At 66.3% G+C, this 54,948-nt stretch carries 58 protein-coding genes (1 of these 58 only partly in view); 36 read left to right on the top strand and 22 right to left on the bottom strand.

Features of this window, described 5'->3' with window-relative positions:
- A protein-coding gene (locus tag KK488_RS03120; RefSeq protein WP_214621682.1) for a 2-hydroxyacid dehydrogenase crosses the window boundary here: on the bottom strand, positions 1-894 show its 5' portion. The gene continues 105 nt to the left of window position 1, outside the view; only the first 894 of its 999 coding nucleotides appear in the window; the start codon lies at positions 892-894; its stop codon lies beyond the left edge, outside the window.
- 133 nt (positions 895-1,027) lie between these two features.
- Between KK488_RS03120 and KK488_RS03115 the strand changes: the two genes are divergently transcribed.
- From KK488_RS03115 to KK488_RS03090, 6 genes are all read left to right on the top strand, one after another.
- Positions 1,028-1,498, top strand: coding sequence for an SH3 domain-containing protein (locus KK488_RS03115; RefSeq protein WP_214621934.1), 471 nt, complete (start codon positions 1,028-1,030; stop codon positions 1,496-1,498).
- A 126-nt stretch (positions 1,499-1,624) separates the two neighbouring features.
- On the top strand, positions 1,625-2,452 hold the full coding sequence (locus tag KK488_RS03110) for a helix-turn-helix domain-containing protein (protein WP_214621681.1): 828 nt from the start codon (positions 1,625-1,627) through the stop codon (positions 2,450-2,452).
- 229 nt (positions 2,453-2,681) lie between these two features.
- Entirely contained in the window at positions 2,682-3,074 is a 393-nt protein-coding gene (locus KK488_RS03105; protein WP_214621680.1) for a DUF6152 family protein, read from the top strand.
- A 28-nt stretch (positions 3,075-3,102) separates the two neighbouring features.
- On the top strand, positions 3,103-3,858 hold the full coding sequence (locus tag KK488_RS03100) for a hypothetical protein (RefSeq protein WP_214621679.1): 756 nt from the start codon (positions 3,103-3,105) through the stop codon (positions 3,856-3,858).
- Positions 3,859-4,193: 335 nt separating this feature from the next.
- A complete protein-coding gene (locus KK488_RS03095) occupies positions 4,194-5,462 on the top strand; it encodes an alginate export family protein (RefSeq protein ID WP_214621678.1) in 1,269 nt (422 codons plus the stop codon).
- Between the two features lie 27 nt (positions 5,463-5,489).
- Positions 5,490-5,675, top strand: coding sequence for a hypothetical protein (locus KK488_RS03090; protein WP_214621677.1), 186 nt, complete (start codon positions 5,490-5,492; stop codon positions 5,673-5,675).
- A gap of 196 nt (positions 5,676-5,871) precedes the next feature.
- Here KK488_RS03090 and KK488_RS03085 read toward each other — a convergent pair whose 3' ends face one another.
- The 4 genes from KK488_RS03085 to KK488_RS03070 all read right to left on the bottom strand — a co-directional run bounded on the left by KK488_RS03085 (position 5,872) and on the right by KK488_RS03070 (position 9,677).
- Complete coding sequence (locus KK488_RS03085; protein WP_250890033.1) at positions 5,872-6,075, bottom strand: DUF2093 domain-containing protein; 204 nt, start codon at positions 6,073-6,075, stop codon at positions 5,872-5,874.
- A 2-nt stretch (positions 6,076-6,077) separates the two neighbouring features.
- Complete coding sequence (locus KK488_RS03080; RefSeq protein ID WP_214621676.1) at positions 6,078-7,481, bottom strand: NAD(P)H-dependent flavin oxidoreductase; 1,404 nt, start codon at positions 7,479-7,481, stop codon at positions 6,078-6,080.
- Between the two features lie 94 nt (positions 7,482-7,575).
- Positions 7,576-8,757, bottom strand: coding sequence for a glycosyltransferase family 4 protein (locus tag KK488_RS03075; protein WP_214621675.1), 1,182 nt, complete (start codon positions 8,755-8,757; stop codon positions 7,576-7,578).
- Positions 8,754-9,677, bottom strand: coding sequence for an alpha/beta fold hydrolase (locus tag KK488_RS03070; protein WP_214621674.1), 924 nt, complete (start codon positions 9,675-9,677; stop codon positions 8,754-8,756). Before KK488_RS03070 ends, KK488_RS03075 begins: the two co-directional genes overlap by 4 nt.
- A gap of 37 nt (positions 9,678-9,714) precedes the next feature.
- On the opposite strand from KK488_RS03070, the gene KK488_RS03065 reads away from it, so the two are divergent.
- Positions 9,715-11,121: a protein adenylyltransferase SelO family protein gene (locus KK488_RS03065; protein WP_214621673.1), complete on the top strand. Its 1,407-nt coding sequence runs from the start codon at positions 9,715-9,717 to the stop codon at positions 11,119-11,121.
- Positions 11,122-11,346: 225 nt separating this feature from the next.
- Positions 11,347-12,777: a succinylglutamate-semialdehyde dehydrogenase gene (locus KK488_RS03060; protein WP_214621672.1), complete on the top strand. Its 1,431-nt coding sequence runs from the start codon at positions 11,347-11,349 to the stop codon at positions 12,775-12,777.
- A 162-nt stretch (positions 12,778-12,939) separates the two neighbouring features.
- Here the strand turns inward: KK488_RS03060 and KK488_RS03055 are convergent, their stop codons facing one another.
- Complete coding sequence (locus KK488_RS03055) at positions 12,940-13,389, bottom strand: VOC family protein (protein ID WP_214621671.1); 450 nt, start codon at positions 13,387-13,389, stop codon at positions 12,940-12,942.
- Positions 13,390-13,514: 125 nt separating this feature from the next.
- On the opposite strand from KK488_RS03055, the gene cobA reads away from it, so the two are divergent.
- The 6 genes from cobA to KK488_RS03025 all read left to right on the top strand — a co-directional run bounded on the left by cobA (position 13,515) and on the right by KK488_RS03025 (position 19,466).
- On the top strand, positions 13,515-14,303 hold the full coding sequence (gene cobA / locus KK488_RS03050; RefSeq protein WP_214621670.1) for a uroporphyrinogen-III C-methyltransferase: 789 nt from the start codon (positions 13,515-13,517) through the stop codon (positions 14,301-14,303).
- On the top strand, positions 14,304-14,600 hold the full coding sequence (locus KK488_RS03045) for a DUF2849 domain-containing protein (protein WP_214621669.1): 297 nt from the start codon (positions 14,304-14,306) through the stop codon (positions 14,598-14,600). It begins immediately after the preceding gene.
- Between the two features lies 1 nt (position 14,601).
- Complete coding sequence (locus tag KK488_RS03040) at positions 14,602-16,233, top strand: nitrite/sulfite reductase (RefSeq protein ID WP_214621668.1); 1,632 nt, start codon at positions 14,602-14,604, stop codon at positions 16,231-16,233.
- Positions 16,226-16,654: a DUF934 domain-containing protein gene (locus KK488_RS03035; RefSeq protein WP_214621667.1), complete on the top strand. Its 429-nt coding sequence runs from the start codon at positions 16,226-16,228 to the stop codon at positions 16,652-16,654. Before KK488_RS03040 ends, KK488_RS03035 begins: the two co-directional genes overlap by 8 nt.
- Entirely contained in the window at positions 16,647-17,426 is a 780-nt protein-coding gene (locus KK488_RS03030) for a phosphoadenylyl-sulfate reductase (protein ID WP_214621666.1), read from the top strand. Before KK488_RS03035 ends, KK488_RS03030 begins: the two co-directional genes overlap by 8 nt.
- A 222-nt stretch (positions 17,427-17,648) precedes the next feature.
- The gene (locus KK488_RS03025; RefSeq protein ID WP_214621665.1) at positions 17,649-19,466 is read left to right on the top strand and encodes a DUF885 domain-containing protein; all 1,818 of its coding nucleotides are present in this window, start codon (positions 17,649-17,651) and stop codon (positions 19,464-19,466) included.
- A gap of 127 nt (positions 19,467-19,593) precedes the next feature.
- Here KK488_RS03025 and KK488_RS03020 read toward each other — a convergent pair whose 3' ends face one another.
- The gene (locus tag KK488_RS03020; RefSeq protein ID WP_214621664.1) at positions 19,594-21,087 is read right to left on the bottom strand and encodes a replicative DNA helicase; all 1,494 of its coding nucleotides are present in this window, start codon (positions 21,085-21,087) and stop codon (positions 19,594-19,596) included.
- Positions 21,088-21,386: 299 nt separating this feature from the next.
- Between KK488_RS03020 and KK488_RS03015 the strand changes: the two genes are divergently transcribed.
- From KK488_RS03015 to KK488_RS02990, 6 genes are all read left to right on the top strand, one after another.
- Complete coding sequence (locus tag KK488_RS03015; RefSeq protein WP_214621663.1) at positions 21,387-21,869, top strand: UPF0262 family protein; 483 nt, start codon at positions 21,387-21,389, stop codon at positions 21,867-21,869.
- Positions 21,866-22,588 (top strand): GH25 family lysozyme, encoded by a 723-nt coding sequence (locus KK488_RS03010; RefSeq protein ID WP_349356839.1) that lies wholly within the window; start codon positions 21,866-21,868, stop codon positions 22,586-22,588. The genes KK488_RS03015 and KK488_RS03010 overlap by 4 nt, the downstream gene beginning before the upstream one ends.
- On the top strand, positions 22,585-23,034 hold the full coding sequence (locus tag KK488_RS03005; protein ID WP_214621662.1) for a cytidine deaminase: 450 nt from the start codon (positions 22,585-22,587) through the stop codon (positions 23,032-23,034). Before KK488_RS03010 ends, KK488_RS03005 begins: the two co-directional genes overlap by 4 nt.
- Entirely contained in the window at positions 23,035-23,616 is a 582-nt protein-coding gene (locus KK488_RS03000) for a P-loop NTPase family protein (RefSeq protein WP_214621661.1), read from the top strand.
- Positions 23,617-23,618: 2 nt separating this feature from the next.
- Entirely contained in the window at positions 23,619-24,173 is a 555-nt protein-coding gene (gene dcd, locus KK488_RS02995) for a dCTP deaminase (RefSeq protein ID WP_214621660.1), read from the top strand.
- A 425-nt stretch (positions 24,174-24,598) separates the two neighbouring features.
- Positions 24,599-25,378: a metallophosphoesterase family protein gene (locus KK488_RS02990; RefSeq protein WP_214621659.1), complete on the top strand. Its 780-nt coding sequence runs from the start codon at positions 24,599-24,601 to the stop codon at positions 25,376-25,378.
- Positions 25,379-25,519: 141 nt separating this feature from the next.
- On the opposite strand, the gene ctrA is transcribed toward KK488_RS02990, so the two are convergent.
- Together ctrA and KK488_RS02980 are read right to left on the bottom strand one after the other, a co-directional pair.
- A complete protein-coding gene (ctrA, locus tag KK488_RS02985) occupies positions 25,520-26,233 on the bottom strand; it encodes a response regulator transcription factor CtrA (RefSeq protein WP_214621931.1) in 714 nt (237 codons plus the stop codon).
- 203 nt (positions 26,234-26,436) lie between these two features.
- Positions 26,437-27,444, bottom strand: a complete 1,008-nt coding sequence (locus KK488_RS02980) for an acyltransferase family protein (RefSeq protein WP_214621658.1) — start codon at positions 27,442-27,444, stop codon at positions 26,437-26,439.
- Between the two features lie 23 nt (positions 27,445-27,467).
- Here KK488_RS02980 and KK488_RS02975 point away from each other — a divergent pair, with 23 nt between their 5' ends.
- Together KK488_RS02975 and arfB are read left to right on the top strand one after the other, a co-directional pair.
- The gene (locus KK488_RS02975) at positions 27,468-28,220 is read left to right on the top strand and encodes an RluA family pseudouridine synthase (protein WP_214621657.1); all 753 of its coding nucleotides are present in this window, start codon (positions 27,468-27,470) and stop codon (positions 28,218-28,220) included.
- Between the two features lie 12 nt (positions 28,221-28,232).
- Positions 28,233-28,658, top strand: coding sequence for an alternative ribosome rescue aminoacyl-tRNA hydrolase ArfB (arfB, locus tag KK488_RS02970; RefSeq protein WP_214621656.1), 426 nt, complete (start codon positions 28,233-28,235; stop codon positions 28,656-28,658).
- 9 nt (positions 28,659-28,667) lie between these two features.
- Here the strand turns inward: arfB and KK488_RS02965 are convergent, their stop codons facing one another.
- A complete protein-coding gene (locus tag KK488_RS02965) occupies positions 28,668-29,534 on the bottom strand; it encodes a hypothetical protein (protein WP_214621655.1) in 867 nt (288 codons plus the stop codon).
- 77 nt (positions 29,535-29,611) lie between these two features.
- Between KK488_RS02965 and KK488_RS02960 the strand changes: the two genes are divergently transcribed.
- Both KK488_RS02960 and KK488_RS21245 read left to right on the top strand, forming a co-directional pair.
- Complete coding sequence (locus tag KK488_RS02960; protein ID WP_214621930.1) at positions 29,612-30,121, top strand: GAF domain-containing protein; 510 nt, start codon at positions 29,612-29,614, stop codon at positions 30,119-30,121.
- Between the two features lie 159 nt (positions 30,122-30,280).
- Positions 30,281-31,378 carry an RcnB family protein gene (locus KK488_RS21245; RefSeq protein ID WP_250890032.1) on the top strand — a complete coding sequence of 366 codons (1,098 nt, stop codon included), beginning with the start codon at positions 30,281-30,283 and terminating at the stop codon, positions 31,376-31,378.
- Between the two features lie 225 nt (positions 31,379-31,603).
- On the opposite strand, the gene KK488_RS02950 is transcribed toward KK488_RS21245, so the two are convergent.
- Complete coding sequence (locus tag KK488_RS02950; RefSeq protein WP_214621654.1) at positions 31,604-32,416, bottom strand: arginyltransferase; 813 nt, start codon at positions 32,414-32,416, stop codon at positions 31,604-31,606.
- Positions 32,417-32,610: 194 nt separating this feature from the next.
- On the opposite strand from KK488_RS02950, the gene KK488_RS02945 reads away from it, so the two are divergent.
- Together KK488_RS02945 and KK488_RS02940 are read left to right on the top strand one after the other, a co-directional pair.
- Complete coding sequence (locus tag KK488_RS02945; protein ID WP_250890031.1) at positions 32,611-33,900, top strand: aconitase X; 1,290 nt, start codon at positions 32,611-32,613, stop codon at positions 33,898-33,900.
- A complete protein-coding gene (locus tag KK488_RS02940) occupies positions 33,897-34,337 on the top strand; it encodes an aconitase X swivel domain-containing protein (protein WP_214621653.1) in 441 nt (146 codons plus the stop codon). The genes KK488_RS02945 and KK488_RS02940 overlap by 4 nt, the downstream gene beginning before the upstream one ends.
- 87 nt (positions 34,338-34,424) lie before the next feature.
- On the opposite strand, the gene KK488_RS02935 is transcribed toward KK488_RS02940, so the two are convergent.
- The 5 genes from KK488_RS02935 to KK488_RS02915 all read right to left on the bottom strand — a co-directional run bounded on the left by KK488_RS02935 (position 34,425) and on the right by KK488_RS02915 (position 38,480).
- Positions 34,425-35,045, bottom strand: a complete 621-nt coding sequence (locus KK488_RS02935) for a molybdenum ABC transporter ATP-binding protein (RefSeq protein WP_214621652.1) — start codon at positions 35,043-35,045, stop codon at positions 34,425-34,427.
- Positions 35,035-35,730: a molybdate ABC transporter permease subunit gene (gene modB, locus KK488_RS02930; RefSeq protein WP_214621651.1), complete on the bottom strand. Its 696-nt coding sequence runs from the start codon at positions 35,728-35,730 to the stop codon at positions 35,035-35,037. The genes KK488_RS02935 and modB overlap by 11 nt, the downstream gene beginning before the upstream one ends.
- A gap of 138 nt (positions 35,731-35,868) precedes the next feature.
- Complete coding sequence (modA, locus tag KK488_RS02925; protein WP_214621650.1) at positions 35,869-36,639, bottom strand: molybdate ABC transporter substrate-binding protein; 771 nt, start codon at positions 36,637-36,639, stop codon at positions 35,869-35,871.
- 136 nt (positions 36,640-36,775) lie between these two features.
- Positions 36,776-37,156, bottom strand: a complete 381-nt coding sequence (locus KK488_RS02920; protein WP_214621649.1) for a winged helix-turn-helix domain-containing protein — start codon at positions 37,154-37,156, stop codon at positions 36,776-36,778.
- A gap of 64 nt (positions 37,157-37,220) precedes the next feature.
- Complete coding sequence (locus KK488_RS02915; protein ID WP_214621648.1) at positions 37,221-38,480, bottom strand: threonine ammonia-lyase; 1,260 nt, start codon at positions 38,478-38,480, stop codon at positions 37,221-37,223.
- Positions 38,481-38,536: 56 nt separating this feature from the next.
- Here KK488_RS02915 and KK488_RS02910 point away from each other — a divergent pair, with 56 nt between their 5' ends.
- From KK488_RS02910 to KK488_RS02880, 7 genes are all read left to right on the top strand, one after another.
- Entirely contained in the window at positions 38,537-39,406 is an 870-nt protein-coding gene (locus tag KK488_RS02910; RefSeq protein WP_214621647.1) for an NAD(P)-dependent oxidoreductase, read from the top strand.
- On the top strand, positions 39,406-41,043 hold the full coding sequence (locus KK488_RS02905) for an amidohydrolase (RefSeq protein ID WP_214621928.1): 1,638 nt from the start codon (positions 39,406-39,408) through the stop codon (positions 41,041-41,043). Before KK488_RS02910 ends, KK488_RS02905 begins: the two co-directional genes overlap by 1 nt.
- A 9-nt stretch (positions 41,044-41,052) precedes the next feature.
- Positions 41,053-41,859 (top strand): class I mannose-6-phosphate isomerase, encoded by an 807-nt coding sequence (locus KK488_RS02900; protein ID WP_214621646.1) that lies wholly within the window; start codon positions 41,053-41,055, stop codon positions 41,857-41,859.
- 106 nt (positions 41,860-41,965) lie between these two features.
- Positions 41,966-42,343 (top strand): hypothetical protein, encoded by a 378-nt coding sequence (locus KK488_RS02895; RefSeq protein ID WP_214621645.1) that lies wholly within the window; start codon positions 41,966-41,968, stop codon positions 42,341-42,343.
- 149 nt (positions 42,344-42,492) lie between these two features.
- Entirely contained in the window at positions 42,493-43,338 is an 846-nt protein-coding gene (locus tag KK488_RS02890) for a beta-etherase (protein WP_214621644.1), read from the top strand.
- 152 nt (positions 43,339-43,490) lie between these two features.
- Positions 43,491-44,108 carry a TetR/AcrR family transcriptional regulator gene (locus tag KK488_RS02885; RefSeq protein ID WP_214621643.1) on the top strand — a complete coding sequence of 206 codons (618 nt, stop codon included), beginning with the start codon at positions 43,491-43,493 and terminating at the stop codon, positions 44,106-44,108.
- A 19-nt stretch (positions 44,109-44,127) separates the two neighbouring features.
- Complete coding sequence (locus KK488_RS02880) at positions 44,128-45,435, top strand: nucleotide disphospho-sugar-binding domain-containing protein (protein ID WP_214621642.1); 1,308 nt, start codon at positions 44,128-44,130, stop codon at positions 45,433-45,435.
- A 210-nt stretch (positions 45,436-45,645) separates the two neighbouring features.
- Here the strand turns inward: KK488_RS02880 and KK488_RS02875 are convergent, their stop codons facing one another.
- From KK488_RS02875 to KK488_RS02865, 3 genes are all read right to left on the bottom strand, one after another.
- A complete protein-coding gene (locus KK488_RS02875) occupies positions 45,646-46,215 on the bottom strand; it encodes a flavin reductase family protein (protein ID WP_214621641.1) in 570 nt (189 codons plus the stop codon).
- A gap of 187 nt (positions 46,216-46,402) precedes the next feature.
- Positions 46,403-47,194: a 3-hydroxybutyrate dehydrogenase gene (locus tag KK488_RS02870; RefSeq protein ID WP_214621640.1), complete on the bottom strand. Its 792-nt coding sequence runs from the start codon at positions 47,192-47,194 to the stop codon at positions 46,403-46,405.
- Entirely contained in the window at positions 47,191-48,372 is a 1,182-nt protein-coding gene (locus tag KK488_RS02865) for a patatin-like phospholipase family protein (RefSeq protein ID WP_432653834.1), read from the bottom strand. Before KK488_RS02865 ends, KK488_RS02870 begins: the two co-directional genes overlap by 4 nt.
- Positions 48,373-48,534: 162 nt before the next feature.
- Between KK488_RS02865 and ypfJ the strand changes: the two genes are divergently transcribed.
- Positions 48,535-49,422, top strand: a complete 888-nt coding sequence (gene ypfJ / locus KK488_RS02860; protein ID WP_214621639.1) for a KPN_02809 family neutral zinc metallopeptidase — start codon at positions 48,535-48,537, stop codon at positions 49,420-49,422.
- Positions 49,423-50,048: 626 nt separating this feature from the next.
- On the opposite strand, the gene KK488_RS02855 is transcribed toward ypfJ, so the two are convergent.
- The 3 genes from KK488_RS02855 to KK488_RS21240 all read right to left on the bottom strand — a co-directional run bounded on the left by KK488_RS02855 (position 50,049) and on the right by KK488_RS21240 (position 52,269).
- Positions 50,049-50,441: a PilZ domain-containing protein gene (locus tag KK488_RS02855; RefSeq protein ID WP_214621638.1), complete on the bottom strand. Its 393-nt coding sequence runs from the start codon at positions 50,439-50,441 to the stop codon at positions 50,049-50,051.
- A gap of 79 nt (positions 50,442-50,520) precedes the next feature.
- Positions 50,521-50,988 (bottom strand): RNA polymerase-binding protein DksA, encoded by a 468-nt coding sequence (dksA, locus tag KK488_RS02850; RefSeq protein WP_214621637.1) that lies wholly within the window; start codon positions 50,986-50,988, stop codon positions 50,521-50,523.
- A gap of 276 nt (positions 50,989-51,264) precedes the next feature.
- Entirely contained in the window at positions 51,265-52,269 is a 1,005-nt protein-coding gene (locus KK488_RS21240; protein ID WP_250890030.1) for a hypothetical protein, read from the bottom strand.
- A gap of 231 nt (positions 52,270-52,500) precedes the next feature.
- Here KK488_RS21240 and serS point away from each other — a divergent pair, with 231 nt between their 5' ends.
- A complete protein-coding gene (gene serS / locus KK488_RS02840) occupies positions 52,501-53,781 on the top strand; it encodes a serine--tRNA ligase (protein WP_214621635.1) in 1,281 nt (426 codons plus the stop codon).
- 144 nt (positions 53,782-53,925) lie between these two features.
- Complete coding sequence (surE, locus tag KK488_RS02835; RefSeq protein WP_214621634.1) at positions 53,926-54,687, top strand: 5'/3'-nucleotidase SurE; 762 nt, start codon at positions 53,926-53,928, stop codon at positions 54,685-54,687.
- Positions 54,688-54,948: the final 261 nt, after the last annotated feature.

Raw genomic sequence — 54,948 nt, 5'->3', positions numbered from 1 at the left:
CGCCGACCCCATGTGCGGCGTCATCACGACGTTGGGCAAGGCGAGAAGCCGCGGATCGATCCGCGGCTCATATTGCCAGACGTCGAGTCCGGCGCCGGCGAGCTTCCCCGTCTCCAGCGCCTCGACCAGTGCTTCCTCGTCGACGATGCCGCCGCGCGAAGCATTGATCAGATAGACATGGGGGCGCAGCAGGCCGATGCGGCGGCGGTCTATCAGATTCTCGCTGTCGGCATTGCGCGGCGTGTGGATCGTCAGGATGTCGATCTTCGCCAGCATCTCGTCGAGGTCGGCGTGCCAGGTCGCGGCGAGTTGCGCCTCCAGCACTTCGGGCAGGCGGTGGCGGTTGTGATAGTGGATGGAAAGTCCGAAGGCTCGGGCGCGGCGGGCGACGGCCTGGCCGATCCGCCCCATGCCGATGATGCCGAGCGCCTTGCCACCGATGCGATGGCCGAGCATGTTGCTCGGACTCCAGCCGGCCCAATGGCCCGAGCGGACCAGCTTCTCGCCCTCGGCGAGGCGCCGGGGCACCGAGACGATCAGCGCCATGGTCATGTCGGCCGTGTCTTCGGTCAGCACCCCGGGCGTGTTGGTGACGATGATGTCCTTCGCCCGCGCCGCCTGGAGGGCGATATGGTTCACGCCCGCGCCATAATTGGCGATGAGTTGCAGCCTCTCCCCCGCCTCATCGATCAAGGTCGCGTCGATGTCATCGGTGACGGTGGGCACGAAGACGTCGCAATCGCGGATCGCCGTGCGCAATTCTTCGCGGGTCATCGGATGATCGTCGGCATTGAAGCTGGCGTCGAACAGCTCTGCCATGCGTGTTTCGACCGCCTGCGGAAGGCGCCGCGTGACGAGGACACGGGGGCGGGCTGGCCTGGGACGCCTTGGCATGGCCCGCGAATGCCCGGAGCGGCGCGTAAAGGTCAAGCGGCAATTGTTGTGGATAGCACGCGGCGCGCGGTTGAAGGCGCGGGGAGGGCGTGGCACAAGCGGCTGCGTGCAGATCAACGGGGTACGACACATGATGCAGCGCCTGGCGCTCCTGACAGCGGCGCTTCTGGTCGCGGGCGCGACGGCGAACAATGCGGGCGCGCAATCAGGGAAGACGGTGCCCTACTGGGCCTCACTCGCCAAGGGCGACGCCCGCATGCGGGTCGGCCCCAGCATGGATTACCCCGCGAGCTGGATCTACCAGCGGCGCGACCTGCCGGTTAAGGTCGTCGAGGTCTATTCCAACTGGCGCAAGGTCGAGGATCCGGACGGCACACAGGGCTGGATGCATGTGCGCCTGCTCAAGGACGAACCGACCGGCATCGTGAAGGGCGGCATCGCCGAAATGCGCGAGAGCCCTGCCCCGGACGCCCGGCTGCTCTTCCGCCTCGAGCCCGGGGTGGTCGGCCGGCTGGCGGGGTGCGCCAATGGCTGGTGCTCGCTCGATGTCGACGGCAAGCGCGGCTATGTCGCGGCCAAGTCGCTCTGGGGCGCGACCGACTAACGCAAGATTAGGGTCGAATCGACCGATCGCGGCTGTTTTCCGCGCTTTTGCTGCTTGCTCCCTGGGCCGGCAGATGCAAAGAGAGCAGTTCGCCTTGGTGGGTTCGGGGGGTGACGCGGTTTGCTATTGTCTCGCAGCTATGCGCCGTCCGAAGACCTCGCAGCTTATGTTCGCCGCCACTATGTCTTCGAAGCACAGCTGCCCCACGACTTCGTCCTGATCGACAAGCTGCTCTCCGAGACCGCGATCCTGCGCGTGCTCCTGCAGGGCGACTGGGCCGCTGAAATGCCGTCGGGCGAATGGTCCACGTTCGGCCCGATCCTGCTCATGGGACCAAACGGCATTCCGTGGCGCGTGCGGGTTCGTGGTCCGTTCGTGGTCGTGGGCCTGGCCTTCCGCCCGTGCGGCTGGGCCGGGCTGTTCGCCGAGCCGGCGCGCGCGATCGCCGACAATGCCGCGCCCATGCAGACATTCTGGGGTGAACTGGCCGAGCGCCTCTACCGGGAGGTCGCCGCCGCCAATGACGACGACCGCATCGTCAAGGTGATTGAGGAAATCCTGCGCGAGCGGCTCGACGTGATGCGAGGACCGCCGCCCTCCGTCGCCATGGCCCGGTTCGAGGACATCGCGCGCAACGACAGCACGATCCATGTGGCTGAGGCCGCCCGGCAGGTCGGCCTGTCCGTCCGCCAGTTCGAGCGGCATTGCTATGCGAGTTTCGGCCACAGCCCCAAGGTCGTCCTGCGCCGCAGCCGCTTCCTGGACATGGCGCAGGCGATGCGCGGCTTTTCCGAGCCGAGCGCGGAGCATCTCGCAGCCTTGCGCTATTTCGACCAGAGCCACCGCAATCGCGAGTTTCGCCACTTCTTCCAGCTGACCCCCGGTCAGTTCGAGAAGGCGACGACGCCGCTCTTTACCGCCGGCTTGAAGCTGCGCGCGGATGGGCTGGCCTGACGCGGGGGCTCTTCGTCCGATCCGCGCACTGATCGAGACATTCGATCGATCGGCGTAATTTCTTGCGAAGGTCACGAAGGTCACGGCGTTTTCAAAATAATCCGCGCGTCCCCGCTTTCGCCCCGTGCCACCGGGTGCGGCGCTTGACGGAGGGGGAGCCATTATGAGCATCGACTCTCCATGCCATGGCGCGCATGCTGTAGGACAGAGCGGCGAGGAGAGAGATGCCATGATCGGACGAACGGCCCTGGCCGTCTGCGCGATGACCCTGTTGTGCACGGGACCGGCGCGGGCACATCACAGCTTCGCAGCCTTCTTCGATCCTGACCGGCTCATCAGGATCAAGGGCACCGTCACCGATTTCCACTTCACCAATCCCCACGGCACGATCGGCCTCGACGTCCGGGGATCGGACGGCAAGGTGCAGAAGTGGCGCGCGGAGACCAACGCGCCGGTGGTGCTGATGCGGCGCGGCTGGACGCGGACCAGCGTCAAGCCGGGCGATGTCATCACCATCGAGGGCTGGAGCTCGCGCGACGGCAAGCCCTATCTGCGGCTGAAGCAGGCCTTCGATGCCAGCGGCAAGGCGATCGGCGCGCAGTTCGGCCAGACGGATAGCTGACAATGCCCGCCAGGAACCGGAGAGGCAGATGCGCGTGATACGGCGGACAATCCTGATTCTGGCGATGTGCGCCTCCCCTGCCCTCGCCGATCCGCCCGATCTCTCCGGCTTCTGGACGCTTGAGCCCGGCCCGCCCAAGGCCGGCGATCCCGCGATGATCGCCAAGCTGCCGCCCAATACGGTCGTGCTCGCCGACACCGGCATCACCGAGTTCCCCACCGGCGAGTATGGCGGCCTCAAGCCCAAGCCGGAGGCGCTGGCGAAGGCGAAGCAGTGGAAACCCCAGGACGAGATGACCCTGTCGCGCGTCTGCGCAGCGCCGTCGCTCATCTACGCCATCCAGGGGCCATTCCCGTTCGAGCTCTACCAGACCAAGGAACTGATCGTCTTCAAGTACGAGTATTTCGATCAGGTGCGCATCGTGTTCATGGACGGGCGCAAGCATCCGCCCGAGGATGCGCCGCACAGCAGGACCGGCCACTCGATCGGCCATTGGGAGGGCGACGAGCTGGTGATCGACACCACCCATTTCGAGCCGGCGACGATCACCAACAACGGCCTCGATCACGACGACAAGATCCATATGGTCGAGCGCTACAAGCTCACGCCGGACGGCAAGACGCTGATGGCGACGCAGTGGTTCGAGGACAAGGACGTGCTCGACAATAATGGCGCCCGCTTCATCCAGTGGAAGAAGAAACCCGGCGAATATGTCTTCCCCTATGACTGCGACCCGTCGCTGGCGACGCAATATCAGGAGACCAAGACGCTCGACGGCAAGTGAGAGAATCAGGCAGGCGTCGATCGACAATGGTGCAGTGCAAAAATTTCGCTTGCGCGGCGCTCCGATCGATGACAGCTTCCCCCTCGGCTCAAGCGACAGGCGCGTGGGCCGCATGATCGATCCTCCCCAACGACGGTGAGGACCGGTCCGGTTCCCCGAACGGGAGCCAACCTGGCAACGACGCCGCCCAGACGGGTCCGATGGACCTTCGTTTTGGCGGCTTTTTCTATGGCTTTTTCGGGCGAAACGGCGCGGGAGTGCGGTTTTCGCGGTGATGATCCGCGCCTCGCGCGGAGTCGTCGCCGCGCACGCCCGCCGAGCGAAGAGGGGTATGTATGCGGATCATTTCCATGGCGCTGGGTGCGTCGGTCATCGCGCTTGCCGCGCCGGCCATCGCCCAGGACATCCTATTCAAGCCGATCGTTGAGGCGCGGCTGCGCGTCGAGACGGTGGAGCAGGACGGCCCGGCGCCGATCAGCGAGGACAACGACGCCACCGCCACGACCATCCGCCTGCGCGCGGGCGGCGAGGTGTCGAGCGGGCCGTTCGCTCTGCTCGCCGAGAGCGAGGGCACGCTGGCGCTCGACGAGCATTACAACAGCGGCGTCAACGGCAAGACCAGCCTGCCGATCATCGCCGACCCCGAGACGGTCGAGCTCAACCGCCTCCAGATCCAGTACCGCACCAAGCCGCTGGTCGTGACGATCGGCCGGCAGCGCATCAACCTGGACGACCAGCGCTTCGTCGGTGCGGTCGGCTGGCGGCAGAACGAGCAGAGCTTCGACGCCGCCCGCATCGAATATATGGGCATCAGGAACCTGAAGATCGACTTCACTTATGCGATCGCCGCGCAGACGATCTGGGGCATTGACGGCGGCAGGTTCGGCGCGACCAACCGGCCGACCCGGATCGAGGGCAGCAATCTCTTCGCGACCGTCGCCTATGCGACCAAGGCCGGCACGCTGACCGGCTTCGCCTATCTGGTCGACGAGGACGAACCGGTGGTGGCCCTGCAGCGCAACTCTAGCCAGACATTCGGCCTGCGCTTCGCCGGTGCCCGGCCGTTCAGCAAGACAGTGAAGCTGAGCTATGCGGCAAGCTATGCGCGCCAGACCGACGCGACCGACAATCCGGTGCGCTACGCGGCCGACTATGCCGCCGCCGAGCTGGGGCTGGACGTCAGCAAGATCAGGCTGACCGCGGGTTACGAGCTGCTCGGATCGGACGCGGGCGCGACCGGCATCGCAGGCGGCTATGCCTTCCAGACGCCGTTCGCGACCCTGCACAAGTTCAACGGCTGGGCCGACAAGTTCCTGACCACGCCCGCGACCGGCCTCCAGGATTATTATGCCGGCATCACCTACACGCTGCCGAAGCTCGGCAAGACGGGACCGCTCGCCGCGAGCGTCGCGGTCCACCGCTATGACAGCGACCGTGACAAGATCCATTATGGCGACGAATATGATGCCCAGCTCTCACTCAAGCTCGACAAGCGCCTGACCGCGCTCGTCAAATATGCCGACTATCGGCGCAAGGGGATCGCCAGCTTCACGGGCGATGCCGACACCCGGAAGTTCTGGGCGCAGCTGGACTATGCGTTTTGAGCGAAACGCCGCGCCGGAATCGATCGAGTGGGTCGATCAATCCCGCGCAGCAATCTTCCGAAGGTCACGAAGGTCACGAAGGTCACGGTGGCGCCGAAATTATTTTTCTCCGAATTTGCCGAATTGCGGCGCCTGGAGGGATGCCTGATCGAGAAAAGTGATTTCACGGATGAGAAAGAGCTTGTCCGTCCTGGCATGGCGCGCGGGTTGTAGGACAGGCTTTTCGGGGAACGCGGATTGGCGAAAGACGCCCCCCTCCACCTTAAGCAATCCGTTCGCTTCGAGCGCAGGGTCGAGCTTGTCGAGACCCGTAGTCGAGAAGGATGGCGCTGCGGTGCCGTTCTCGACAGCCGTCTCGACTTCGCTCGACGGCCGCTCGAACCGAACGGAAGTTTTGATCAGGCCGTCGTCAGACCCCGGCCAGCGCCCTGGTCGCTTCGACCGCGCTGCGATAGGCCTCCTGCCGCGCCTCGCTCCAGTAAGCGAGTTCGCTGAGGGGGATCTCGACGCCGCTCACCGCGCAGATGACGAAGCGGCCGGGGCGGATGACCTGATAGTCAGCCGCCCGATAGCGCAGGATCGCGAGGCCGGGCATGTCGGGCGCGCGCATCATGCTCAATCTCCGGTCAGGATGCGGTCGACGAGCTGCTTCACGGTCGGCACGAAACCGTTCGAATAGAACGGATCCTGCTTGAACCGGTAGGCGGCATGACCGGCGAAGACGAGATTGCGGTCCATGTCGCCGGCATGCACGGCGTCCTGCAGCGTCTTCTGGATACAGAAGCTGCGCGGATCGGCGAGGCGGCCGGTCGAGAAATCGTCATGATCCTTCCACGACGAGAAGCCGCAATGGGAGAGGCAGCCCATGCAATCGGCCTGGTCCTTGCGGATGATCGCGCGATCCTCGTCGGTGACGAAGACCAGCGTATTGTCCGGCGTCTTGAGCGCGCTGGTATAGCCCTGCAGCACCCATTCGCGCGCGCGCAGCAGATCGTTGCGCGTCACCCAGAAGTTGCGGCCTTTGACGCCGACGTCGAGCTGGTGGGTATGGTCGCCCGCTTCCTCCATGGAGAAGGCGATCTGCCGCTCCGAGCGCGCCTCGAGATCGCGCAGGAAGGGGTTGCGGATCGCAGAGGAATAGAAGCCGGTCGGCGAGAAGCGGTGGAGCAGGATGTCGCCCTCGTCGAGCGTGGTGAGCTTCTCCTTCCACGCCTGCGGGATCGGGCTCTCCTGCGTCAGCAGCGGGCGCGTGCCGAACTGGAAGGCGATCGCGCCGAGCTCGGGATTGTCGATCCAGTGATCCCATTCGCGCAGATGCCAGACGCCGCCGGCCATCACGATGGGCACGTCGTCGCTGATGCCGCCCTCGCGCATCGTGTCGCGCAGCGCCTTGACGCGGGGATAGGGATCTTCCGGCTTGGCCGGATCCTCGGCATTCGACAGGCCGTTATGGCCGCCGGCCAGCCAGGGATCCTCATAGACCACGGCCGCCAGCCACTCCGCCGCCTTGTGATAGGCGCGCTTCCACAGCGCGCGGAAGGCGCGGCCGGAGCTGACGATAGGGAGATAGTTGACGTTGTGCTCGGCAGCGATCTCGCTCAGCTTGTAGGGCATGCCGGCGCCGCAAGTGACGCCCGCCACCATGCCCCTGGTGCGCTCCAGCACGCCCTGCAGCACACGCTGCGCGCCGCCCATCTCCCAGAGCACATTGATGTTGATCGCGCCCTTGCCGCCGGCAATCTCGAAGGCCTTCTTGACCTGCTGCACGGCGCCCTCGATGGCGTAAGCAATCAGCTCTTCATGGCGCAGCGCACGGGTGCGGCCATGGTAGATCTGCGGAATGAGGTTGCCGTTCTCGTCATAGCTGTCGGCATTGACCGCGGAGACCGTGCCGATACCGCCGGCGGCGGCCCAGGCCCCTGAACTCATGTGATTCGAGACCGCAACGCCCTTGCCGCCTTCGATAATCGGCCACACCTCGCGACCGCCATAGACGATCGGCTTCAAGCCCTTGAACAATTGTCACTCCTCAGTCGCCCCTTCGCGCCGCCGTCCGGGTCGGCGCGAATTGCGCCCTTTAGCAGCATTTTGGCGGAACGGCGCGTAAAATCGGTCACCGGCCTTCTCCGGCGGAACTCTCCGCCGGTTCCACGCCGATCACGCTGGCATAGAGGCGCTCGTAGAGCGTGAACATCACGCTCTCGTCGAAGCATTGCAGCGCGCGCCGGCGATTTGCCTCGCCGATCCGCGCGCGCAGATCGGCATCGGCGGCCAGCTTCTCGAGCCCGGCGCGGAAATCGGACAGTGCATCGGCCTCGACCACGAACGGCCGGTTGCTCGCCGCGACCATCGCCGAGACGTCGCCGACATTGGTCGAGACGACCGGCAGCCCCGCCGCCATCGCCTCGACCAGCGAGATGGGGAATTGCTCGCTGTCCGACGACAAGGCGAAAATATCGAAAACGCCGACATAGTCCTGCGGGCGCGGGAGGAAGCCGGGCATGACGATGTCGGTCATGCCGAACGAGGCGGCCTCGGCCAGGATCGCCTCACGCTCCTCGCCATCGCCGACGATGACGAGGCGCAGGCGATCCTTGAGCGGGGCAACGGCGCGCACCAGCCGGCGGAGATTCTTGACCGGGCGCAGCCCCGCAAGCGTGCCCACGATCAGGCGCCCGTCCGGCTCCAGGCCGGGAATGGCGCTGGCCGGACGGCGGCCGGCATAGGCGGCGACGTCGATGCCGTTGGGAATCTGGTGGACCTTCTCCGGCCGCTGGCCCCACTCCTTCTGCGCGATATGCGCCAGCTCGTTGGACGGCACGACCAGCGCCCGGGCCCCGGCCAGGGCGATGCGGCGATAACGGTTGCGAACCGGGTCGCGCGCCACCGCTTCGTCCGCGTTGAAGCCGTCCTCGTGATGGACCAGCGGCGGCAGACCCTTGATCCGGCGGAACAGGCGATGGGCCATGACGCCGTCCATCGCACCCCAGTTGAAGCTCACCACCAGATCGTAGCGGCGCATGAGGCGCGCGAGGGCATGCAACTTGGCGAACGAGGGCGGACCGCCGAGGCGTGGACCGTCGAGGAACCGATAGGACACAGCGGGGTCGATGCCGGCCGCGGCGGCGGTCGCGGCCGGATCGCCGAGCAATATATCGTGGCTCAGGCGCTCGCCCCAATGGTTCATCAGGCGCACGACGCGCGCTTCCTTGCCGCCTTGCAGGAAGGTGCCGTGGAGCTGGAGGATACGAAGCGGGCCCTCCGCATCCTTCCGGCGCGAGCGCTTGGCGCTCATGGCCCGGGACCCGGCCCGGTCTCGATCCGACCAGGCTCGCTCAGCGCGGTCTCGCCTGGAACCGCCTCGATCCGGGCAAGCAGGCGATCGATCGCCGCCACCGAATCCGGCTCCTCCAGCGTGGGCGTATGCCCGACGCCGGGCACGGTGACGAGGTCGAGCTGCGGCAGGCTGGCTTCCATCGCCCGCGCCGTTTCGGGTGCGAGCAGATCGCTCAATTCGCCGCGCAGCAGGGTGAGCGGCAGGTCGCCGAACGCCTTGTAGGCCGGCCAGAGATCGACCCCGGCCGCGCCGCCCGGCACGCGAAACGGCTCGGCGATGCGCTGGTCGTAATCGAGCACGATGCGGCCCTGGCTGGTCAGCCGATAGAGCCGCTTGGCATAGCGCAGCCAGTCGGCGAGGCGATATTTGGGATAGATCATCCCCTGCAGCTCGGCCACGGCGCGCGCGGCATGGACCCAGGTCGGCTGCGCGCTGCCGGTGCCGACGAACTTCTGGATGCGCGCGAGGCCCTCGGGCGCCAGGTCCGGACCGATGTCGTTGAGCAGGGCGCCGGCGAGACAGCCGCGCCGTGTCGCCGCGATCAGCATCAGCATGATGCCGCCAAGCGAGGTGCCAAAGCCGATGATCTTCGGCACCGCCAGTTCCTCCAGCAGCGCGCCGATATCCTGCAGATAGACGAGCGGGACGTAGCTCATCGGATCCTTGGCATAGGCGCTCTCGCCCCTGCCGCGCAGCTCGACGCAGATGATCCGCCAGTCGCCGGCGAGCCGATCGGCCACCGCCTCGAAATCGCGCGCGTTGCGGGTCAGGCCGGGGAGGCAGAGGATCGGCGGGCGGTCATCGCGCCCGGGATAGTCCCGATAATGGAGGCGCAGACCATCCTGCGACCACCAATATTTGTCCTCATAGCCCGCCAAGCTTGATCCTTTCCCCGCCTGAAGCCCATATCAGGCCATGGACGACGCAATGCCAACAGATAATTACCACCCAGAACGCGCGATCGACGAAATCGTCGACTTCATCGCCGATCGGGTGAAGCCGGCGGACTTCCCGGCGCATATCCTGAGGTTCCGCAACGACCGCGCGGCGGCGAGCGTGGGGCTGGATGGATCCGACGATGCGGCATGGATCGCGCATTACGGACGGTTCGAGCCGCTGCCCGATGCCCAGCCGGAGCCGCTGGCGCTGCGCTATCACGGCCATCAGTTCCGCGTCTATAATCCGGACCTGGGAGACGGGCGCGGCTTTCTCTTCGCGCAGTTGCGCGAGAGCATGGACGCCGGCGGACGGCTGCTCGACCTCGGCACCAAGGGATCGGGCCTGACGCCGTGGAGCCGCACGGCCGACGGGCGCCTGACGCTCAAGGGCGGCGTGCGCGAGATCCTCGCGACGGAGATGCTGGAGGCGCTGGGCGTGACGACGTCGCGGACCTTCTCGCTGATCGAGACCGGCGAGCAGCTGGTGCGCGGCGACGAGCCCTCGCCGACGCGCTCGGCCGTGCTGGTGCGCCTGAGCCACGGCCACATCCGCATCGGCAGTTTCCAGCGGCTGGCGACGCTGGGCCTGGCCGACGAGACGCGGCGGCTGGTGGCCTATTCGCTCAAGCATCTGCTGGTGCTGGAGCCCGGCGACAATCCGGCGCTGACTCTGCTCGAGGCGGTGATGTCCCGTGCCGCCGATCTCGCCGCGAGCTACATGGTGGCGGGATTCGTGCACGGCGTGCTCAACAGCGACAATATCGCGATCACCGCGGAGAGCTTCGACTATGGGCCGTGGCGCTTCACGCCGCGATGGATGCCGGGCTTTACCGCCGCCTATTTCGACCAGAACGGCCTCTACGCCTTCGCGCGGCAAGCCGAGGCGATCCACTGGAACCTGGCGCAGCTGGCGCAGTCGCTGACGGACATGGCGGAAACCGAGGCGCTGATCGAGATATTGCGGCGTTATCCCGCGCTCTATGAGGAGCGGCTGATCGCGCGCTTTCTTTGGCGCATCGGCTTCACGGCGGACGATCCGGCGGCGGCGCGGGCGTTCGTGGTCGCGGCCGTGGAGGCGCTGATGGGGAGCGAGGTGCTGATCGACCGCTTCTTCTTCGACTGGCGGCGCGGGGATCATGATGCGGCCGACTATGAAGGCGCGGCCTGGGACAAGTCACGGGCTGCGCTTGACGGGCTGACCCTGCGGCCCGGCGCAACCGACCACGCCTATTGGCGCGGCGAGGCGCCCTGCTCGATGCATATCGACGAGGTGGAGGCGATCTGGGCGGCGATCGCCGAGCGGGACGACTGGACGCCGCTGGCGGAAAAGGTGGCGGCGGTGCGGGCGATGGGCGAGGCGCACGCGGGTTTTCCTCGCCCCTGAAAGGGGAGAGGATAGGGAAGCTTGCCGACGAAGGAGGCTAGCGGAGCTTGGAGAGGGGTATTGGCGTGACGTCACAGCCCCCTCTCCAACTGCGCCTAGGCGCTTCCAGCGCCAAGGCTTCGTATCCTCTCCCCCTTCCGGGGCGAGGAGAAGGTCGGCGTCACTTCACCGCATCCCACCGCACCGTAAATCCGCTATCAACCAATTGGCGCGCATAAACGGCTCATGTCCGACCCCATCCAATCCTTCGAGCCGGCGACGGGCGCGCTGCTCTGGGAAGCGCAGCCCAGCGATGTCGCGGCGCAGGTGGCGCTGGTCGAGCGCTGCCAGCCGGCCTGGGCGGCGATGCCCTCCTCCTACCGCATCGAGACGATCCGGCGTTTCGCGAACGGGGTACGCGCGGCAGAAGACTCCCTCGCCGAGCTGATCGCGCGCGAGACGGGGCGGCCGCTCTGGCATGCCCGCAGCGAGGTGATCGAGCTGGTCGAGCGGATCGACAGGGCGATCGGCGCCTTTTCCGAGCGCGCCGGCCAGCGCCGGCTGGAAGGCGCGCTCGGCGCCCGCATGGCGCTGCGTCACAAGCCGCACGGCGTCATGGCGGTGATCGGCCCGCACGTCATGCCCGTCCGCATTCCGGCCGACCATATCGTACCTGCCCTGCTCGCCGGGAACGGCGTGGTCTTCAAGCCTTCCGAAAAGGCGCCTGCGACCGGCGAGATGCTGGTGTCACTGATGCGCGAGGCGGGCATTCTCGACGATCTCGTCCAGTGCGTGATCGGCGGCGCGGACGCCGGCAAGGCGCTGGTCGCGGACGAGCGGGTGCGCGGCGTGCTGTTCACTGGCGCCACCCACACCGGCCTTGGCATCGCGCGCAGCAGCGCGGGAAAGCCGGGCAAGCTGCTGGCTCTGGAAATGGGCGGCAACAACCCGATCATCGCCTGGGACACGCCGGACATTGCCGGCGCGGCGGCGCTGATCGTGCAATCGGCCTTCAGCGCCAGCGGGCAGCATTGCCTCGCGGGACGGCGCCTGATCGTGCGCGATATGCTGCGCGATCCGCTGGTCGAGGAGGTCAAGGCGCTCGCCGATCGCCTGATCATCGACGCCCCCTTCGCCGATCCCACGCCCTTCATGGGGCCGGTGATCGACATGGAGACGGCCGACGGTCTCACCGAGAGCTTCCTCTATCTGATGAGCAATGGCGGCAGGCCGATCAAGCATATGCAGCGACCGATGGGCGACCTGCCCTTCGTGACGCCGGCGATCATCGACGTGACGGCGATGCGCGAGCGACCCGATGTCGAGCTGTTCGGCCCACTGCTGCAGGTCGTCAGCGTCGAGAGCTTCGAGGCGGCGATCGCCGAGGCCAACAACACGCGCTACGGCCTGTGCGCGACCTTGATCGGCGGCAGCCCGGAGCAATATGATCGCTTCTGGTCGAACAGCCAGGCCGGCATCGTCAACTGGAACCGCCCCTCCTTCACCGTCGCGCCCAATGCCCCGGTCGGCGGCATCGGCCTCTCCGGCAATCATCGCGCCAGCGGCCATTATGCGGCGGACTTCTGCGCCTATCCGGTGGTGTCGGCGGAGATGGACACGCCACGGGCGAACATCGGCATCGGGCTGAAGCAGATCGAGATCGTGGCGGATCGCTAGCTCCTTCTCCCGCAAGCGGGAGAAGGATACGGAGCCTTGACGCCGGAGGCGGCTAGGCGAAGTTGGATGAGGGTCTTTCTTTAAAACGCGAGGCCCACAAGACCCTCACCCTCCCATCGCTTCGCGATGGGCCCCGCCCTCTCCGGCTTGCGGGAGAGGGAATTATTGCCCCTCCCGATCCTTCTTCAGCCGCGCGCGCCTTTTCTCCTTCTCGACGAAATGCATCGCTTCCAGCTTGAGCCCGTCGGGATCGCGGAAGAAGACCGCGTAGTAGCCCTCGCCATAGCTCGGATAGGCTGCGGGCGGATCGACGATCTCGACATTCTGGGTCAGAAGATAGCGGTACAGCGCATCCACTTCCTCGCGGGCACCGAGCTCGAAGGCGTAATGATGATAGCCGATGCCGCCCTCATGATGCGGGTGCTTCATCCCTTCGGGATCGGCCTGGGTGATCCAGAACATGGTCTCCCAATTGTTCCAGCCGACCACCTCGCCGAACTCCCATTCGCGCTCGAAGCCCATGAAGCCGAGCAGATGGTCGTAGAAGCGCTTCGAGCGCGCGAGATCGCTGACGCGGATGGCAAGATGATCGATGCCGACGACGCGCACCATGACTGGCCTCCCTCCCTGATTTTTCCTATCATCCGGACAATCGCCGCCGCCACAAAAGTTTCCCTACGGCCAGCTAAAGCAAGCGTCGGTTGCGGCTTGACGACAGGATAAGCATCTAGCGCTCCATGGCGAACCCTGAGTCCTTCATGCCGGGAACGGTCTATCTTGTCGGTGCGGGTCCGGGTGATCCGGAGTTGCTGACCTTGCGCGCCGCGCGGCTGATCGGCGCGGCGCGGCTGATCGTGCATGACGGGCTGGTCGATCCGGCGATTCTCGCGCTGGCGCGCGATGATGCGGAACTGGTCTCGGTCGCCAAGCAGCGCTCGCGCCATTCGATGAGCCAGGACGCGATCAATAGCCTGCTGGTGAGCGAAGCGCTGTGCGGGCGCGACGTCGTGCGCCTCAAGGGCGGCGATCCCTTCATCTTCGGGCGCGGCGGCGAGGAAGTCGATGCCTGCCGCGAGGCCGGTGTCCCGGTGGAGGTGGTGCCCGGCATCAGCGCGGCGATCGGCGGCGGGGCGAGCGCGCGGCTCCCCCTCACCCATCGCGACCATGCCAGCATCGTCAGCTTCGTCGCGGGCCAGTGCAAGGGGCTTTCGGCGCAGAACTGGGCCGGGCTTGCCGGCGCCGGTCGCACATTGGTCATCTATATGGGCCTCGCCACGGCGCATGACATTGCCGAGAAGCTGATGCGCGACGGCCTGTCGCCGCAGACGCCGGTCGCGGTGATCGAGAATGCGACGCGCGCCGACCAGCGCGTGTTGCGCTCGCTGCTCGCCGATCTTGGCGATCTCGTGACGCGCCATGAGGTGAAAAGCCCCGGCCTCATCGTCGTCGGTGACGTCGTGCAGCATGCCGATGCACTCGACTGCCTGCCCCGACATCCTCTCGCAGCCATTGGAGCGCCCCAGTAAATGAATATCCTGACCGGCAATGATCTCGCGACGGGCGACGTCACCTGGTGGACCGGCGAGGGCTGGTCGATCCATGTGAACGACGCCGTCGACGTCGGCGACAAGGGCGAGGAAATTGCCCAGGCCGAACTCGCCGCGCGCCGCGTCAACGAGGCCTATGTGATCGAGGCCACAGCCGGCGCCGACGGCATCCGCCCGGCCCACATCAAGGACCGCATCCGCGCGCTCGGCCCGACCGTGCGCCTCGACCTGAGCTTGAAACCGGCCGACCCAAGCGCCGGCAACTGGGTGATCTGACATGTATCAGTACGACAAATATGATCAGGCCATGGTCGACGCCCGCGTCGCCGAGTTTCGCGACCAGACGCAGCGCCGCCTCGCCGGCCAGCTGACCGAGGCGCAGTTCCGCCCGCTGCGGCTGATGAACGGCCTCTACCTGCAGCTCCACGCTTACATGCTGCGCGTCGCGGTGCCCTATGGCACGCTCTCCTCGAAGCAGATGAAGATGCTCGCCCACATCGCGCGCAAATATGACCGCGACTATGGGCATTTCACGACGCGGCAAAACATCCAGTATAACTGGATCAAGCTCTCCGACGCGCCGGACATTCTCGCCGATCTCGCCAGGGTCGAGATGCATGCCATCCAGACCTCGGGCAATTGCATCCGCAACATCTCGTCCGACCAATATGCCGGCGTCGCTGCCGACGAGATCGCCGATCCGCGGCCGCTCGCCGAGCTGCTGCGGCAATGGTCGAGCTTCCACCCCGAGTTCACCTATCTGCCGCGCAAGTTCAAGATCGCGGTGATTTCGAGCAAGCAGGATCGCGCGGCGATGCGCCTGCACGACATCGGCATCGAGCTGGTCGAGAAGGACGGGGTCGTCGGTGCGAAGATATTCGTTGGCGGCGGCATGGGGCGCACCCCGATGATCGCGCCGGAAATCCGCGACTTCGTGCCGTTCAGCGAGGTCGTCTCCTATCTGGAGGCGTGCCTGCGCGTGTACAACCGCCACGGCCGGCGCGACAACAAGTACAAGGCGCGCATCAAGATCCTCGTCCACGAGATGGGCAAGGAGGAATATACCCGCCAGGTCGAGGAAGAGTTCGCGCACATGAAGACGCTCGGACTCGATCCGCCGGTGGCCGAGCTGGAGCGGATCGCCGCGCATTTCGCGCCGCCGCCCTACGAGATCGGGCTCTCCGACGAGATCGACCTGTCCGACCGTGACTTTGCCGTCTGGGTCGACAGCCAGGTCGCGCCGCACAAGCAGCCCGGCTATGCGATCGTCAACATCAGCCTGAAGCCGATCGGCGGCATTCCGGGTGATGCGAGTTCCGCGCAGATCGACCTGATCGCCGAGCTCGCCGCGCAATACAGCTTCGACGAGCTGCGCGTGACCCACGCGCAGAACATCGTGCTGGCGCATGTGAAGAAGGCCGATCTCTACGCGCTGTGGAAGGCGCTGGAGGCGGCCGATCTCGGCACCGCCAATCTCGACCTGATCAGCGACATCATCGCCTGCCCGGGCCTCGATTATTGCAGCCTCGCCAATGCCCGCTCGATCCCGGTGGCGCAGAAGATCGCGCAGCGGTTCAGCGACATCGGCCGGCAGAAGGAGCTGGGCGAATTGAAGCTCAAGATCAGCGGCTGCATCAACGCCTGCGGTCATCACCATGCCGGCAACATCGGCATCCTGGGTGTCGACCGGAAAGGCGTGGAGAATTACCAGCTGCTGCTCGGCGGATCGGGCGCGGAGGATGTCAGCCTCGGCCAGATCACCGGCCCCGGCTTCGATGAGAATGGCATCGTCGACGCGGTCGAGAAAGCCACGGAGGTCTATCTCGCCAACCGCACCGAGGGCGAGCGCTTCGTCGACACCTACCGCCGGATCGGCATGGCCCCGTTCAAGGAAGCTCTCTATGCTTGAGTTTTACACCCTGCGCGAAGGCGGCGAGGCGGCCGAGCTGCCCGCAGTGACGCTGGAGGCCTTTGCCGGCCAGAGCAATGCGACGGCGGTGCGCATCGAGCCGGGCGAGGATGCGCGCGCGCTGTTGCCCCATCTCGATCAGGTCGCTCTGGTCGAGGTCAATTTCCCGGTGTTCGGCGACGGGCGCGGCTATTCGGCGGCACGCATCCTGCGCGAGGCAGGCTATACGGGCGAGCTGCGTGCGGTCGGCGATGTGCTGGTCGACCAGATCAGCCACATGGTCCGCTGCGGCTTCGACAGCTTCGCGCCCGACAAGCCGCTCGATCCGGCGCTGATCGAGCAGGCCTTCACGATCTTCCCCAACCGTTATCAGAAGACGGTCGACCCCACCGTTCCGATCTGGGCGTTGCGGCATGGCTGAGGCCGCGCGCATCGTCGACCGGATCGATGCCCGGCCGCGCTGGACGCAGGCGGAGGCGGACGCGCTCAATGCGCGCTTCGCGGGCGTCGACGCCGGCACGATGCTCAAGACCCTGTTCGCGGAAGGGTCGCTCGGTCGCGTCGCCGTCGTCTCCTCCTTCGGGACGGAGAGCGCGGTGCTGCTGCATCTGGTCGCGGAGGCGGACAGGAATATCCCGGTCATCTTCGTCGACACGCTCAAGATGTTCCCCGAGACGCTCGACTATCGCGACACGCTGATCGGGCGGCTCGGCTTCACCGACAGCCAGGTGGTGACGCCGCTGCCGGACGTGATCGCCGCCAAGGACGAAAAGGGCCTGCGCTGGTCCTACGACCCCGACGGCTGCTGCGAGATCCGCAAGGTCGAGCCGCTGGCGCGCGCCAAGAACGGGCTCGACGCCTGGATCAGCGGGCGCAAGGCCTTCCAGTCGCAGACCCGCCAGAACCTGCCCCGCTTCGAGATCGAGGACGGGCGCCTCAAGATCAATCCGCTCGGCGACTGGGACAAGGCCGCGCTCGAAGCCTATTTCGACGCGCACGACCTGCCCCGCCATCCGCTGGAATCGCAGGGCTATCTCTCGATCGGGTGCGAGCCCTGCACGAGCAAGGTGATGCCCGGCGAAGATCCGCGCGCGGGCCGCTGGCGCGGCTGGGACAAGGTCGAGTGCGGCATCCACACCATCTCGACGCCGCTTGCCGATCCGGAAGACCCGGCCAACCTGCCGGTGTTCTGAGGACTCATTCCTCCCCAAGCTTGCTTGGGGAGGGGGACCGCGAAGCGGTGGAGGGGAAGTCGCGTAAGCGATCGGGGCCGCGCCATTTCCCCTCCACCAGCTGCGCTGGTCCCCCTCCCCATCTACGATGGGGAGGAACTTGTCCCCGCTCCGTCGTTCCCGCTGGACAGCGTCGCTCCATGCCCTAGGCTGGCGTTCCATCCCATCCGATGGAGTTTCCGCATGGATCGCCGCGATTTCCTGCTCAGCACGGCCGCCACGACGCTGGCCGCGCTCTCGACCCGTGTCCTCGCGCAAGGCGCCCCGGCCGGGGACACGACGCCCGCGCTCAACGCCGCCTTCGACCAGGTCTTCAACCTGCAGATCGACAGCTCGCCGGAATCCGCGACCGCGCTCGGCCTCGACAAGGGCCCGCGCGCGGCGATGAAGGCAAAGCTCGACGACAACAGCCTCGCCGCCGTTCAGGACAATCTGGCCCTCACCCGGAGATCGCTGGCCATTCTCGACGCTTTCAAGGACCAGCCGCTGACCGACAAGGACCAGCTCAACCTGGCCTGCATTCGCTATTCGCAAGAGCGCGACCTGATCGCACCGGAGAAATACGACCTCGCCTCAATCGCGCGGCCTTACCGCATCTTCCAGCAGGGCGGCGCCTATTTTGAACTGCCTGACTTCCTCAACAGTTCGCATCCGATCGCGACGAAGGAAGATTGTGACGCCTATCTGGCGCGGCTCGAGGCACTCGCCACCGTGCTCGACAATGACAGCGCCGTGCAGAAGGCCTATGCGGCGCGCGGCGTACTGGCGCCGGGCTGGTCGCTCGACCTGACGCTCGGCCAGATGCGCGCGCTGCGCGGGCAGCCGGCGGCCGGCTGCTCGATGACGACCTCGCTCGCCGAGCGCGCCGCCAAGGCCGGCATCGCCGGCGACTGGGCGGCGCAGGCGAGCAAGATCATCGCGGACAAGGTCTATCCCGCGCTCGACCGGCAGATCGCGCTGATCGAGCAACTCAAGCCGACCACGCTCGCGGGCGATGGCGTCTGGCGCCTGCCCAAGGGCGATGCGCTCTATGCCGATGCGCTGGCGCTCGGCACCACCACGACGATGACGCCGGAGGAAGTCCATCAGATGGGCCTCGATCAGGTTCGCGACATCAGCGCGCAGCTTGACGCCATCCTCAAGGCCAACGGGCTGACGCAAGGCTCGGTCGGCGCCCGGCTGACCGCGCTCAACAAACGGCCTGACCAGCTTTATCCGGACAGCGCGGAGGGGCGCGCGGCGCTGATCAAGAGCCTCAATGACGACTATCTCAGGGTCAAGGCGCTGCTGCCGCGCGCCTTCGCCAATCCGAGCAATGCGCCGCTGGAGATTCGCGCGGTCCCGGTCGAGATCCAGGATGGCGCCTCCAACGGCTATTATCGCCGCGCCGCGCTCGACGGTTCGCGCCCGGCCATCTATTTCATCAACCTCAAGGATGTCGGCGACTGGCCGAAATATGGCCTGCCCTCGCTGACCTATCACGAGGGCTCGCCGGGTCACCATCTGCAGATCTCGACGATGCAGGAGGCCGGCGCCCTGCCGATCCTGCGCCGAGTCGGCGGCTACAGCGCCTATAGCGAAGGCTGGGCGCTCTATGCCGAGCAGCTTGCGGACGAGCTGGGCGCCTATCGCACGCCGCTCGACCGGGCCGGCTATCTCCAGTCCTTCCTGTTCCGCGCAGCGCGGCTGGTGGTCGACACCGGCATCCACGCCAAGCGCTGGAGCCGCGAGCAGGCGACCCAATATATGGTCGACATCACCGGCTTCGCCCAGCCGCGCAGCCAGCGCGAGGTCGAGCGCTACTGCACCCAGCCGGGCCAGGCCTGCAGCTACAAGGTCGGCCACGCCGCCTGGACCCGGGCACGGGCGAAGGCGCAGGCGACGCTTGGGACGAAATTCGACCTGAAGGCCTTCCACGAGGTGCTGAAAGACGGCGCGATGCCGCTGACGATCCTGGAAGCGCGGATCGAGGCCCGGACGAAGGCGGCGATGAAGGGATGAGCTCGTCCCCCTCCCGCGCGCGGGAGGGGCTAGGGGTGGGCCGGCAACACCTCAAGATCCGTCCCACGCTGCTCCGTTGACTGCCCACCCCCCGACCCCTCCCGCAAGCGGGAGGGGGGAAGAAAGGTCAGTCGTCCCCGCCGCCAAATCGCCCGTCATCCGCCAGATCGGTGAAGCGCGTGATCCTGGCGTCGAAGAACAGCCGCACCTTGCCGGTGGCGCCGTGGCGCTGCTTGGCGACGATCAGCTCGGAGTGGCCCTTGATGCGGTCCATCTTCTCGGCCCACTGCGCATAGGCGGCCGGGTCCTGCTCGATGTTCGGCTCCTTGCTCATCTCGTAATAATCTTCGCGATAGAGGAACCAGACCATGTCGGCGTCCTGCTCGATCGAGCCGGATTCGCGCAGATCCGAGAGTTGTGGCCGCTTGTCCTCGCGGCTTTCGACCGCACGACTGAGCTGGGATAGCGCGATGACGGGCAGGCTCAACTCCTTGGCGAGCTGCTTGAGTCCGCGGCTGATCTCCGAAATCTCGTTGACGCGATTATCGCCGGTCTTGCCCGAGCCCTGGAGGAGCTGGAGATAATCGACCACGATCATGCCGATATTGTGCCGGCGCTTGAGCCGCCGCGCGCGGGTGCGCAGCGCGGCGATCGTCAGGCCGGCGGTGTCGTCGATGAACAGGGGCAGGTCCTGCAACTCGCGCGAGGCGCGGACCAGATTCTGGAAATCGGCATGGCTGATCTTGCCCATGCGCAGCGACTCGCCGCTGATGCCGCTATTCTCGGCAAGGATACGCGTGGCGAGCTGATCGGCCGACATTTCCAGGTTGAAGATGGCGACGGGCGCGCCGATCGACTTTTCAGGCGGAATGCCGTCGCCCAAGTCGCGCACCCAGCGGCGCGCGGCATTATAGGCGATGTTGGTGGCGAGCGAGCTCTTGCCCATGCCGGGACGGCCGGCGACGATGATGAGATCGGACGGATGGACGCCGCCGGTGCGGTTGTTGAGCCCGTCAAGGCCGGTGGTGATGCCGGAGACATGGCCGCCAGAGTTCAGCGCCTTCTCCGCCATCTCGACCGCGAGGCGCGTCGCCTGCGCGAAGGTCTTCATGCTGCCGGTGTCGCCACCCGCCTCGGCGACCGTGTACAGCGCCATTTCGGCAGCCTCGATCTGACCCTTCGGGTCGATCGACTCGGACGTGTCGAGCGCCTTGTCGACCAGCTCGCGGCCCACGCCGACCAGCTCGCGCAGCAAGGCGAGGTCGTAGATCTGCCGGGCGAAGTCGCGCGCGCCGATGACGGCCGCGCCGCTGCCGGTGAGCTGCGCGAGATAGCCGGGGCCGCCCAGCTCCTTGAGCGCCGGATCGGCATCCAGCAGCGGCTTCAGCGTCACCGGATTGGCGACCATGTTGCGATCGACCAGCTTCAGGATCTGCTCGTAGATGCGCCCGTGCAGCGGCTCGAAGAAATGCAGGGGCTTGAGGTCCATCTGCACATCCTCGACGATGCGATTGTCGACCATCAGCGCGCCGAGCAGCGCGGCTTCCGCCTCGACATTGCGCGGCAGGCGGGCTTCGGCGGCGGTGCCGGGCACCAGCGCGAGAGGAGTGGGATCGGCCATGGGGATAGGAGCATTGATCCTCCCGAGTCACGACTGCAAGCGACTTTCGTGCAACCGCTGCCGGATCGCCACAGATCGATGTGGAAGGCGTGTGGATAAGAGTGGGCATGAATTAAGCCCCTCCCCTTCAGGTTCAAACGAGGCACGTGACTCGTTTGAAGGGGTGGGGTGGGGCTCGCCACCTCGCAGATCGCTTCGCGACACCACCCCCGACCCCTCCCTTGAAAGGGAGGGGCTAACATGTGCTCAAGGCCTCCCCTTGCCCCTCCCCGCGCCCGGGCCTAGGGAAGCAGCGGACCATGGCCGACCCCCGCATCATCGACATCACACTGGATGAGAAGACCATCCTGTGGCGCAGCGCGGATGTCGCGCAGGAGCGGCGGATCGCGATTTTCGACCTGCTGGAGGAAAATCACTTCGCGCCGTTGCGGACCCATCCCGATGGCTATGCGGGACCATATAAGGTGTTCATGCGCGTCGCCGACGGGCGGCTGGTGATCGAGGTGCGGCGCACCGACGACAGCCCGCTGGAGGCCGTCATCCTCGGCCTCGCCAGCTTCCGCCGCCCGATCCGCGACTATTTCGCGATGTTCGAGAGCTATCAGCAAGCGATCCAGCAGGCGACGCCGCAGCAGATCGAGACGGTCGACATGGCGCGGCGCGCGATCCACAACGAAGCGGCGGAGTTGCTGCGCAATCGGCTCGAGGGCAAGATCGACGTCGACTTCGACACGGCGCGGCGGCTCTTCACATTGATCTGCGTGCTGCATATCCGGGGATGATGATGGCCAGCCGCGTCCACCCCACCCCCCGCCGCCGTGTCAAGCTGACGCCGTTGCGCATCCTCCTCGCCGTGCTGCTGGGCAGCGCGCTGATCCTGACCGTGCTGTTCCTGTTCGTGCGCGGCTGGACGCCCTCGCACAGCCGCTACCCGATGCAGGGCATCTCGCTCACCGCCGAGAGCGGCGAGGTGAACTGGCGGATGGCGCACGCGGCGGGCGCCGACTTCGCCTATCTGCTGGCGACCAGCGGCGCCGAGACGCGCGATCCCTCGTTCGACGACTATCTCGCCGGGGCGAAGGCGCAGGGCCTGCGTTATGGTCCGATCCATCGCTACAATCTCTGCCGCCTCGCCTCCGAGCAGGCGACACGCTTCATCGCCACTGTGCCGCGCGACCCGGCGATGCTGCCGCCGGTCGTCCAGCTCGATTTCTTCCCCAACTGCGCCAAGCGGCCCAGCCGCGACACGTTGCTGGCCGAGCTCAACACCTTCCTCAACCAGATCGAGACGCACAGCGCCAAACCGGCGCTGCTGCGCGTCAGCCATGATTTCGAGGCGGAATATGACGTGGCGAGCGGCATCAACCGCACGCTCTGGCTGGAAGGCGACTTCTTCCCGCCCGATTATGCGACGCGCCCCTGGGTGATGTGGACCGCCTCGACATGGAAGCGCGTCGAGGGCATTGATGGGCCGCTCGAGTGGGATGTGGTGCGGCCATGAACGATCTTTCGGAAGCGGAGGCGGAACTGGTCGCGGCGGCGCGCGGGGCGATGGCGCACGCCCATGCGCCCTACAGCCGGTTCGCGGTCGGCGCCGCGCTGCGCCTGATCGATGGGACGATCCTCACCGGCAGCAATTTCGAGAATGCGAGCTACGGCCTGTCGCTCTGCGCAGAGACAGTGGCGATCGCGGCGGCCAATGCGCAGGGGCGCCTGCGCGACATCGCGGCCATCGCCGTCACCGGCGGGCCGATGGACGGCGCGGGCACGGACGTCATCACGCCCTGCGGCCGCTGCCGGCAGATCATCAAGGAAGCCCAGGACATGGCGGGGCGCGCGCTCCCGATCCTGTGCGCGACGCCGGGCGGCGACGCGGTGAAGCGCTTCGATCTCGACGATCTTCTGCCCGAGGCATTCGGTCCGGCCAATCTCGGCATCAGCGCGTGAATGATGGTGGCCCGGCGGATCGCTGTCGTCGGCACGTCCGGCTCGGGCAAGACCACCCTCTCGCGCCGGATCGGTGCCGCGATCGGCCTGCCGGTCATCGAGCTGGACGCGATCAACTGGCAGGCGGGCTGGCACGATCTCAACCAAAACGAGCCGGAGGAATTCAAGCGGCGGGTCGCGGCGGCGACCGCCCCCGAAAGCTGGGTGAGCGACGGCAATTACGCTCTGGTCCGACCGCTGATCCTGGCGCGCGCGACGGAAGTCGTCTGGCTGGATTATGATCGACCGCTGGTGATGGCGCGCGTGATCCGGCGTTCGTTCAGCCGGGCGATCTGGAAGACCGAGCTGTGGCCCGGCACCGGCAATGTCGAGCAGTTTCGCAACTGGCTCTCGCCTGATCACCCGATCAGATGGGCCTGGTCGACTCATGCGCGACGGCGCACGCAATATGCCGAGATGGGGCAGGCGCTGGCGGCCGAGGTCACCGTCCACCACCTGCGCCATCCGCGCGATGCGGAGGCGCTGATCGCGACACTGCGCACGGAGGCTGGCCAGAGCGCCGCGGACCCATTAGCAGGCTGAGCATGGCCATACTCTCCGACAAATGGATTCGCGCAAAAACGCAGGAAATGGGCATGATCGAGCCCTTCGTCGAAAGCCAGCGGCGGGAGGGCTGCATCAGCTATGGCCTCTCCTCCTATGGCTATGACGCGCGGGTGGCGGACGAGTTCAAGATCTTCACCAATGTCGACAGCGCGGTCGTCGACCCCAAGGATTTCGCGGCCAACAGCTTCGTCGACCGCAAGACCGACGTGTGCATCATCCCGCCCAACAGCTTCGCGCTCGCCCGCACGGTCGAATATTTTCGCATCCCGCGCGACGTGCTGGTGATCTGCCTCGGCAAATCCACCTATGCCCGCTGCGGCATCATCGTGAACGTGACGCCGCTGGAGCCGGAATGGGAAGGCCATGTGACGCTGGAATTCTCCAACACCACGCCGCTGCCCGCCAAGATCTACGCCAATGAAGGCGCCTGCCAGTTCCTGTTCCTGGAAGGCAATGAGCCGTGCGAGACCAGCTATGCCGACCGGGCCGGCAAATATATGGGCCAGCGCGGCGTCACCCTGCCGAAGCTGTAGAGCACGAGCGCATGGACGGCGCAGCCCGGCCGTCTGCTTTCAGATGCCGGACGACATAGCTCGGATGGCGAAAGCGGGCGGATTCCAACCCTTAGCCCCTCTTCAGAGGAGGGGTTGGGGTGGTGTTTGACGTTGGGGTTATTCGCTTCGCAAGCGATGCTGCGCATCGCCACCACCCCCTACCCCTCCTCTGAAGAGGAGGGGCTAACGGTGACCGCAACGTCGTCGTGTCCCGGCGATCGCGCTTATCGATCGTGGGACCGATTTCACGGACTTTCATGCAGACCAGAGCTTCTCATCATCACCAATCAACACGGCAGCAGGGCTGCGCCCGCACGTTCATCGCAAACGCTTCAACGCTTTGTTCGCAGTTGCAACGATAAGGCTGGCTCTTATGCCCCGCCTCGTTTTATACTGATCTGCAAATGTTCCGCTTGTTCCGATCCAAGCCCGAACCCAACGTCCTGCTGGACGCGCCGAACATTGGCGAGGATCGCCGCGTCTATGCGATCGGCGACATTCACGGCCGGCTCGATCTGCTGACTCGTCTCGTCGACAAGATCGCCGACGACGATCTCGCGCGCGGCCCCGGCGGCACGACGGAGCTGGTGATGCTCGGCGATTTCGTCGACCGGGGCCCCGAGTCCGCGGGAGTGCTCGACTTCGTCATGCGGCTGCGCGACTGGTGGCCGGCGATCACCTGCCTGCAGGGCAATCATGAGGAAGTCTTCCTCATGGCGGCGCGGGGAGACGAGAGCGCGCTACGCTTCATGACCCGGATCGGCGGACGCGAGACGATGCTGAGCTATGGCGCGACCGAGGCGGATCTCGACGAGATGACGCTCGGCCAGTTGCGCGACTGGCTGATGTCCACCGTGCCCGAGGCGCACCTCACCTTCATCGAAGGCATGGCGGACCGGGTATTGATCGGCGACTATCTGTTCGTTCATGCCGGCATCCGCCCGCGCGTCCCGATGGATGAGCAGGAGGGGCGCGACCTGCGCTGGATCCGCGACGAGTTTCTAAGCTTCGAGTCTCCGCACCCACATTATGTGGTGCACGGCCATTCGATCACGGCGGGCGTGGAGCAGAAGGGCAACCGGATGGGCATCGACACGGGTGCTTATGCGACCGGTGTGCTGACCGCCGTGGGACTGCAAGGGACCGAGCAATGGTTCCTGAGCACATCCAACTACGAGGATTGAGCGGGCGGCGCCCGCCGCGCTCCTGACGCCGGACCAGGTGAGGCAGCGGCCGCGCCGGGACGGGTCGTCAGGGAACAGGAAGGCCGGCGAATTGCTCCGCCGGCCTCAAGTCGTCGATAATCGGTATTGCCGGGCGGGCGGTCAGGCGACCTGCACTTCGTCCAGACCCTCGATCGCATCTTCCGGATCGCGCAGCACATAGCCGCGGCCCCAGACGGTCTCGATGTAATTCTCGCCATTGCAGGCCAGGCTGAGCTTCTTGCGCAGCTTGCAGATGAACACGTCGATGATCTTGAGTTCCGGCTCGTCCATGCCGCCATAAAGGTGGTTGAGGAACATTTCCTTGGTGAGGGTCGTGCCCTTGCGGAGCGAGAGCAGCTCCAGCATGGCATATTCCTTGCCGGTGAGGTGAACGCGGTTGCCATCGACTTCGACGGTCTTGGCATCGAGATTAACGGCGAGCTTGCCGGTGCGGATGACCGACTGCGAATGGCCCTTGGAGCGGCGCACCACGGCATGGATGCGGGCGACCAGCTCATCCTTGTGGAAGGGCTTGGTCACATAATCGTCGGCACCGAAGCCGAAGGAGCGGACCTTGCTGTCCATCTCCGAAATACCCGAGAGAATGAGGACCGGCGTCTGGACGCGGGCGCTGCGGAGCTTCTTGAGCACGTCGTAGCCGTGCATGTCCGGCAGGTTCAGGTCCAGGCAGATGATGTCGTAGTCATAGAGCTTGCCGAGATCGAGGCCCTCTTCGCCGAGGTCCGTCGTGTAAACATTGAACCCCTCGGTCGTGAGCATCAGCTCGATCGCCTTGGCGGTCGTCGGCTCGTCTTCAATCAGCAGCACGCGCATATGGTTGCCCTCTGTTTCGATCGTTCCGGCGCGCCTTCCCAGTCGGCAGGCCTGCCCGTAACTATTAACCATATGAGGAATGAACGCAAAAGGTTAATTTTGCGTAAAGCCGCTGGAATCCACGAGTCGTGGTCTTCTGGTTCCGACCGGGAACCCGGCGCGAGTCGAAGGCCGATTATGAGTCAATAGACTTAACGGGAAGCTTAACGGGGCGTTTTCGGCTGGCCGAGCAGCAATCTGCGCGTGATCTCGAAGCGCCTGACCAGCCGGTCGATCAGGAAAGAAAAGCCCAGCGCCACAACGAATAGCGCCGGTCGCGGCGCATAAGGCGCAAGATAGTGGATAAAAGCCACATGGGCATACATGATCACGAGGGAGGCCCGGCCGAGCGCGGCCAGCACAGCGATCAGGACGAGCGGCAGGCTCTGGACGACTCGCGCGAGCGTCAGCGTGATCGCGGCGGCGGCGGCGAGCGACAGGATGGGCCAGCCAAAATCGCCAAATTTCATGTTCATCGGCGGAAACCAGACCAAGGCGGCGACGGTCAGAAGGGCAAGACCGGCGAGAATGCCCGCCGGCGGCTGTCCCCATTGCCGCCACAGCGCGCCCGCCCAGATCATGATCAGGGCGCCCGGTACAGCGAGCAGACCGAAGGGCGAGTGACCCGGATGATGCGCGATGACCGAGAGCAATCCGACGATCAGCATCGCGGCCAGCACCGGCGCGGCATCGGCGCGGCGTCCATCGGCGATCAGCGCGTTCCAGATCAGCCGGGCCAGGAACAGGCAGGGCACGAACCAGAGGATCGTGAACGGGCCACGCAATTTCTCCGTCGCGAACAGGATGGTCGTAGCGCCCTCACCCCAGGTCGCGAAGATGGGGCGCACACCGCGCAGCCCCTCGATCAGGAAGTCGGCACCCAGCAGGAGGATCGAGAAGCAGAGGAACGGCAGAGCCAGGCCGCGCAGGCCGGCGCGCAAGAAGAGCGGCCATGGCGCGTGGCGCGACGTGTAGCCGGAGAGCATGAAGAAGAGCGGCATATGGACGACATAGATCGCGTCGCGCACCGGCCCGCGCGTCCAGACATGGCCGGCGACGACCGCCACGATGCCGACGCCCTTGAGCGCGTCGACCCACTCCAGCCGGGCACGGGCGGCCGGCGTGCGCGGCGCCGCGCAGCTTTCAGGACGGATGCCGCTTTCCCCGGTCATGGCCAAGCCCTATAGGCTGGCCCATGCCCGTCAACCATCGATCCACTCGCCGTCCGCAGACGGCCGGCCTCTCGCCGCTCACCGATCGCGTCCTCTTCATCGACGGCGAGGCGATCATCCTCGACAAGCCCGCCGGCCTGCCGGTCGATCCGCCGCGCGATGGCAGCCTGAGCCTCGAGAACCATCTCTCCAGCCTCACCTTCGGCTTCGAGCGCTGGCCAGTGGCGGTGCATCGCCTGGATCGCGACACCAGCGGCTGCCTGCTGCTCGCCCGCAATCCGAAGTCGGCCAAGCGCTTCACCGAGGCGTTCGAGGGGCGGGAGGTGGCCAAGACCTATCTCGCCGTCCTTGCCGGCGTACCCGACGCGGCATCGGGCACGATCGACATGGCGCTGCTCAAGACCAGCACGGCCGAGACGGGCTGGCGCATGGGACCGGGGGAAGCCGGCAAGAAGGGCGCCAAGGCAGCGATCACGCATTGGGAATTGCTGGCCGCTCGCGATGGCCGCGCCCTGATCCGCTTCACGCCGGAAACCGGCCGGACGCACCAGCTGCGTGCCCATGCGCTGCACGGGCTGGGCATCGGCATATTGGGCGACCCCATCTATCATGGCGACGCCCCTGATCCGCGCTGGACGGGCGGCATGCTGCTCCATGCGCGCAGCCTCTCCCTTCCGCGCCCGAACAAGCCGCCGGTCGCCGCGGTCGCACCGGTGCCGGCGAGCTTCGCGGAGGCAGGCTTCGCCGATGCCGAGGCGCTGGACGCCGGACAATAGGCGGCTCGGTCGATGCCCCGCATCCAGGTCACCCATGCCATCAGCATCGATGAGGACGAGCTCGAGGAAAGCACGACGCGCGCCTCCGGGGCAGGCGGGCAGCATGTCAACACGACCGACAGTGCCGTAATCCTGCGGTTCGACGTCGCGGCCTCGCCCTCGCTGCCCGAGGCGGTGAAGCTGCGCCTCGCCAAGCTGGCCGGCTCGCGGATGACCAGCGAAGGCGTGCTGATCCTGCGCAGCGAGGGCTCGCGCTCGCAGTTCGAGAACAAGCGCGAGGTGCGCGAGCGGCTGATCGCGATGATCGTCGAGGCGACGTTCGTGCCCAAGAAGCGCAAGCCCACCAAGCCGAGCAAGGCGGCCAAGGCCAAGCGCGTCGACAGCAAGAAGGCGCGCAGCTCGGTCAAGGCCGGGCGCGGGCGCGTCTCGCTGGACTGAGCAGCGACGTCAGGGGGTCGTGGGCGCGGCGGGCTGTGATGCGGCGGGCGACGGCGTCGATACCGGAGCCGATGGCATGTTCGGCCGGGACGCGGGCGTCGGCGTGGACCTGACGGTCGGCGTGGGCCGGGCGGGGGGCGTGGGCTGGGCCGGCGGCTGCGGCTGCAGCTTCGGTGCGGCATGCTGGGACCGTGCCCTGGCCGTTGGTGTCGGCGACGGCATCCCGGTTGGGGTGGGCGCGGGCGTCGCCAAAGCGCCGGCCGCCTCGTTCGATTGAGCCGTCGAATGAGCAGCGTTGGGGAAGGGGGGTTCAGGGGCCGGTAGCGGTGCGACTGCCTCTTCCGCCTCTTCCTTCAACACGCCGAAATGGGTCGCGAGCCGATCCGCGCCGACCACGAACAGCGTGAGCGATACGAGCACTGCCAGCGACGTCAGCGCCAGCCAGATCGTTCCGGTCCACTTGACCTGTCTGGCCGACACCAAGGCTTCGGGCGACAGCTCGCCGGAGACGGAGACATCCGTCCAATGGGTAATCGCCTTGCGCAGCGCCGCGGCGGCCGGGAGCGTCAGGACCATGCTGACCAAAGCCGCCAGGATTGCCGCCATGGCACCCCCGAAGAAGATCAGCGTCACCTGACCGAACAAGGCCGGGCCGATCGCGCCGCGCGCGGCGATAGACAGATAGATGCCAGCGCCGTTCATCAGCAGCAGCATCGTCAGCAGCCAGCGATAGAGCGCGGTCGCCTCCCCGGCGACGCGCGTCAGCCCATCGCCAAGCCGCTCGACGCTCCGTCGCCCGACCTCGCGCACCAGCGCCCGCGTCGCCTCTTCCTCGCTCATGCCACCTTGCTCCGCCTTGCTGCGCAACCGGTTCACGCAAGACCATGGCTGCGCGCCCTCCGCAAGAGCCAACAGGGCTGGCGCCACGCCGGTACGCCCTCTACATTCGCGCCATGTATGACTTCGCGCCCACCGACACCGCCGACAAGACTGCCCTCCATGCCGATCTGCGCGCCGCTGCGCTCGCCATCGTGGCGGACGAGCCGGACGCCATCGCCAACATGGCCAATGTCGCGGCGCTGATCTGGCAGTTCCTGCCCGATCTCAACTGGGCGGGCTTCTACCGGCTGGTCGGGGACGAACTGGTGCTCGGCCCGTTCCAGGGCAAGGCTGCCTGCATCCGCATCCCGATCGGCAAGGGCGTCTGCGGCAGGGCGGCGGCGACCCGCGAGACGCAACTCGTCGAAGATGTCCACGCTTTCCCCGGCCACATCGCCTGCGATGCGGCCTCGGCGTCCGAACTGGTCGTGCCCATCCTGCACGAAGGCCGCCTGGTCGGCGTGCTCGATCTCGACAGTCCGCGTGTTGCGCGCTTCGACAGCGAAGATTCCGTCGCCCTCGAGACGCTCTGCATCGCCCTTGCACCGGCGCTCACGGGTGGAAACGACGTCCTTCACCTGTAAAAAATCCCGCAAATCAGCCATTTTGCTCCAGTTTGGCACAGGACCTCATGGCTAATGCCATGGTAAGCATTTCCCGCGCCTGCTAGGTTCCATCCTCGGATGAGCGGCGATCCGTCAGGGAGTCGGGCGGCGCGGAGAGTGGGACGAAAGAATATGCGAATGCTCTTTTTCGCCGGCATGATGGCCGGCGCTGCCAGCCTCGCGATCTCGCCAGCTGGCGCACAGCAGACTATCGTCACGAGCGGGCCGCAGGTTTCCGCCGGTGGGCCGATGATGAGCCGGCCCGGCGTCGGCAATCCGGGCATCGGCACGACCATGATGCGTCGCAGCTGGGGCCATCGCGTCGACGGGCGCTGGTGGGGCGGCTCGCAGGCACCGGGCGGCTGGGCCTCCTATCGCCGGCCGATCACCGGCTTCGTCCTGCCCGGCTACTGGCTGCAGCCGACTTATTATATCTCCGACTATGGCGCCTACGGCCTGCCCGCGCCCGCCGCCGGCTATGGCTGGTCGCGCTACTATGACGATGCCGTGATGACCGACCGCTATGGCCGGGTCTACGACAGCCGCATCGGCTACGACTGGGACCGTTACGGCGGCTATGACGATGGCCCCGCCCCGCGCGGCGATGACGGCCGCGTGCTCGGCGGCGCGGTGATCGGCGGTGTCACCGGCGGCCTGCTCGGCAGTGCCGTCGCGGGCCCCGGCAACCGCACCGGCGGCGCGATCCTGGGCGCGGGTCTCGGCGCCATTGCCGGTGGCGCCATCGCGTCGTCTTCAAGCGGGGATCGCGACGGCCATTATTATGGCGGCGAGCGCCGCTGGGCCAGCGATGCCGAGCGCCTGAGGGCCGAAGCGCGCGAGCGCAAGGCCTGGGCCAAGGAGCGCGTCCGCCTCGACAAGCTCGCGCGCCAGGCCGGCTATGCCAATTATGACGACTATCTGCGCCGGCAGGAGCGCCTTCCCATGGTGGCCAGGCCAATGGCCGGTGCGCCGCACTGGGCCATGCGCGGCGGCGCCGAAGGGCACGCGGCCCCGGGAGGCCATATCGCCGGCGCACCGCGCATCGAGACGCAGGTTCTGCCCGGCTATGTCGCCAATGGCTATTATTTCCCGGGCGAGACGATCACGACGGTGACGATCGCGCCGAGCACCGTCACCACCACCAAGACCAGCTATGTGACGACCACGCGCCGCGTGACCGTCAAGCCGAGGACCAAGATCCTGAAGCGCAAGGTCGTGCGCTGCACCTGCAACTGAGACGACGAGGGGCGACCCGGGGGGCGTCCAGCAAGAGCCCGGCAGCATCCGCGAGGAGGCTGCCGGGCTCTCAGCTATTCAGGGATGCCGGTCGCCGCTTTCCGTTCGTGTCGAGCGAAGTCGAGACACGTTGGCACGGCGCTAAACGTGTCTCGACTTCGCTCGACACGAACGGAAGGGCGGTAATTCGTGAGATGCACGGCGCGGAAACGACCGCGACCGCGCTTACTTCAGCAGACGCCCGCCAGAATCGCGCGGCAGGCCGCCTTCGGCCGGATTGCTGGTCTCGCTCGTCGAGGGCGGCGGCGGATCGAACCGCTCCCAGCCGGAGCGGCCGAGCCGTTCGATCGGCTGATAGCGCACCTTGTAGCTCATCCGGTCCGAACCCTCGACCCAGTAGCCGAGATAGACATAGGGCAGGCCCGCCTTCTGGGCACGCAGCACATGGTCGACGATGATATAGCTGCCGAGGCCGCTGCGCTCGATCTTGTCCGGATCGAAGAAGCTGTAGATCATCGACAGCCCGTCGCCCTGCTTGTCGGTCAGGCAGGCGCCGACCAAGGCGCCCTGCCGGCCGTCGACCATTGGCTCGCGATATTCGATGACATAGGTGTCGACCGGCGTCTGCTCGACCATGTCGGCGAAGTCGATCTCGTCCATCTCGGTCATGCCGCCATTGGGATGGCGCGCGGAGAGATAACGCTGGAGCAGTGAAAATTGCTCATCGGTCGACCAGGGCTTGCAGGCGCGCACGACGAGATCGCTGTTGCGGCGGACCAGCTTGCGCTGGGTCGCATTGGGCTTGAACGCCTCGGCGACGATGCGGACCGAGACGCAGGCGGTGCAATCGGTGCAGCTCGGGCGGTAGGCGACGTTCTGGCTGCGGCGGAAGCCGATGCGGCCGAGCGCGTCATTCAGTTCGGAGGCATGTTCGCCGGCAAGCTCGGTGAACACCTTGCGCTCCGTCCGTCCCGGAAGATAGGGACACGGACCCGCATTCGTCATGAAGAAACGCGGAAACCGGAACGCTGCGCTCACATCGTCTCCTGGGGGCCGGCGGCCATGGACTCACTCAAGAAAGACTATGCCGATAACGGCTCAGTGTGAAAAGACCATTTACTGTGATGATGCCTATCGCGATAGATAGTCTCGTCGATTTTGACGCGGAGCGCGTCACAACATATCGTAAATTGCTGGTTTGAAACGATGACGAAACAGAAGGAGAGCGCGCGATGGTGATGCTGACGGATGCCGAACAGGCAATGCTTCAGGGAGACTCCGGCGCCGCGACTCAAAAGGCCATGGAGTTGCTGATCCGCTATGCCGACGCGCTCGGCGCGGAACGCTTCGTCGAGACCAACAATGTCGCGGGCGTGCCCGGCTCCGCCCCGCAATGGGTGAAGGATTATTACAAGGAGGATGGCGGCGACTATCGCGCCGTCTTCTCGCGCTTCGACCTTGACTCGGACGAGGCGGTCGACGTGCCGCGCATGAACGCCTTCTCCTGCCATCTGCAGGGCGGCATGGACCCGACGCTCTGGCAGGAACAGGGCATGACCGAGGCGGCCCACGACAATTTCGTCTCCGACGAGGCCAGCGTCGCCGATCATGGCATCCAGATCCTCAAGACCTGCACGCCCTATCTCGCCGGCAACGTGCCGGTGATGGGCGAGCATTGCGCCTGGATGGAATCGAGCGCGGTGGTCTTCGCCAACAGCGTGATCGGCGCGCGCACCAATTGCGAGGGCCGCGAATCGACCAGCGCCGCGATGCTCGCCAAGCGCATCCCGGACTGGGGCTTCCACACCGACGACTTCCGCAAGGGCCATCATGGCGTCGCGGTCGAGGTGCCCGTCGACTCCATTTTCGAATGGGGCATGCTCGGCTATTTCGTGGGCGACGCGGTGCAGGACACGATCCCCGTCATCACCGGGTCGGTCAGCGACGCCAGCCTCATCCGCCACAAGCATTTCGGCGCGGCGGCGGCCTCGTCCGGCGGCGTCGAAATGTATCATATGGTGGGCATCACGCCGGAGGCGCCCACGGTCGAGCATGCCTTTGGCGGCGCGCCCAAGGGCGAGCGCTTCTTCTACGACGCCGGCCAGCGCAGGCGCATCTACGAGATGCTGAACAGCGTCGGCGAGAACGAGGATGTCGACTATGTCATGCTCGGCTGCCCGCATTATTCGATCGAGCAGATCGCCCAGGCGGCCGCGCTGATCGAGGGCCGCAAGGTGAGCGCCAACAGCGCGCTCTGGGTGTTCACCAGCCGCGCGGTGAAGGCGACGGCGGACGCGAACGGCTACACCAAGATCCTGCGCGATGCCGGCGCCTATCTGATGACCGACACCTGCTCGGCGATCAGCCAGGCCGTGCCCAAGGGCACCCGGGTCGCGGCGCTCGATAGCGCCAAGCAGGTTCATTATCTCCCGGCAATGATGGGCATCGAAGGCTGGTATGGCACGACCGCCGAGTGCATCGACGCCGCCTGTACCGGCAAGTGGAAAGGAAAGCTGGCATGAGCACCGTTCTCGACAAACCCCGCGTCGTCATTCACGGCCGCAAGGTCGTCCCCGGCGTGGCCGAGGGCGAGGCGCTGGTCACGCGCCAGACAATCTCGGGTTGGGGCGGCGTCAACCTGATGACCGGCACCGTGATCGAGAGCCGGCACGAGCTCAAGGGCGTGAGCTTCGCCAACAAGGTGCTGGTCTTCCCCGGCGCCAAGGGCTCGTCGGGCTGGTCGGGCATCTTCCACATGGCCAAGCTGCGCGGCATGGCGCCCGTCGCGATGGTGTTCAACATCATGACAACCAAGGCCGCGCTCGGTGCCGTGGTGATGCGCACGCCGACCGTCACCGAGTGCGATCAGGACCCGCTCGACCTGATCAAGACCGGCGACTGGGTGCGCGTCAACGGCGACGCAGGTACGATCGAAGTCTGGGACAAGAAGCCCGAATAGCGCGCCGATGGCCCCCTCCCGCAAGCGGGAGGGGAGCAACTCATGTCACAACAAGGTTGCAGATAGGCACCCGGGCCCCGGGGCTGATCAAAGCTCCACGATCGTCGAGGCCAGCCGGTCCACTTCGGCGCGGTCGTGGCTCACATAGAGGATCGGAAGCTTGAGGTCGTCGCGCACGCGCTCGATCACGGTCATGATCTCGGCGCGGCGCGGCGCATCGAGCGATGACAGCGGCTCGTCCATCAGCAGGAAGCGCGGGCCGGAGAGCAAGGCGCGGCCGATCGCGACGCGCTGCGCCTCGCCACCCGAGAGCGAGCGCGGCCAGCGCTCGAGCAGAGGACCGATGCCGAGGAAAGCGACCGCTTCCTCCAGCGTCATCCAGCGGTGTCCGGGATCGGCGAGGCGCCAGCCGTAGAGGAGATTGTCGCGCACGCGCTTGTGCGGGAAAAGCCGGCCATCCTGGAAGACATAGCCCGCGCGGCGGCGCTCGGGCGCGAGATCGAGGCCGGAGGCGCTGTCGAACAGGGTTTCGCCGGCAACGACGATCCGGCCCGCATCCGGCCTGAGCAGACCGGCGACCATATTGAGGACCGACGTCTTGCCGGCACCCGAAGGGCCGAACAGCGCCGTGAGGCCCCCGGGGCTCGCCAGCTTGAGCGCGATCCGTGTTTCACCCAGCCGCCGCTCGACGTCGATCTCAAAGGACATGGCTGTCCTTCCCCGACCCCATGCGGCGGGCGAGCAATTCCGAGACGAGCAGCGCACCCAGCGAGAGCAGCACGGCGATGATGGCGAGGCGGGTCACGTCCGCTTCGTTGCCGGGGATCTGCAGCGCGCCGTAGATGGCGATGGGGATGGTACGCGTCTCGCCGGGAATGTTGGAGACGAAGGTGATCGTCGCGCCGAACTCGCCGATCGAGCGCGCGAAGCCGAGCACGGCGCCGGCGAGCAGTCCGGGCGTGGCAAGCGGCAGGGTGATCGAGACGAAGCTGCGCCAGGGCGATGCGCCCAGCGTGCGCGCCGCGCCTTCCAGCCGCCGGTCGACCGCCTCGATCGAGAGACGCATCGCGCGCACCATCAGCGGCAGCGCCATCACCGCAGCGGCGAGCGCGGCCCCGGTCCAGCGGAACATGAGGCTGACGCCGAACCAGTCGGCCAGCCAGCGCCCGATCGGGCCGTTGGTGCCGAACGCGATCAGCAGCAGCCAGCCGGTCACGACGGGCGGCAGCACCAGCGGCAGGTGGACCAGCGCATCGAGCAGCAGCTTGCCCGGAAAGCGCCCCCGCGCGAGCAGCCAGGCGAGGCCGAACGCCACCGGCATGGTGAGCAGCACGGCGACGAGGCTCACCTTCAGGGAGAGCAGGATGATCGACCAGAGTTCGGGGGTGAGCAACTCAACCCCTCCCCTTCAGGGGAGGGGCAAGGGGTGGGGGCGATGCACCAGCATCGCTCGCGAAGCGAACATGGCGCCGCGGCCGGCACCATCCCAACCCCTCCTCTGAAGAGGAGGGACTATGTCTGGAACACGCCCTCACCGCACCGCGAACCCGCGCCGCGCGAAGATCACCTTGCCCTCGCGCGAGAGGAGGAAGCGGCGGAAACCCTCGGTATCCGGATTGGTCGCGGTCCTGAGCGTCGCGATCGGATAGGTGATCGGCGGGTGGCTGTCGGTCGGGAAAGTGCCGACGATCCGCACCCTGGCCGAAGCGCGCGCATCGGTCGCATAGACGATGCCTAGCGGGGCCGCGCCGCGCTCCACCAGTGCCAGCGCGGCCCGCACATTCTCGGCGCCGGCGACCTTGCCCTCGACGCCGTTCCAGACGCCCAGCGCGATCAGCGCGGCCTTGCCATATCTGCCTGCCGGAACGGAGTCGGGATCCGCCATGGCCAGACGCCCGCCGCCCAGTGCGCGCGCGAGCGGAAAATTGCGGCCGATGGTGAGGCGCGCCCTGCTCGTCGCCGGCGCGATCAGCACCAGCCGGTTGGTCAGGAAGGTCGCGCGCGTGCCTGCGCGAATGCGCTGCTTACCGGCAACATGGTCCATCCATTCCTCATCGGCCGAGATGAAGAGATCGGCCGGCGCGCCGGCGTCGATCTGCCGGGCGAGCGCGGACGAGGCGGCGAAGGAGAGGACAGGCGCGGCATGGCGCTTCGCCGCCCAGGCCCTGGCGGCGTCGTTCAGCGCCTCCTGCAGACTGGCGGCCGCCAGCACGAGCGGCCCGCGCGCCTGGGCCCGTGCAGGCGCAAGCGCGAGCAGAGACGCAAGCGAGAAAAGCAGGAACTGGCGGACGGTCGGTCGCATTGCGTCTCGGAATAGCTATGTGGCGGCGTATATAGCAATGGGGCCGAGGGGCAAATCGTCACGCAAGGATTTTCAGGTCATCTTTCGGGTTTCCGCGCCTCCCTGCCAGACCGGCAGGAAGGGGAGCGCGCGACCCCTAGCCCTTCTGGCTCGCGCGCGGCAGCGCCAGCATCGCGGCGGCGAGCGCGGCTTCGTCCGGACAATCCGATGCCCCGCTCAGCCGTTCCTGCAAGGCGCGATAATGGGCCAGCACCGCCTCGCCGAGCGGCGTCACCTTCGCGCCGCCGCCATGCGAGCTGCCGGGCGAGGTCTCGACCAGCGGCCCCTGCCAGCAGCGGTTCATGACGTCGACCAGCAGCCAGGCACGCCGATAGCTCATGTCCATCGCCCGCCCCGCGCCGGAGATGGAGCCGTGCACGCGGATCGCCTCGAGCAAATCCGCCTTGCCAGGCCCCATGGCGATCTCGTCGCCGCACATGAGCTGGATCTTGAGCTTGATGTTGGACGGCGCGGACATAGCAGCAGGCTAGACCATTCTTCACCCGATTAGAACCGTTCGCCCCATGCTTGTCGAAGAACGCTCAGGCCAGCTCCACCAGCGATGCCTCGTAGCCATCCTCCGCCAGCGCCGTCATCAGCCGCTGGAGATGCGCCTCGTCGCGCGTCTCGCATTCGATGTCGGTGATGAGGCCCTTGGCCGGCAGCGAGGTGAACACGCGCTGGTGATAGACCTCGATGATGTTGACCTGCTGCTCGTGGAAGATGCGCGCGACATGATAGAGCGCGCCGGGGCGGTCCTGCAGGCGGATGCGCAGACGCGCCAGCCGCCCGGACCGCGCGAGATCGCGCAGCAGCACGTTGGCGAGCAGCCGCGTGTCGATATTGCCGCCGCACAGGACGAGGCCGACGGTCTTGCCGACGAACATCGCCTTATGCTCCAGCAACGCCGCGAGGCCGGCGGCCCCCGCCCCCTCGACCACGGTCTTCTCGATCTGGAGAAGGAGGCTGACGGCCTGTTCCAGCGCGCGCTCCGTCACCAGCACGATGTCGTTGGCGAGCGCGCCGACGAACTGGCGGGTGAGCGTGCCAGGCTCCTTGACGGCGATACCCTCGGCCAGCGTGTCGCCGTCGCACGGCAGGGTCGCCTGCTTGATGACGTCGTACATGGAGGGATAAAGCTCGGCCTGGACGCCGATCAGCTCGATGTCCGGCTTCATGCCGCGCGCGGCCGTGCCCATGCCGGAGAAGAGACCGCCGCCCCCGATCGGGACGACCAGCGTGTCGATGCCCGGCGCGTCCTCCAGCATTTCGAGCGCGACCGTGCCCTGCCCCGCTATGATGTCCGCCTCGTCGAAGGGATGGACGAAGGTGAGGCCGCGCTCGGCTTCCAGCGTGCGGGCATGCGCATAGGCATCCTCGAACTTCTCGCCATGGAGGACAACAGTGGCGCCATGCCCCTCGGTCTGCATCACCTTCACCAGAGGCGTGGTGTTGGGCATCACGATGGTGACGGGCACGCCCAGGCGCGCGCCATGATAGGCGAGGCCCTGCGCATGATTGCCGGCCGAGGCGGCGATGACGCCCTTGGCGCGCGAGACCGGATCGAGCAGCAGCAGCCGATTGAGCGCGCCGCGCTCCTTGTAGGCGGCAGTGAACTGGTGGTTCTCGAACTTGAGATAGACGGTGGCGCCGGTCAGCTTCGACAGCGTCTGGCTGATGACGGTCGGCGTGCGCACGATCGCGCCCGAAATTCGCCCATGCGCCGCGCGGATATCGGCGAGCGTGACAGGCAGCACGTCACGCTGCTCATCGGAGGCGGAAACGGGATCGATCTTGTTCATGGCCGCGCGCCCTATCCCATCTAGCGCTTCCTGAAAACAGGCACTATGCCCGGCCCATGGCAAAAATAGCGTTTATCGGGTTGGGGGTGATGGGCGGACCGATGGCGGGGCATCTTGCCAGGGCAGGCCATGAGCTTTCGGTGTTCAACCGGTCGATGGGCAAGTCCCAGGCATGGGTCGACCGCTACGGCGGCATCGCCGCGACCAGCCCGGCGCAGGCCGCTGAAGAGGCGGACATCGTGGTGAGCTGCGTCGGCACCGATGACGACCTAGAAGCGGTGACGATCGGCCGCGACGGCGCCTTTCGCACCCTGCGCACCGGCGGCCTGTTCATCGATCATACCACCGTCTCGGCGCGCATCTCGCGCCAGCTCGGGCTGGAGGCTGAGACGCGCGGGCTGCACTTCGTCGATGCGCCGGTCTCGGGCGGTCAGGCGGGCGCGGAGAATGGCAAGCTCTCGGTCATGTGCGGCGGCAGCGAGGCGGCGGTGGCCGCCGCCAAGCTTGTCATGGAGGCCTATTCCGCGCGCATCGTCCATTGCGGGCCGACCGGATCGGGCCAGGTGACCAAGATGGTCAACCAGATCTGCATCGCCGGCGTGCTGGAAGGCGTCTCGGAAGGGCTGCGCTTCGCGCAGGCGGCAGGGCTGGACCTCGACGCCGTGTTCGAGGCGATTTCGGGCGGCGCGGCGCAAAGCTGGCAGATGGACAATCGCTGGAAGAGCATGAGCGAGGATCGCTTCGACTTCGGCTTCGCGGTCGAGTGGATGCGCAAGGATCTCGGCCTCGCGCTCGACGAGGCGCGCTCCATCGGCGCCACCCTGCCGGTCACGGCGCTGGTCGATCAATATTATGCGGAAGTCGTCCAGATGGGCGGCGGCCGCAACGACACGAGCGCACTGGTGCGGCGTCTGCGCAAGCCGTGATGCGCCTGTTTCTGGCAGTCTTGCTGGCGGGGTTCGCGACGCCCGCTCCAGCCAGCGGCCTCATCGACAATGTGAACGGCCTCACCGTCGATGCGACGGGCGATCTCGTCCATTTCACCGGTCTGCTGATCGACAAGGACGGCCGGATCGAGAAGCGCCTGAAGGAAGGCGAGAAGCGCCCGACTTTGCTCGACTATCGCTATGACGGGAAGGGGCGCACGCTCATCCCCGGCCTGATCGACGCGCATGGTCATGTCATGGAGCTCGGCTTCTCGCGGCTCAATCTCGACCTCAGCGATACAAAGTCGCTCGACGAGGCCAAGGCGAAGATCGCCGCCTATGCCGCCGCCAATCCGGGGCGGCCCTGGATTCTCGGCTTCGGCTGGAACCAGGAGGTCTGGGGCCTCGGCCGCTTCCCGACCGCTGCCGATCTGGCCGGCCTCGCCGGCGGGCGGCCGATCTGGCTGGAGCGGGTCGACGGCCATGCCGGCTGGGCCAATGACGCCGCGCTGGCGGCAGCGAAGATCAACGCCACGACCAGGGCGCCGGCCGGCGGACGCATCCTGATGACGGCCGGCAAGCCGAGCGGCGTGCTGGTCGACGAGGCGATGGGCCTGATGAGCAAGCTCGTCCCTCCGCCCCAGCCCAAGGATTATGACGCGGCGCTGCAGAAGGCGCAGGAGGCGCTGCTCGCGCGCGGCGTCACCGCGATCGGCGACATGGGCACGGACCTCAATGGCTGGCAGGCCTATCGTCGCGCCGGCGACCGCGGCGCGCTGCGGGTGCGGATCATGAGCTATGCGCGCGGCATGGAGCAGGCGCAGATCATCGCTGGTCCGGGACCGACGCCGTGGCTCTATGACGACAGGCTGCGCATGGGCGGGGTCAAGCTCTACATGGACGGCGCGCTCGGCTCGCGCGGCGCCTGGCTCAAGGCGCCCTATGCCGATGCGCCGACCGAGACCGGCCTGCCGCGCATGACTTCGGCGTCGCTGCGCAATCAGATGAGCCGCGCCGCGATGGACGGCTTCCAGATCGCCGTCCACGCGATCGGCGACAAGGCGAATGCCGAGGTGCTCGACGCAATCGACGAGCTCTCGGCAACCTATCAGGGCGACCGGCGTTGGCGGATCGAACATGCCCAGATCGTCGACCCTCTCGACCTGCCGCGCTTCGCCCTTCACGGGACGATCGCCTCGATGCAGCCGCAGCACGAGTCCTCCGACTGGCAGATGGCGATCGCGCGCCTGGGGCCGACCCGGCTCGGCGGCGCCTATGCCTGGAAGGCGATGCTCGCCAACAAGGTGCCGCTCGCCTTCGGATCGGACGTGCCGGTCGAGCCGGCCGATCCCTTCATCGGCCTCAAGTCGGCGATCACCCGCACCGATGCGAAGGACCAGCCGCCCGGCGGCTGGCTGCCCGAGCAACGCATCTCTTTGGCGGAGGCCCTGCGCGCCTATACATGGGGTGCCGCCTATGCCGGCTTCGCCGAGCAGCGCTTCGGCAATCTCGCACCCGGTCAGCGCGCGGACTTTCTCATCCTCGACCGCGAGATCGAGCTGGCGCGCCCGGCCGATCTGCCGGCGACACAGATTGTCGAGGTCTGGATCGGCGGACAGCGGGTGCTCAGCAAATAGGACGGCCCGATGACCGCGACCCGCCTCCACACCAAATATGTCGAGAAGCCCTGGGGCCGCCACACGCTGCCCGGCTTCTTCCCGGAAGGCGGCGGCCGCCAGATCGGCGAGGTCTGGTTCGACGGGCCGGACGGGCGCCACCCCCCGATCCTCGTCAAATATATCTTCACCAGCGAGCGGCTCTCGATCCAGGTCCATCCCGATGATGCGCAGGGCCGCGCGCGCGGCCTGCCCGGCGGCAAGAGCGAATGCTGGTTCATCCTCGATGCCGAGCCGGACGCGACGCTCGGCATGGGCACCGTGCGCCCGCTCTCCGGCGATGAGCTGCGCGCCGCCTCGCTCGACGGCGAGATCGAGCAGCTGATGGACTGGAAGCCGGTCAGGCCGGGCGACTTCTTCTACATTCCGGCCGGGACGGTGCACGCGATCGGCGCGGGTGTCACGCTCGTCGAAGTGCAGCAGAATGTCGACGTCACCTATCGGCTCTACGATTATGGCCGCCCGCGCGAGCTGCATCTCGACGATGGTGTCGCCGTGAGCCGGCCGGAGCCTTATGAGCGGGCGCCCGTCAATGTTGCCGCGCAGGATGAGGCCGCCCTGCTGGATCGCAGCGAAGCGCCGTTCAATCTAACGCTCGACACCTTCCCGGAAGGGACACACAGCATCGCCGGGAGTGGCCCGTGCTGGTTCATCCCGCTCACCGGCCACGGCACGGTCGACGGCGCACCCTGGCAAGCCGGGCAATGCTGGCTGATCGATGGCACGGCGCGGCTCCTGGTCGCCGCGAAGACCCGGGCGTTGCTGGCGACCGTCTGACCACGCAATATGTCGCCGTCGGTGCATAGGCGATTAAACGGGCATTTTAACGTGTCCGCGCTAGAGTGCGGGCAAGATCGACACCGGGTGGCGGAGAGGAGCAATCATGTTTGAACTATCCTATGATCCGGACCGCATCCTGATGAGCATTGTTCAGCAAGGCTATTGGTCGATGGCCGAGTTTCGTGAGTTCGAGGCGCAATTTTCGAAGCTGCACAACGACATCCGCAAGCAGCACCGCAATTATCGCGTCATCGCCGATTGCCGCGATTTTGCGGTTCAGTCCCCCGAGATCGGCCAGGCCTTTGGTGTCATGTTCGAGAAACTCGTGGCAGAGAACAAGGGTCATTATGCGATCCTCCTCCAGACGACGCTCAACAAGCTGCAGGCCAAGCGTGCGATCCCTCAAGCCCATGTGCACACCTTCACGGATCGGGAGGAGGCCATGACCTGGCTGTTCGAGGACGACAGCCTGCCGGACTGAGGTGAGGCTGTCGACGGAGCCAGGGCGACCTTCAATTTTCAGACATAGTCAACAAATTTCACCCTGCGTTGTCGGAATCGCCTAGCGCCGGTCCGCACCGCGCCCTATGCCGATGTCACCAATTTCCGCGCAGGAGAGAGTCCCAAAACATGGCAAAAGACAATAAAATCACGATCTACGACCTGGCGCTGGCCAGCGGCGCGACGATCAGCCCGTTCGTCTGGGCGACCAAATATGCGATCGCCCACAAGGGCTTCGAGCTCGACATCGTGCCCGGCGGCTTCTCCGGCATTCCCGAGCGCACCGGCGGCGTCACCGAGCGCCTGCCCGCCATCGTCGATGACGGCAAATGGGTGCTCGATAGCTGGCTGATCGCCGAATATCTCGATGAGACCTATCCCGATCGCCCGACCCTCATCCCCCACCCCAGCGTCAAGGCGCTGACGCAGGGCATGGAAGCCTGGCTGTGGAGCGCGGCGATCAGCCCGTGGATGACCTGCTTCATCAAGCAGTATCGCGACCGCTCGCTGCCGGTCGATCATGACTATGTGACGACGTCGCGCGAGCGCATGTTTGGACGGAAGATCGAGGACATCATTGTCGGCCGCGAGGATCGCTTGCCGCTGGTGCCGCCGACGCTGCAACTGATGCGCAACGTGCTGGCCGAGAATAAGTGGTTCGGCGGCGATACCCCCAATTATGCGGACTATCGCCTGCTCGCTGTATTCCTCTTCACCGCCTCGGTCGCCGATACGCCCGTGCTGACCGAGGACGATCCGCTGCGCGACTGGATCGATCGCGGCTTCGATCTCTATGGCGGCCTCGGCCGTCATCCCGGTCTATCGCCCATCTTCGGCCTCCAGCTGCGCGAGGGTGATCCCGAGCCGTTCGTGAAGGGCGGCGCCAAGGGCGGTCTCGCCAGCCGCAACACCGGGCCGCAGTCGACCGCTGCCGAAACGGCGCGACTCAAGGGCGAGACAGCCCCCGCGAACTGAGGTCCCCCGACGTCCAGCTTCATGCCCGGCCGATCCCGATCGGCCGGGCTTTCTTTTGCTTTTCCGCGCTTTCGATCGGCTCGACCAAATTCGCGTTACCATCGATAAAATTAATATTGACCGACGTCAAATTTCGCGTTACTTCCAGTTACATGAAATCTGATCCCGCCATGACCGACGCCAGGCGTCCCTATCGCCAGAGCGCGCGCGCCGAGGCCGCGTCACGCACGGCGGAGGCGATCGTGGACGCGTTTCTGGGGCATATGACCTCACACTGGTATGACGACATCAGCCTTGCCAGTGTCGCCAAGACAGCCGGCGTCACCGTGCCGACGATCCTGCGTCATTTCGGCAGCAAGGAAGGCGTGCTCGAGGCGATCGGCAAGCGGTTCGAGAGCGAAGTGCGCGAGCGTCGCCGGATGATGCCCGGCGACATTGACGGGGCGATCACCGCGCTGCTGAGCGACTATGAGACGGCGGGCGACATGATGATGCGCTTCCTCGCGCAGGAAACGCGCTTCCCCGCCGTCAGGCGGCTGACCGACGTCGGCCGCGCCCAGCATCGCAGCTGGGTGCGCGAGAGTTTCGCGCCCTATCTGGCCGGCCTGACGCCGGAACAGGAAGAATGGCAGCTCGACGGGCTGATTATGTCGCTCGACCTCTATGTCTGGCAGGTTCTGCGACGAGACCGGGGTCGTACACCCGAAGAGGTAAGGCGCTTCATGCGCGCGCTGGTGGATGGTATTCTCGGCTCGAAGCCCGGGTCGTGACGTAACAAGGAGAAAGACGATGGATACCCGGAAGGGATCCTACGTCCTCGCGACGTTCGAGGGCGGGGGATCGGTTGCGCCTTTTATAACCCTGGCGCGCAAATTGATGGCGCGGGGCCACGATGTCCGCATCGTGAGCGATGAATGCAATCGCGGCGAAGCGCTCGCCAGCGGCGCGGCCTTCTCGCCCTGGGTTCGGGCGCTCAGCCGCCCCGAGCGTGGACGCGATCATGAGCCGGTGCGTGACTGGGAGGCCGAGAACGGCTTTGCCGGCATCTGCATGCTGCTCGATATCCAGATCGTCGGCCGCGCCGAGGATTATGCGCGCGACATGATCGAGATCCTGCGCGAACATCCCGCCGATCTTGCGGTCGTGAACGACCTGATCCTCGGTGCCATGATGGGCTGCGAAGCGCTGGGTCAGCCCTTCGCGGTGATGGGCTGCCACCCGCTGACCTATCCGGTGGTCGACGGCATGGTTCCCCTGGGGCCGGGCCTGCCCCCCGCCGTGACCCCCGAGGACCGGGCGCTGCATCAGGATATCCGGATCGGCACCATGGCAACGTTCGACCAACGCTTGCCGGCCTATAACAAGGCGCGCGCCAGCGTCGGCCTGCCACCCCTGCCGCATCTGGCGCACCAGATCTTCGCGGCCCGGCGCTTCCTCATGGCGACGAGCCCGGCCTACGACTTCGCGCCCGATGTCCTGCCCGACTTCTTCGCCTATGCCGGTCCGCAACTCGACGACAATCTCTGGTCCAAGCCCTGGACTTCACCGTTCGCGACGGACGATCGCCGGCCGCTGGCGCTGGTCAGCTTCTCGACCACCTTCCAGGATCAGGCGAACCAGTTGCAGCAGGTGGTCGACGCGCTGGCCGCTCTGGACATGCGCTCGGTCGTCACCCTGGGCGGCTCAATCCGGCCGGACGAGGTGCGCGCTGCGCCGAATGTCCATGTCGTCGAGAGCGCCCCGCACGCCGAGCTCATGTGGGAAGCGAGCCTGGTCATCAATCATGGCGGCCACGGCACCGTCATCAAGGCCGCGACGGCGGGCCTGCCGCAGCTTGTCATCCCGCATGGCCGCGACCAGAACGACAATGCGATGCGCATCGTCCACCGCGGCGCCGGGCTGATGTTGCCGCTGGGCGCCGACAGCGCGGCGATTCGCGAGGCCGTGCAGCGCCTGCTCGACGAGCCGGCCTTCTCCGACAATGCCCGCGCGCTGGGTGAGCGCATCCGCGCCAGCTACTCGGATCATGACATCATAGGCGCGGTCGAGGCCCTGGCGCTGGGCGATGTGGGAAAGGACCGCGCTGAAGTCGCCTGATCGGCGGCCGGGGGTTGCGACAAGTTGATACAAAGTCCGCCTCTCGTGACAAACTCTCGCGACAAGCCGGGGCTATAACTCTCTTCAGCGCTGCTCCCACGGCGCTAAAAACCGGCGTTTCTCCCACGACGTCGGACTTGTAGACTCCCACTGATTGATCCCACCCCGGCCCCTTCCCTCCCACGGGGGAGGGGCCACGGGTTTGGAAGCCTAACTCCGGCCATTGCCGAGCATGCCGGGGCGGAACAGGCCGCGACGGCTGACGATCTTGCCCGCCACCATGAAGTCGCCGTCGCCGGTATAATGGATGGTCTGCGGATGCTTGGGCCGGCGCGCGCGGTGCGCCTTGACGATCTCGAAGATGAAGAAGTTGTAGCGATCGACCATGGCGTCGTCGAACAGCCGGCACTCGAAATTGGCGTAGCACTCGCCGATGAGCGGCGCCTCCACCCGCAGGGCCGGCTCGGCGGTCAGCGCATTGTCGGCGAACTTGTCGACCGACCGCCCCGAACTGTTGCCGATCCGGACGACCGTGTCGATCATGTCAACCGTCGGCAGGTTGATCACGCATTCGCGGCTCTGCCGGACCAGTCTGAAGCTGTGATTGCCGCCGGAGATCATGCAGCCGACCAGCGAAGGCGAAAACTCCAGCACGACATGCCAGCCGAGCGTCATGATGTTGGTCTCGTCGCCGTGGCGGGACGAGATCAGGACGATCGGGCCGGGCTCGAGATAGGCGCGGGCATTGTGCGGCGACAGATCGATCTTGCTGGCGGGCATGGCGGCTCTCCTTGTCCTGTCATGGAATGGCCCCGGAGCTTGCGCATTCCAACCCTCCCGTCATTCCCGCGAAAGCGGGAAACGCAAGTTCGCCGAAGGCAATCCAGGCTCCAGTCGCGCCGTGGTTGCCGCGCCCACTGGATTCCCGCGTTCGCGGGAATGACGAAGGAGTGAGTTTGGGCAGCCGTCAGCCCGCCGTCCAGCCGCCATCCACGCTGATGTTCGCGCCCGTGATGTTCACCGCCGCGTCCGAGCAAAGGAACAGCGCGATGCCCGCCACCTGCTCGGGCGTCACGAACTGCTTGGTCGGCTGGCTCTCCAGCAACACGTCGTTGATCACCTGCTCGCGGGTCAGGCCGCGCGCCTTCATCGTGTCGGGAATCTGCCCCTCGACGAGAGGCGTCCAGACATAGCCGGGCGAGATGCAGTTGGCCGTCACGCCAAAGGTCGCCAGCTCCAGCGCGATCGTCTTGGTGAAGCCGGCAAGGCCGTGCTTGGCGGTGACATAGGCGCTCTTGAACGGCGAGGCGACGAGACTGTGCGCGGACGCGGTCTGGATGATCCGCCCCCACTTCTTCTCCTTCATGTGCGGCACGGCGAGGCGCGTCGTGTGGAAGGCGGCGGTGAGGTTCAGCGCGATGATGAGGTTCCATTTGTCGACCGGGAAGTCCTCGACCGGCGCGACATGCTGCACCCCGGCATTGTTGACCAGGATGTCGACGCCGCCAAAAGCCTCCGCCGCTTGGCGCATCATCCCCTCGATCTCGTCGACCTTGGTCAGGTCGTGGCCCGAATAGATCGCCTTGGCGCCGCTCGTCGCCTCCAGCCCCTGCCGCTCGGTCTCGATCGCCGCGGCATCGCCAAATCCGTTGATCACCACATTCGCGCCTTGCGCCGCGAAAGCCTTGGCATAGGCCAGCCCGATGCCGGAGGTCGATCCCGTCACCAGCGCCGTCTTGCCCGTGAGCGTTCCCGTCATGCCTGCTTCTCCTTGATCTGGCCGCTCGGCGCGATGTCGAAAGTCGCGCTTTTGCCGCTGGTGATGTTCTGGGCGATCAGCCGATTGCCCTTGTCGATGAGTGCCGAGACGGCATGGCAGCCCTGCTGCCAGTGGTCCTGCATCGTGCCGCGCGAAAACTCGAAATCGCGTGCGCCGCTTTCCCAGGCGCGCGTGCGATAGATGAGGTGGACGATATTGACCGCGCCTTCCTGGACCATGCCGGCGAGCTTCCTCGCTTCCGGCGACTGCGCCAGTTCCGCGGGCAGCCTGTCGAGCAGGGCGCGGATCGCCTCATGCTCATGCCGCTCGCGCAGATAGAGATCCGTCACCTGACGGGTGCGGCTGGAATATTGAATATCCTTCTGGCGTGACCAGACCTCGGTCATCTCGCGCGGCAACGGCCCCTCGGCGGGAAAGAGATCGACCTGGAAGATGAGCAGGTCGCCCGCCTGATTGTCGAGCACATAGGCCAGGGGGGTATTGGAGAGCAGGCCGCCATCCCAATAATGCCGTCCCTCGATCTCGACCGGCGGCAGGCCCGGCGGCAGCGCGCCGGATGCCATGACGTGGCGTGCGTCGATCCTGCCGCGCCAGTGCGGATCCTGATTGTCGAAATAGACGAAATTACCGTTCTGGATGTCGACGGCGCCGATGGAGAAGCGCATCGGCCCATGGTTGAGCAGGTCCCAGTCGACAAGGCTATCCAGCGTCTCGCGCAGCGGCTTGGTGTCATAATAGCTCAGCGCCTCGGGTGTGCCCGCCGGCGCCCAGTTGGCCGGTAGCCAGTTCGGCCGGAAGAAGCCCGGAATCCCCCAGAGCGCCACGGCGCCCGCCGCCATCAGATGCGCGGCCTCGCGAATGTCCTGCTGCTCGGGCAGGCAGAAATTGGGCAGGCCGCTGCTGACGAGATCCCAGAAGGCCGTCAGCTTCTCGACGCGACGCTCGGGCGGGTTGCCGGCGATCAGCGCGGCATTGACCGCGCCGATCGAGATGCCAGCCACCCAGTCGATCTCGATGTCGATCGCGTGGAGCCGCTCGATCACCCCGGCCTGATAGGAGCCGAGCGCGCCGCCGCCCTGGAGCACCAGCGCCACCTGATCCGGCAACGGCACGGGCGCGTGGCCTCTGCCGGGGCGCTTTGGCATCTGCTTGGGCATGTCCATGGTGCAGCGCAATATCGCATTGGCAGGAGAGTCGCCAGCGCGGCGCGCATCGGCCCCGCTCGGTTCGTCGATTGTCCACCACCACCGCTCGCCCCTTCCCATGATCTGGGACACATCCTAGGGTCCTGTCGACCGGAGAGCGAAAAAGGACTCGCCATGCGCCTCGACGACCAGGAAGAAAGCAGCAATTACGAGATCCAGCGCGGCGGGGGCGGTCTCGGCGGTTTCGGCGGCGGTGGCAGCGGCCTGATCGGCATGCTGCTGCCGATGATCGGCAGCCGCTTCGGCTGCACCGGCATCGTCATCGCGCTCGCTGTGCTCGCCTTCCTCAATTTTGGCGGCGGGTTGCTGACCAACGGCGGCCAGATGGCGCCGACGCAGCAGAGCGCCCCGGCCGGCGGCGACCAGGCCGCGCTCAGCGACATCCAGCATTTCTCGCTCAAGGTGCTGGGCAGCACCGAGAAGGTCTGGGGCGAGGTCTTCAGGGAGCATGGCCAGCAATATACGCCGACCGTTCTCTCCTTCTATTCGCAGAGCGGCCAGTCAGGCTGCGGCGCGGCGCAATCGGCGATGGGTCCCTTCTATTGCCCGCTCGACAAGAAGATCTATCTCGACACCGATTTCTTCAACGAGCTGCGTCAGCGCTTCGGCGCGCCGGGCGACTTCGCCGAGGCCTATGTGATCGCGCATGAGGTCGGCCATCACATCCAGGACCTCGAAGGCACGCTCGGCCAGGTCAACCAGGCCCAGCGCTCGGCGGGCGAGGCGCAGGCCAACGCGATGCAGGTCAAGGTCGAGCTGCAGGCGGATTGCTATGCCGGCGTGTGGGGCAAGCGCACCGGCCTCATGGAGCCCGGCGACATGGAAGAGGGCCTGAAGGCCGCGCAGGCGATCGGCGACGACACGCTGCAGCGCGAGGCGGGCCAGCGCCCGATGCCGGACAGCTTCACCCACGGCACCAGCGAGCAGCGCATGAGCTGGCTGCGCAAGGGGCTGGAGACCGGCGATCCGGCGAGCTGCGACACGCTGCAAGGCGGCCGCTGAGTCGTCCATCGCGGCGCGTCCCCGCCGCATATGCGACTCGATCGGGGCATTCTGCCGAATGGCGATATTCCGTCAGTGGAATCGACGTCAGCAGCATGACGCTACGGCAAGGCGGCCGGCACATATTGAGGCTTTGTTGCCACAACGCAGCGCGATTTTCTCACCGTTCGCGGCGATAACCCAGAGAAAGTGACGCCTTCGCGAGCGCGAGAGAAAATTTCTTGGATAGCGCGTTTTTAGACACTTTCCTGCGCAACCATTTTTTTATCGTGTAATATCAATTGGATAATTGATGGCTTCCATTTTTGCACGGCAAAATTTCATTTTCGCACTTGCAGCAATTTATGGATATGCTAACTATCAGCCTGCCTTTCAGGCATCCTCTCCTAAGACTCATGGGTCGGCCTCGACTGAGGTCGGCCCTTTTTTTTTGCTTTGATCTGCCCTAGAGAGGCCCGTCTCGCGCGCACCAACAAGATCACTTCGGAGAGGAAGCCGCCGGGAAGACCGGCACCGCGCAGCGAGACAATGCGGAGGATCGAGCGCCAGGATGGCCGCTCTCCTCCGCATTTTTTTCAGCATCGGGATATCAGTGGCCGGCCCCGTCGGCGCGACCGGAGCGAGGGTCAGCGGCTGAACTTGGCCACGCGCGGGAGCTGGCGAAGATAGAGCGGCAGGCCTTCGCCCTGTGGTTGGCTGACCGGCTTGCGGGCCGCCTGCGGATCGATCCGGGCATCGAACGCCATGCCGATGCGGTCGCCGCGCACCCAGCTCACCCGGCCGGACACGTCGCCAATGCCGCGCAACTGCACGACGACACGATCGCCATCACGAAAGCTGGCTTCACAATCGGCCATCAGGCCGGTTTCTGAGAGATTGCGCACGCGCGCTTTGCCGAGGGGATTGCCCGTCTCATCCGACAGGGTGGTGAGCAGGAACAAGCTGTCCCGCTTGGCGCCTCGCTTCGATGCGCCATCAGATGGATCTTGCAGGATCGGCGTGGGGTCGGATTCTGCCATGGGCCGAGCGTGCCATGGCATGGTAGAGAAAGTCTTAACGGACCGCCGGACTTGCGACGACCGGAGGATCACCGAAGGATCAATCGTCCCGCGAGACCTTTTCCTGGCGCTCGTGGCGCTCCTGGGCCTCGACGGTCATCGTCGCGATCGGACGGGCTTCGAGGCGGCCCAGCGAGATGGGCTCGCCGGTGACTTCGCAATAGCCATATTCGCCCTCGTCGATTCGGCGCAGCGCCGAGTCGATCTTGGAGATCAGCTTGCGCTGGCGATCGCGGGTGCGCAGCTCGATCGACCAGTCGGTCTCGCTGGAGGCGCGGTCGTTGAGATCGGGTTCGCGCAGCGGCTCGCTCTGCAGTGTCGCCAGCGTGCCTTCGGCTTCGGAGAGGATCTGCTTCTTCCAGTCGAGCAGCCGGCGGCGGAAATATTCCAGCTGCAGCGGCCCCATAAACTCTTCGTCGGGCGACGGCCTGTAGCCCTCCGGCAATTCGATGCCTGAGCCGTTGGAACCGGACCCGTTCTTATCCGGCGAACCTGCGAGGGAGGCCATCAACTTCTCCGAATTCTTCCAAGCGCGCCTTGTATCGAGCGTCTCTGGCGCGGGCCTATAAAGCGCCGCCTTCCCACAGACAAGCTCTGTTTCCAGCGGCTTGAACCTTGCGTGGACACGCGACCGATTCTCGGGACCATCAAAGCGATCAAAAGTAATATTTTAACCACTTCCTTTAATCGATCGTCCCCATCGGAGGCATTAACTTAATTAGTTTGGAAATTACGTGGTTAAATTCCGACAATATCGATGAAATCGAGGTTAATCTTGTTGAAGTTAACGTTTTATTTTGCGTTCTAGGCAATAGCAACCGCTGGCTGCCGGGGACTTCAGCCAGATCAAAGTTCGGAAGAGTGGGCTGAACATGTCTGTACGAATGGCCTTGGCTAAACTTTGCGCATGCGCTGCGGGCGGTGCGATCATCGGCGGCGGCGCGCTGCAGATCGCGGAGGCGTCGCGCCCCGCGGTGGTCAACCAGATCAAGCGCAAGCCGATCGCGCCGGCCGCTAAGCCGGTGCACCGCAAGGTCGTGAAGACGCGCAAGGTCGTGCGGACCGTGCGCACCGAAAAGGCCGGGCCGCAGGTCATCCAGATCCATACGCAGGGCGCGCCCGTTCCGCTGGAGCGCCCGATGGAAATGCCGACCGGCTCGGGCGGCGGTGGCGGCATCGTCGTCGCCGGCGGGAGCGGCGGCTGGGGCGGTGGCGGCGGCTTCTTTGGCGGTTTCTTCGGCGGCGGCGGCAGCAGCGGCGGCTCGGTGGTGGTCTCCTCGACGACCAGCGGCGGATCGACCTCCACCAGCGGCGGCTCCACGTCGACGAGCGGCGGATCGACCAGCACCTCGAGCGGTGTCAGCACCTCGTCGGGCGTCAGCACCTCGTCCGGCGTCAGCAGCTCGACCTCGACCGGCGGCTCGTCCAGTTCGTCTTCCTCCTCCTCGTCGAGCTCATCCAGCAGCTCCTCCTCGTCATCGAGCAGCAGCTCCGGCTCGTCGAGCTCCAGCAGCTCGGGCGGCAAGCCGCACAAGCCGCCGCACCACAGCAGCTCCGGCTCATCCGGGTCGAGCGGCTCCAGCGGTTCGTCGGGGTCGAGCAGCTCCTCGGGTTCGAGCAGTTCCTCCGGCTCGAGCAGCTCCAGCGGCTCGAGTTCGACCTCTTCGTCGACCAGCTCCAGCACGTCGAGCAGCACCTCCTCCTCGACCAGCAGCGGCTCGTCCGGCTCGTCGAGCTCCAGCGGCTGCACCAGCAGCGGCTGCACCGACGTGCCCGCCCCGCCGATCATGCTGCTGTTCGGCGGCGCCGCGGCGGCGGTGATCGGTGGCCGCCAGTGGCTCACGCGCCGGCGCCGGGAAGAGGACGAGATCGAGGATCAGGACCAGATCGCCTGAGCCGATCGACCAGCGCCATGGCAGACGGGGCGTCCGGCAACGGGCGCCCCGTTCGCGTTTGCGGCCTGTCGCGCCAATCCTTCCGCGCTTGATCGCGCGCGGGCGGCGGGGCATAGGCTCCCGCCATGCACGACATCCGCTTCATCCGCGAAAACCCGGCCGCTTTCGATGCGGGCCTTGCCCGCCGCGGCCTCGATCCGCTGAGCGCCGAGATCGGCGCGCAGGACGCCCAATGGCGCGCGACCTCGACCGCCGTGCAGGAGAGCCTCGCCCGCCGCAACGAGGCAAGCAAGGCGATCGGCGCGGCCATGGCCAGGGGCGACGCGGCGACGGCCGATGCGCTCAAGGCCGAGGTCGCGACGCTCAAGACCCGCCTGCCCGAGCTGGAGACGGAGGAGAAGGCGCTGGCCGAGGCACTGCAGGCCCGCCTCGCCGCCATCCCCAACCTCCCCGCGCCCGAAGTGCCGGAGGGGCCGGACGAGACCGCCAATGTCGAGCAGCATAAATGGGGCACGCCGCGCAGCCTCAATTTCGCGCCGCAGGATCATGCCGATTTCGGCCCCGCGCTCGGCCTCGATTTCGAGGCGGCAGCGGCCATCTCCGGCGCCCGCTTCGCCGCCCTGCGCGGCCAGATGGCGCGCCTGCACCGCGCGCTCGGCCAGTTCATGCTGGACATGCAGACGGGCAGCAATGCCTATGAAGAGACCAACCCGCCGCTGCTGGTGCGTGACGAGGCCGTCTATGGCACCGGCCAGCTCCCCAAGTTCGCCGAGGATCTGTTCCGCACCACCACCGGTCACTGGCTGATCCCCACCGCCGAGGTCAGCCTCACCAATCTCGTGCGCGAGCAGATCCTGGCCGAGGCGGTGCTGCCGATCCGCATGACCGCGCTCACCCCCTGCTTCCGGTCCGAGGCCGGCTCGGCCGGGCGCGACACGCGCGGCTTCATCCGCCAGCACCAGTTCGAGAAGGTCGAGCTGGTGTCGATCTGCACGCCCGAACAGGCGGCCGACGAGCATGAGCATATGCTCCAGTCGGCGCAGGGCATCCTGGAAGCACTCGGCCTGCCTTATCGCCGCATGCTGCTCTGCGCCGGCGACATGGGCTTTTCCGCCGCCAAGACCTTCGATCTCGAAGTCTGGCTGCCGAGCCAGGGCGTCTATCGCGAGATCAGCTCCATCTCGACCTGCGGCGACTTCCAGGCGCGGCGCATGAACGCGCGCTTCCGCCCCGAGGGCGAGAAGGGCACGCGCTTCGTCCACACGCTGAACGGCTCCGGTCTCGCAGTCGGACGGACGCTGGTCGCGGTGCTGGAGAATTACCAGAATGCCGATGGCAGCGTCACGATACCGGAGGTGCTGCTGCCCTATATGGGCGGCATGACCGAGCTGACGCCGAAGTTATAATTTCAAGCCCCTCCCTTTCAAGGGAGGGGTTGGGGGTGGGTGTCGCGCAGCGATCTGCAACATCGCCAAGCCCCACCCCAACCCCTCCCCTGAAGGGGAGGGGCTTACAGAGACGCCCGCGCCGCCTGAACGGAGACAGAACCCATGCGCATCCTCCTCACCAATGACGACGGCATCCACGCGCCGGGCCTCGTGGTGCTGGAGCAGATCGCCCGCGCCTTCTCGGATGACATCTGGATCGTCGCGCCGATGGAGGAGCAGTCCGGCGCCGGGCACAGCCTCACCCTGTCGCGCCCGCTGCGCCTGCGCCGGCATGGCGAGAAGCATTACAGCGTCTCGGGCACCCCGACTGACGCCGTCATGATGGCGGTCGGCCATCTGATGAAGGATCACAAGCCCGACCTGCTGCTCTCCGGCGTCAATCGCGGCGCCAATCTGGGCGAGGATGTGACCTATTCCGGCACCGTTTCGGCGGCGATGGAAGGCGCGATTTCGGGCGTCCGCTCGATCGCGCTCAGCCAGGTCTATGCCGAGGAGGGCCAGGGCGACGGCGTCTCGTTCGAGGCGGCGCAGGTCTGGGGCGAGCGCGTGGTGCGCGGCCTGCTGGCCCTGCCCGAGACGGCGCGCACGCTGATCAATGTCAACTTCCCCGCACTGCCCGCCGGCGCGATCAAGGGCATCAAGGTGGCGCGCCAGGGCTTCTACGATGTCGATCGCACCCGCATCGTCAAGAGCACCGATCCGCGCGGCTACGACTATTTCTGGTTCGGCCTGCACCACAGCGACTCCGCGCCCGGCGAAAGCGATCTCGCCGCCGTCGCCGCCGGCTACATCTCGGTGACGCCGCTGCACTTCGACCTGACGCATGACGCCTCGATGGCGGCGCTGGGCAAGGCGTTCGGCTAGGGCGAAACGCCCGATAAACTCCCCCGTCATCCCCGCCCAGACTCACCCTTCCCCAAACCTTCATCGTCATTCCCGCGAACGCGGGAATCCAGTCACCAAAGCGATGACGGCGCGACGGGACTCTGGATTCCCGCTGACCTGCTCCCCAGATTGTCCGCGATTATAAGTTAGCTCTGTTCGCGTTATGGGCCTCTGCGGCCCGGGTTGCATATTCCGCCGGCGTGAGTCCGTCGAGGCTCGTGTGGGGTCGGTGCTGGTTAT

This window comes from Sphingobium nicotianae, from assembly GCF_018603885.1.
In the GTDB taxonomy this organism is placed as follows: Bacteria; Pseudomonadota; Alphaproteobacteria; order Sphingomonadales; family Sphingomonadaceae; genus Sphingobium; species Sphingobium nicotianae.
The sequence above is the reverse complement of the archived record's forward strand: the minus strand, read 5'-3'. Positions and strand labels throughout refer to the sequence as shown.

What these genes read in the sequence shown, in the direction of transcription:
- KK488_RS03115 (WP_214621934.1), top strand. Translation starts at nt 1,028, where the DNA reads ATGCAGCGCCTGGCGCTCCTGACAGCGGCGCTTCTGGTCGCGGGCGCG.
- KK488_RS03105 (WP_214621680.1), top strand. Translation starts at nt 2,682, where the DNA reads ATGATCGGACGAACGGCCCTGGCCGTCTGCGCGATGACCCTGTTGTGC.
- KK488_RS03100 (WP_214621679.1), top strand. Translation starts at nt 3,103, where the DNA reads ATGCGCGTGATACGGCGGACAATCCTGATTCTGGCGATGTGCGCCTCC.
- KK488_RS03095 (WP_214621678.1), top strand. Translation starts at nt 4,194, where the DNA reads ATGCGGATCATTTCCATGGCGCTGGGTGCGTCGGTCATCGCGCTTGCC.
- KK488_RS03085 (WP_250890033.1), bottom strand. Translation starts at nt 6,075, where the DNA reads ATGATGCGCGCGCCCGACATGCCCGGCCTCGCGATCCTGCGCTATCGG.
- KK488_RS03075 (WP_214621675.1), bottom strand. Translation starts at nt 8,757, where the DNA reads ATGAGCGCCAAGCGCTCGCGCCGGAAGGATGCGGAGGGCCCGCTTCGT.
- KK488_RS03065 (WP_214621673.1), top strand. Translation starts at nt 9,715, where the DNA reads ATGGACGACGCAATGCCAACAGATAATTACCACCCAGAACGCGCGATC.
- KK488_RS03060 (WP_214621672.1), top strand. Translation starts at nt 11,347, where the DNA reads ATGTCCGACCCCATCCAATCCTTCGAGCCGGCGACGGGCGCGCTGCTC.
- KK488_RS03055 (WP_214621671.1), bottom strand. Translation starts at nt 13,389, where the DNA reads ATGGTGCGCGTCGTCGGCATCGATCATCTTGCCATCCGCGTCAGCGAT.
- cobA (WP_214621670.1), top strand. Translation starts at nt 13,515, where the DNA reads ATGGCGAACCCTGAGTCCTTCATGCCGGGAACGGTCTATCTTGTCGGT.
- KK488_RS03045 (WP_214621669.1), top strand. Translation starts at nt 14,304, where the DNA reads ATGAATATCCTGACCGGCAATGATCTCGCGACGGGCGACGTCACCTGG.
- KK488_RS03040 (WP_214621668.1), top strand. Translation starts at nt 14,602, where the DNA reads ATGTATCAGTACGACAAATATGATCAGGCCATGGTCGACGCCCGCGTC.
- KK488_RS03035 (WP_214621667.1), top strand. Translation starts at nt 16,226, where the DNA reads ATGCTTGAGTTTTACACCCTGCGCGAAGGCGGCGAGGCGGCCGAGCTG.
- KK488_RS03030 (WP_214621666.1), top strand. Translation starts at nt 16,647, where the DNA reads ATGGCTGAGGCCGCGCGCATCGTCGACCGGATCGATGCCCGGCCGCGC.
- KK488_RS03025 (WP_214621665.1), top strand. Translation starts at nt 17,649, where the DNA reads ATGGATCGCCGCGATTTCCTGCTCAGCACGGCCGCCACGACGCTGGCC.
- KK488_RS03020 (WP_214621664.1), bottom strand. Translation starts at nt 21,087, where the DNA reads ATGGCCGATCCCACTCCTCTCGCGCTGGTGCCCGGCACCGCCGCCGAA.
- KK488_RS03015 (WP_214621663.1), top strand. Translation starts at nt 21,387, where the DNA reads ATGGCCGACCCCCGCATCATCGACATCACACTGGATGAGAAGACCATC.
- KK488_RS03010 (WP_349356839.1), top strand. Translation starts at nt 21,866, where the DNA reads ATGATGATGGCCAGCCGCGTCCACCCCACCCCCCGCCGCCGTGTCAAG.
- KK488_RS03005 (WP_214621662.1), top strand. Translation starts at nt 22,585, where the DNA reads ATGAACGATCTTTCGGAAGCGGAGGCGGAACTGGTCGCGGCGGCGCGC.
- KK488_RS03000 (WP_214621661.1), top strand. Translation starts at nt 23,035, where the DNA reads ATGATGGTGGCCCGGCGGATCGCTGTCGTCGGCACGTCCGGCTCGGGC.
- dcd (WP_214621660.1), top strand. Translation starts at nt 23,619, where the DNA reads ATGGCCATACTCTCCGACAAATGGATTCGCGCAAAAACGCAGGAAATG.
- KK488_RS02990 (WP_214621659.1), top strand. Translation starts at nt 24,599, where the DNA reads ATGTTCCGCTTGTTCCGATCCAAGCCCGAACCCAACGTCCTGCTGGAC.
- ctrA (WP_214621931.1), bottom strand. Translation starts at nt 26,233, where the DNA reads ATGCGCGTGCTGCTGATTGAAGACGAGCCGACGACCGCCAAGGCGATC.
- KK488_RS02980 (WP_214621658.1), bottom strand. Translation starts at nt 27,444, where the DNA reads ATGACCGGGGAAAGCGGCATCCGTCCTGAAAGCTGCGCGGCGCCGCGC.
- KK488_RS02975 (WP_214621657.1), top strand. Translation starts at nt 27,468, where the DNA reads ATGCCCGTCAACCATCGATCCACTCGCCGTCCGCAGACGGCCGGCCTC.
- arfB (WP_214621656.1), top strand. Translation starts at nt 28,233, where the DNA reads ATGCCCCGCATCCAGGTCACCCATGCCATCAGCATCGATGAGGACGAG.
- KK488_RS02960 (WP_214621930.1), top strand. Translation starts at nt 29,612, where the DNA reads ATGTATGACTTCGCGCCCACCGACACCGCCGACAAGACTGCCCTCCAT.
- KK488_RS21245 (WP_250890032.1), top strand. Translation starts at nt 30,281, where the DNA reads ATGCTCTTTTTCGCCGGCATGATGGCCGGCGCTGCCAGCCTCGCGATC.
- KK488_RS02945 (WP_250890031.1), top strand. Translation starts at nt 32,611, where the DNA reads ATGGTGATGCTGACGGATGCCGAACAGGCAATGCTTCAGGGAGACTCC.
- KK488_RS02940 (WP_214621653.1), top strand. Translation starts at nt 33,897, where the DNA reads ATGAGCACCGTTCTCGACAAACCCCGCGTCGTCATTCACGGCCGCAAG.
- KK488_RS02935 (WP_214621652.1), bottom strand. Translation starts at nt 35,045, where the DNA reads ATGTCCTTTGAGATCGACGTCGAGCGGCGGCTGGGTGAAACACGGATC.
- modA (WP_214621650.1), bottom strand. Translation starts at nt 36,639, where the DNA reads ATGCGACCGACCGTCCGCCAGTTCCTGCTTTTCTCGCTTGCGTCTCTG.
- KK488_RS02920 (WP_214621649.1), bottom strand. Translation starts at nt 37,156, where the DNA reads ATGTCCGCGCCGTCCAACATCAAGCTCAAGATCCAGCTCATGTGCGGC.
- KK488_RS02915 (WP_214621648.1), bottom strand. Translation starts at nt 38,480, where the DNA reads ATGAACAAGATCGATCCCGTTTCCGCCTCCGATGAGCAGCGTGACGTG.
- KK488_RS02910 (WP_214621647.1), top strand. Translation starts at nt 38,537, where the DNA reads ATGGCAAAAATAGCGTTTATCGGGTTGGGGGTGATGGGCGGACCGATG.
- KK488_RS02905 (WP_214621928.1), top strand. Translation starts at nt 39,406, where the DNA reads ATGCGCCTGTTTCTGGCAGTCTTGCTGGCGGGGTTCGCGACGCCCGCT.
- KK488_RS02900 (WP_214621646.1), top strand. Translation starts at nt 41,053, where the DNA reads ATGACCGCGACCCGCCTCCACACCAAATATGTCGAGAAGCCCTGGGGC.
- KK488_RS02895 (WP_214621645.1), top strand. Translation starts at nt 41,966, where the DNA reads ATGTTTGAACTATCCTATGATCCGGACCGCATCCTGATGAGCATTGTT.
- KK488_RS02890 (WP_214621644.1), top strand. Translation starts at nt 42,493, where the DNA reads ATGGCAAAAGACAATAAAATCACGATCTACGACCTGGCGCTGGCCAGC.
- KK488_RS02885 (WP_214621643.1), top strand. Translation starts at nt 43,491, where the DNA reads ATGAAATCTGATCCCGCCATGACCGACGCCAGGCGTCCCTATCGCCAG.
- KK488_RS02880 (WP_214621642.1), top strand. Translation starts at nt 44,128, where the DNA reads ATGGATACCCGGAAGGGATCCTACGTCCTCGCGACGTTCGAGGGCGGG.
- KK488_RS02875 (WP_214621641.1), bottom strand. Translation starts at nt 46,215, where the DNA reads ATGCCCGCCAGCAAGATCGATCTGTCGCCGCACAATGCCCGCGCCTAT.
- KK488_RS02870 (WP_214621640.1), bottom strand. Translation starts at nt 47,194, where the DNA reads ATGACGGGAACGCTCACGGGCAAGACGGCGCTGGTGACGGGATCGACC.
- KK488_RS02865 (WP_432653834.1), bottom strand. Translation starts at nt 48,372, where the DNA reads ATGCCCAAGCAGATGCCAAAGCGCCCCGGCAGAGGCCACGCGCCCGTG.
- ypfJ (WP_214621639.1), top strand. Translation starts at nt 48,535, where the DNA reads ATGCGCCTCGACGACCAGGAAGAAAGCAGCAATTACGAGATCCAGCGC.
- KK488_RS02855 (WP_214621638.1), bottom strand. Translation starts at nt 50,441, where the DNA reads ATGGCAGAATCCGACCCCACGCCGATCCTGCAAGATCCATCTGATGGC.
- dksA (WP_214621637.1), bottom strand. Translation starts at nt 50,988, where the DNA reads ATGGCCTCCCTCGCAGGTTCGCCGGATAAGAACGGGTCCGGTTCCAAC.
- KK488_RS21240 (WP_250890030.1), bottom strand. Translation starts at nt 52,269, where the DNA reads ATGATCGGCGGGGCGGGCACGTCGGTGCAGCCGCTGCTGGTGCAGCCG.
- serS (WP_214621635.1), top strand. Translation starts at nt 52,501, where the DNA reads ATGCACGACATCCGCTTCATCCGCGAAAACCCGGCCGCTTTCGATGCG.
- surE (WP_214621634.1), top strand. Translation starts at nt 53,926, where the DNA reads ATGCGCATCCTCCTCACCAATGACGACGGCATCCACGCGCCGGGCCTC.